At 70.9% G+C, this 56,381-nt stretch carries 54 protein-coding genes and 1 pseudogene; 26 read left to right on the forward strand and 29 right to left on the reverse strand.

The annotated features are described in order from the left end of the window. The 3 genes and pseudogenes from JHN63_RS04485 to JHN63_RS04495 form a co-directional block, all read right to left on the reverse strand. Window positions 1–1,435: hypothetical protein (locus JHN63_RS04485; protein ID WP_200677353.1), on the reverse strand; the 1,435-nt coding region annotated here is incomplete at its 3' end. A gap of 217 nt (window positions 1,436–1,652) precedes the next feature. Then, entirely contained in the window at window positions 1,653–2,462 is an 810-nt protein-coding gene (locus JHN63_RS04490; protein ID WP_200677354.1) for a sugar phosphate isomerase/epimerase, read from the reverse strand. A 30-nt stretch (window positions 2,463–2,492) separates the two neighbouring features. Continuing rightward, window positions 2,493–3,158 (reverse strand): annotated as a pseudogene (locus JHN63_RS04495) (carbohydrate ABC transporter permease); the annotation flags it as partial. 31 nt (window positions 3,159–3,189) lie between these two features. On the opposite strand from JHN63_RS04495, the gene JHN63_RS04500 reads away from it, so the two are divergent. Beyond that, window positions 3,190–3,873 (forward strand): amidohydrolase family protein, encoded by a 684-nt coding sequence (locus JHN63_RS04500; RefSeq protein ID WP_307781817.1) that lies wholly within the window; start codon window positions 3,190–3,192, stop codon window positions 3,871–3,873. A gap of 138 nt (window positions 3,874–4,011) precedes the next feature. Continuing rightward, window positions 4,012–5,139, forward strand: a complete 1,128-nt coding sequence (locus JHN63_RS04505) for an MBL fold metallo-hydrolase (protein ID WP_200677356.1) — start codon at window positions 4,012–4,014, stop codon at window positions 5,137–5,139. A 98-nt stretch (window positions 5,140–5,237) separates the two neighbouring features. On the opposite strand, the gene JHN63_RS04510 is transcribed toward JHN63_RS04505, so the two are convergent. Together JHN63_RS04510 and JHN63_RS52410 are read right to left on the reverse strand one after the other, a co-directional pair. Then, window positions 5,238–6,302 (reverse strand): D-2-hydroxyacid dehydrogenase, encoded by a 1,065-nt coding sequence (locus JHN63_RS04510; protein ID WP_200677357.1) that lies wholly within the window; start codon window positions 6,300–6,302, stop codon window positions 5,238–5,240. After that, the gene (locus JHN63_RS52410; protein ID WP_374222893.1) at window positions 6,302–6,727 is read right to left on the reverse strand and encodes an RraA family protein; all 426 of its coding nucleotides are present in this window, start codon (window positions 6,725–6,727) and stop codon (window positions 6,302–6,304) included. Before JHN63_RS52410 ends, JHN63_RS04510 begins: the two co-directional genes overlap by 1 nt. Before the next feature lie 338 nt (window positions 6,728–7,065). Between JHN63_RS52410 and JHN63_RS04520 the strand changes: the two genes are divergently transcribed. From JHN63_RS04520 to JHN63_RS04535, 4 genes are all read left to right on the forward strand, one after another. Then, window positions 7,066–7,515 (forward strand): aminotransferase class I/II-fold pyridoxal phosphate-dependent enzyme, encoded by a 450-nt coding sequence (locus tag JHN63_RS04520; protein WP_234476136.1) that lies wholly within the window; start codon window positions 7,066–7,068, stop codon window positions 7,513–7,515. Between the two features lie 32 nt (window positions 7,516–7,547). Next, window positions 7,548–8,135, forward strand: a complete 588-nt coding sequence (locus tag JHN63_RS04525; protein ID WP_200677358.1) for a TetR/AcrR family transcriptional regulator — start codon at window positions 7,548–7,550, stop codon at window positions 8,133–8,135. A gap of 440 nt (window positions 8,136–8,575) precedes the next feature. Further along, a complete protein-coding gene (locus tag JHN63_RS04530; protein ID WP_200677359.1) occupies window positions 8,576–8,959 on the forward strand; it encodes a BlaI/MecI/CopY family transcriptional regulator in 384 nt (127 codons plus the stop codon). Beyond that, on the forward strand, window positions 8,956–9,849 hold the full coding sequence (locus tag JHN63_RS04535; RefSeq protein ID WP_200677360.1) for a M56 family metallopeptidase: 894 nt from the start codon (window positions 8,956–8,958) through the stop codon (window positions 9,847–9,849). The genes JHN63_RS04530 and JHN63_RS04535 overlap by 4 nt, the downstream gene beginning before the upstream one ends. Before the next feature lie 64 nt (window positions 9,850–9,913). On the opposite strand, the gene JHN63_RS04540 is transcribed toward JHN63_RS04535, so the two are convergent. Beyond that, the gene (locus JHN63_RS04540) at window positions 9,914–10,690 is read right to left on the reverse strand and encodes a LysR family transcriptional regulator substrate-binding protein (RefSeq protein WP_200677361.1); all 777 of its coding nucleotides are present in this window, start codon (window positions 10,688–10,690) and stop codon (window positions 9,914–9,916) included. A gap of 58 nt (window positions 10,691–10,748) precedes the next feature. On the opposite strand from JHN63_RS04540, the gene JHN63_RS04545 reads away from it, so the two are divergent. Both JHN63_RS04545 and JHN63_RS04550 read left to right on the forward strand, forming a co-directional pair. Next, entirely contained in the window at window positions 10,749–11,132 is a 384-nt protein-coding gene (locus JHN63_RS04545; protein ID WP_200677362.1) for a DUF5997 family protein, read from the forward strand. A 40-nt stretch (window positions 11,133–11,172) separates the two neighbouring features. Next, window positions 11,173–11,937: a GntR family transcriptional regulator gene (locus JHN63_RS04550; protein ID WP_307781815.1), complete on the forward strand. Its 765-nt coding sequence runs from the start codon at window positions 11,173–11,175 to the stop codon at window positions 11,935–11,937. 20 nt (window positions 11,938–11,957) lie between these two features. Here JHN63_RS04550 and JHN63_RS04555 read toward each other — a convergent pair whose 3' ends face one another. Next, window positions 11,958–13,592 carry a phosphonate degradation HD-domain oxygenase gene (locus JHN63_RS04555; RefSeq protein WP_234476137.1) on the reverse strand — a complete coding sequence of 545 codons (1,635 nt, stop codon included), beginning with the start codon at window positions 13,590–13,592 and terminating at the stop codon, window positions 11,958–11,960. Between the two features lie 114 nt (window positions 13,593–13,706). After that, the gene (locus tag JHN63_RS04560) at window positions 13,707–14,297 is read right to left on the reverse strand and encodes a TetR/AcrR family transcriptional regulator (protein ID WP_200677364.1); all 591 of its coding nucleotides are present in this window, start codon (window positions 14,295–14,297) and stop codon (window positions 13,707–13,709) included. Between the two features lie 151 nt (window positions 14,298–14,448). On the opposite strand from JHN63_RS04560, the gene JHN63_RS04565 reads away from it, so the two are divergent. Beyond that, on the forward strand, window positions 14,449–15,324 hold the full coding sequence (locus tag JHN63_RS04565) for an LLM class flavin-dependent oxidoreductase (RefSeq protein ID WP_200677365.1): 876 nt from the start codon (window positions 14,449–14,451) through the stop codon (window positions 15,322–15,324). Window positions 15,325–15,337: 13 nt separating this feature from the next. Here JHN63_RS04565 and JHN63_RS04570 read toward each other — a convergent pair whose 3' ends face one another. After that, the gene (locus JHN63_RS04570) at window positions 15,338–15,733 is read right to left on the reverse strand and encodes an SgcJ/EcaC family oxidoreductase (protein ID WP_200677366.1); all 396 of its coding nucleotides are present in this window, start codon (window positions 15,731–15,733) and stop codon (window positions 15,338–15,340) included. A gap of 114 nt (window positions 15,734–15,847) precedes the next feature. Here JHN63_RS04570 and JHN63_RS04575 point away from each other — a divergent pair, with 114 nt between their 5' ends. Continuing rightward, entirely contained in the window at window positions 15,848–16,513 is a 666-nt protein-coding gene (locus tag JHN63_RS04575) for a nucleoside/nucleotide kinase family protein (RefSeq protein WP_200677367.1), read from the forward strand. A 4-nt stretch (window positions 16,514–16,517) separates the two neighbouring features. Here JHN63_RS04575 and JHN63_RS04580 read toward each other — a convergent pair whose 3' ends face one another. The 6 genes from JHN63_RS04580 to JHN63_RS04605 form a co-directional block, all read right to left on the reverse strand. Beyond that, window positions 16,518–18,353, reverse strand: a complete 1,836-nt coding sequence (locus JHN63_RS04580; RefSeq protein WP_200677368.1) for a hypothetical protein — start codon at window positions 18,351–18,353, stop codon at window positions 16,518–16,520. Window positions 18,354–18,404: 51 nt separating this feature from the next. Beyond that, a complete protein-coding gene (locus JHN63_RS04585; RefSeq protein ID WP_200677369.1) occupies window positions 18,405–20,123 on the reverse strand; it encodes a hypothetical protein in 1,719 nt (572 codons plus the stop codon). Between the two features lie 2 nt (window positions 20,124–20,125). Continuing rightward, a complete protein-coding gene (locus JHN63_RS04590) occupies window positions 20,126–21,028 on the reverse strand; it encodes a carbohydrate ABC transporter permease (RefSeq protein WP_200677370.1) in 903 nt (300 codons plus the stop codon). Beyond that, window positions 21,025–21,942 (reverse strand): carbohydrate ABC transporter permease, encoded by a 918-nt coding sequence (locus tag JHN63_RS04595; RefSeq protein WP_200677371.1) that lies wholly within the window; start codon window positions 21,940–21,942, stop codon window positions 21,025–21,027. Before JHN63_RS04595 ends, JHN63_RS04590 begins: the two co-directional genes overlap by 4 nt. 118 nt (window positions 21,943–22,060) lie before the next feature. Continuing rightward, a complete protein-coding gene (locus JHN63_RS04600; RefSeq protein ID WP_200677372.1) occupies window positions 22,061–23,389 on the reverse strand; it encodes a sugar ABC transporter substrate-binding protein in 1,329 nt (442 codons plus the stop codon). 275 nt (window positions 23,390–23,664) lie between these two features. Then, the gene (locus JHN63_RS04605; RefSeq protein WP_307781816.1) at window positions 23,665–24,798 is read right to left on the reverse strand and encodes an ROK family protein; all 1,134 of its coding nucleotides are present in this window, start codon (window positions 24,796–24,798) and stop codon (window positions 23,665–23,667) included. Between the two features lie 295 nt (window positions 24,799–25,093). On the opposite strand from JHN63_RS04605, the gene JHN63_RS04610 reads away from it, so the two are divergent. The 5 genes from JHN63_RS04610 to JHN63_RS04630 all read left to right on the forward strand — a co-directional run bounded on the left by JHN63_RS04610 (window position 25,094) and on the right by JHN63_RS04630 (window position 31,682). Then, window positions 25,094–25,993, forward strand: coding sequence for an N-acetylglucosamine kinase (locus JHN63_RS04610; protein WP_200677374.1), 900 nt, complete (start codon window positions 25,094–25,096; stop codon window positions 25,991–25,993). 218 nt (window positions 25,994–26,211) lie between these two features. Next, window positions 26,212–28,140: a phosphatase PAP2 family protein gene (locus tag JHN63_RS04615; RefSeq protein ID WP_200677375.1), complete on the forward strand. Its 1,929-nt coding sequence runs from the start codon at window positions 26,212–26,214 to the stop codon at window positions 28,138–28,140. Between the two features lie 92 nt (window positions 28,141–28,232). Continuing rightward, a complete protein-coding gene (locus JHN63_RS04620) occupies window positions 28,233–29,954 on the forward strand; it encodes a glycosyltransferase family 39 protein (protein ID WP_200677376.1) in 1,722 nt (573 codons plus the stop codon). 67 nt (window positions 29,955–30,021) lie between these two features. Further along, window positions 30,022–30,942: a MurR/RpiR family transcriptional regulator gene (locus JHN63_RS04625; RefSeq protein WP_200677377.1), complete on the forward strand. Its 921-nt coding sequence runs from the start codon at window positions 30,022–30,024 to the stop codon at window positions 30,940–30,942. 365 nt (window positions 30,943–31,307) lie between these two features. Continuing rightward, a complete protein-coding gene (locus JHN63_RS04630; RefSeq protein ID WP_200677378.1) occupies window positions 31,308–31,682 on the forward strand; it encodes a hypothetical protein in 375 nt (124 codons plus the stop codon). 269 nt (window positions 31,683–31,951) lie between these two features. Here JHN63_RS04630 and JHN63_RS04635 read toward each other — a convergent pair whose 3' ends face one another. The 3 genes from JHN63_RS04635 to JHN63_RS04645 form a co-directional block, all read right to left on the reverse strand. Beyond that, a complete protein-coding gene (locus tag JHN63_RS04635) occupies window positions 31,952–32,629 on the reverse strand; it encodes a peptidoglycan-binding protein (RefSeq protein WP_200677379.1) in 678 nt (225 codons plus the stop codon). Between the two features lie 87 nt (window positions 32,630–32,716). Beyond that, window positions 32,717–33,562, reverse strand: coding sequence for a hypothetical protein (locus JHN63_RS04640; protein WP_200677401.1), 846 nt, complete (start codon window positions 33,560–33,562; stop codon window positions 32,717–32,719). Window positions 33,563–33,630: 68 nt separating this feature from the next. Further along, the gene (locus JHN63_RS04645) at window positions 33,631–34,761 is read right to left on the reverse strand and encodes a substrate-binding domain-containing protein (protein WP_200677380.1); all 1,131 of its coding nucleotides are present in this window, start codon (window positions 34,759–34,761) and stop codon (window positions 33,631–33,633) included. Window positions 34,762–34,965: 204 nt separating this feature from the next. Here JHN63_RS04645 and JHN63_RS04650 point away from each other — a divergent pair, with 204 nt between their 5' ends. The 3 genes from JHN63_RS04650 to JHN63_RS04660 all read left to right on the forward strand — a co-directional run bounded on the left by JHN63_RS04650 (window position 34,966) and on the right by JHN63_RS04660 (window position 39,208). Further along, window positions 34,966–35,637, forward strand: coding sequence for a TetR family transcriptional regulator (locus tag JHN63_RS04650; RefSeq protein ID WP_200677402.1), 672 nt, complete (start codon window positions 34,966–34,968; stop codon window positions 35,635–35,637). 148 nt (window positions 35,638–35,785) lie between these two features. Then, window positions 35,786–36,199 carry a Zn-ribbon domain-containing OB-fold protein gene (locus JHN63_RS04655; RefSeq protein WP_033280331.1) on the forward strand — a complete coding sequence of 138 codons (414 nt, stop codon included), beginning with the start codon at window positions 35,786–35,788 and terminating at the stop codon, window positions 36,197–36,199. Between the two features lie 228 nt (window positions 36,200–36,427). After that, window positions 36,428–39,208, forward strand: coding sequence for a hypothetical protein (locus JHN63_RS04660; protein ID WP_200677381.1), 2,781 nt, complete (start codon window positions 36,428–36,430; stop codon window positions 39,206–39,208). 80 nt (window positions 39,209–39,288) lie between these two features. Here the strand turns inward: JHN63_RS04660 and JHN63_RS04665 are convergent, their stop codons facing one another. The 4 genes from JHN63_RS04665 to JHN63_RS04680 are packed head-to-tail and all read right to left on the reverse strand — an operon-like array spanning window position 39,289 to window position 41,103. Further along, entirely contained in the window at window positions 39,289–39,759 is a 471-nt protein-coding gene (locus tag JHN63_RS04665) for a DUF1003 domain-containing protein (RefSeq protein ID WP_200677382.1), read from the reverse strand. Between the two features lie 37 nt (window positions 39,760–39,796). Beyond that, the gene (locus JHN63_RS04670; protein ID WP_200677383.1) at window positions 39,797–40,183 is read right to left on the reverse strand and encodes a PPOX class F420-dependent oxidoreductase; all 387 of its coding nucleotides are present in this window, start codon (window positions 40,181–40,183) and stop codon (window positions 39,797–39,799) included. 10 nt (window positions 40,184–40,193) lie between these two features. Next, complete coding sequence (locus JHN63_RS04675) at window positions 40,194–40,952, reverse strand: type 1 glutamine amidotransferase domain-containing protein (RefSeq protein WP_200677384.1); 759 nt, start codon at window positions 40,950–40,952, stop codon at window positions 40,194–40,196. Window positions 40,953–40,959: 7 nt separating this feature from the next. Further along, window positions 40,960–41,103 carry a hypothetical protein gene (locus JHN63_RS04680; RefSeq protein WP_200677385.1) on the reverse strand — a complete coding sequence of 48 codons (144 nt, stop codon included), beginning with the start codon at window positions 41,101–41,103 and terminating at the stop codon, window positions 40,960–40,962. Window positions 41,104–41,162: 59 nt separating this feature from the next. Here JHN63_RS04680 and JHN63_RS04685 point away from each other — a divergent pair, with 59 nt between their 5' ends. Further along, the gene (locus JHN63_RS04685) at window positions 41,163–42,530 is read left to right on the forward strand and encodes a S1 family peptidase (protein WP_200677386.1); all 1,368 of its coding nucleotides are present in this window, start codon (window positions 41,163–41,165) and stop codon (window positions 42,528–42,530) included. 148 nt (window positions 42,531–42,678) lie between these two features. Here the strand turns inward: JHN63_RS04685 and JHN63_RS04690 are convergent, their stop codons facing one another. Then, a complete protein-coding gene (locus JHN63_RS04690; RefSeq protein WP_200677387.1) occupies window positions 42,679–42,864 on the reverse strand; it encodes a hypothetical protein in 186 nt (61 codons plus the stop codon). A gap of 99 nt (window positions 42,865–42,963) precedes the next feature. Then, the gene (locus JHN63_RS04695; protein ID WP_200677388.1) at window positions 42,964–44,124 is read right to left on the reverse strand and encodes an ROK family transcriptional regulator; all 1,161 of its coding nucleotides are present in this window, start codon (window positions 44,122–44,124) and stop codon (window positions 42,964–42,966) included. A gap of 171 nt (window positions 44,125–44,295) precedes the next feature. Between JHN63_RS04695 and JHN63_RS04700 the strand changes: the two genes are divergently transcribed. The 4 genes from JHN63_RS04700 to JHN63_RS04715 are packed head-to-tail and all read left to right on the forward strand — an operon-like array spanning window position 44,296 to window position 48,797. Further along, window positions 44,296–45,213: a carbohydrate ABC transporter permease gene (locus tag JHN63_RS04700; protein ID WP_200677389.1), complete on the forward strand. Its 918-nt coding sequence runs from the start codon at window positions 44,296–44,298 to the stop codon at window positions 45,211–45,213. Window positions 45,214–45,228: 15 nt separating this feature from the next. Then, the gene (locus JHN63_RS04705; protein WP_200677390.1) at window positions 45,229–46,185 is read left to right on the forward strand and encodes a carbohydrate ABC transporter permease; all 957 of its coding nucleotides are present in this window, start codon (window positions 45,229–45,231) and stop codon (window positions 46,183–46,185) included. A gap of 10 nt (window positions 46,186–46,195) precedes the next feature. Further along, complete coding sequence (locus tag JHN63_RS04710) at window positions 46,196–47,539, forward strand: ABC transporter substrate-binding protein (RefSeq protein WP_234476139.1); 1,344 nt, start codon at window positions 46,196–46,198, stop codon at window positions 47,537–47,539. A 58-nt stretch (window positions 47,540–47,597) separates the two neighbouring features. Then, a complete protein-coding gene (locus JHN63_RS04715; RefSeq protein WP_200677391.1) occupies window positions 47,598–48,797 on the forward strand; it encodes a Gfo/Idh/MocA family protein in 1,200 nt (399 codons plus the stop codon). Between the two features lie 56 nt (window positions 48,798–48,853). Here the strand turns inward: JHN63_RS04715 and JHN63_RS04720 are convergent, their stop codons facing one another. Next, window positions 48,854–49,549 carry a L,D-transpeptidase gene (locus tag JHN63_RS04720; RefSeq protein WP_200677392.1) on the reverse strand — a complete coding sequence of 232 codons (696 nt, stop codon included), beginning with the start codon at window positions 49,547–49,549 and terminating at the stop codon, window positions 48,854–48,856. A 213-nt stretch (window positions 49,550–49,762) separates the two neighbouring features. Here JHN63_RS04720 and JHN63_RS04725 point away from each other — a divergent pair, with 213 nt between their 5' ends. Beyond that, window positions 49,763–51,163 carry a pyridoxal-dependent decarboxylase gene (locus JHN63_RS04725; protein WP_200677393.1) on the forward strand — a complete coding sequence of 467 codons (1,401 nt, stop codon included), beginning with the start codon at window positions 49,763–49,765 and terminating at the stop codon, window positions 51,161–51,163. Here the strand turns inward: JHN63_RS04725 and JHN63_RS04730 are convergent. After that, window positions 51,137–51,940 carry an SDR family NAD(P)-dependent oxidoreductase gene (locus JHN63_RS04730; RefSeq protein ID WP_200677394.1) on the reverse strand — a complete coding sequence of 268 codons (804 nt, stop codon included), beginning with the start codon at window positions 51,938–51,940 and terminating at the stop codon, window positions 51,137–51,139. The two genes, JHN63_RS04725 and JHN63_RS04730, sit on opposite strands and share 27 nt — an antisense overlap. A 50-nt stretch (window positions 51,941–51,990) precedes the next feature. Here JHN63_RS04730 and JHN63_RS04735 point away from each other — a divergent pair, with 50 nt between their 5' ends. Beyond that, entirely contained in the window at window positions 51,991–52,518 is a 528-nt protein-coding gene (locus tag JHN63_RS04735) for a hypothetical protein (protein WP_200677395.1), read from the forward strand. An 11-nt stretch (window positions 52,519–52,529) separates the two neighbouring features. On the opposite strand, the gene JHN63_RS04740 is transcribed toward JHN63_RS04735, so the two are convergent. From JHN63_RS04740 to JHN63_RS04750, 3 genes are all read right to left on the reverse strand, one after another. Next, window positions 52,530–53,444: an SDR family oxidoreductase gene (locus JHN63_RS04740; RefSeq protein ID WP_200677396.1), complete on the reverse strand. Its 915-nt coding sequence runs from the start codon at window positions 53,442–53,444 to the stop codon at window positions 52,530–52,532. An 86-nt stretch (window positions 53,445–53,530) separates the two neighbouring features. Continuing rightward, complete coding sequence (locus JHN63_RS04745; protein ID WP_200677397.1) at window positions 53,531–54,160, reverse strand: MBL fold metallo-hydrolase; 630 nt, start codon at window positions 54,158–54,160, stop codon at window positions 53,531–53,533. Then, window positions 54,160–55,248, reverse strand: coding sequence for an S-(hydroxymethyl)mycothiol dehydrogenase (locus JHN63_RS04750; RefSeq protein WP_200677398.1), 1,089 nt, complete (start codon window positions 55,246–55,248; stop codon window positions 54,160–54,162). Before JHN63_RS04750 ends, JHN63_RS04745 begins: the two co-directional genes overlap by 1 nt. Window positions 55,249–55,387: 139 nt before the next feature. Here JHN63_RS04750 and JHN63_RS04755 point away from each other — a divergent pair. Beyond that, window positions 55,388–56,381, forward strand: a 994-nt coding sequence (locus JHN63_RS04755) for an ABC transporter ATP-binding protein (protein ID WP_200677399.1), incomplete at its 3' end; no start/stop codon positions are given.

A 56,381-nucleotide genomic window follows, 5' to 3' on the forward strand; every position in this document is an offset into this window, starting at 1 on the left:
GCGTGCCGGAGCGGTGGGCGGGCCAGTCGTGGGCGTAGGCGGGTGGGGGGCTGCCGGTCGGGGTGAGGTCGGCGACGGGCATGCGGTGGGCCGTGCGGTCGAGGGTCGTGCGGGTGGTGTTGGCGTTGTGGCCGCCGATCGCGGCGGAGGCGCAGCCCGTGTAGAAGGCGATCGGGATGGCGTCCTGGCCGGTGAGCAGGCAGGGCTTGCGGACGCCGAGGCGGTGGAGTTCGGCGGCGGTGCGGGACCAGTCGCGGTGCTGGGTGTTCGTACGGCTCACCGTCCGTTCCAGGACGGCGAGTTGGATCGCCAGATGCCCGGCGAGGCCGATCGCGAGCAGGGTCACCGCGGCCCGCCGCCAGGCTCCGGTCGGTCTGGTGACCAGGTGGATCAGTCCGTCGGAGACCGGGATCGCGACCAGCGCGTAGGCGGGCAGCAGGAAGCGCGGTGCCGCGTATCCGATCATGAACAGGTAGGGGAAGGCGGCCGTGGCGGCGCAGGCGAGCGGGACGAGGGTGGCCGCCGTGCGCCGCGCGCGGACCGCGACGACCAGTCCGACGACGGCGAGCGCGGGGAGCACGAGCCACCACACGTCGACCGCCGGGTTGGGCATCGCCCCCGTGCACGGGCGGCACAGGGCGCGTCCGCCCAGGCTGCGCAGCTGGTCGACGACCGCGATGTGCCAGCCCAGTCCGCCCTCGATGGCCGAGGCCTCGTGCAGCCGCTGGGTCAGGCCGCCGTAACTGACGTACGCCTCGATCACCCACTCCGCGGCGCCGGACGCGAGCCCGGCGAGGAGGACGGTGAGCAGCCGCCACCGGCGGACGGCCACGAGGAGGACGAGCAGCGGCAGGGTCGCCCAGACCGCGTCCGTCGGCCGCATCCACGCCATCAGGGACGCGCTCGCCGCCAGGCCCCACACCGCGGCCCGGTCCGAGCGGTCGGCCCGGGCGCGCAGACAGCAGCCCGCCGCGGCGAGCGCGCCCACGGCGACCCAGTAGTTGGGCATGGCCTGCGGGCCGTAGAAGAGGGTCACCCAGAGGGAGGCGAACAGGGCGCCCGCCAGGGCGAGGACGCGGGCCGGGAACAGGCCGCGCCAGGTGCGGAGGGCGAGGAAGAGGGCGGCGGCCGCCAGGACGGCGAGGTAGACGCGGAGCAGGGTGGTGGACGAGGACCAGGAGGTGACGGGGGCGACCAGGAGGGAGATGCCGCGGGCGCGGGGTGCGCTGAAGTAGGCGGCGGGGGCGTGCGCGCTGAGCTGGCTGACGTACACGGTCTCGTCCCAGCCGAGGCCCAACCCGGGTCGTACGAAGACCAGTTGGGCCAGGGCGAAGACGACCGCCACCGCGGCGAGCGGGTATTCCGAGCGGCGGGACGCGGTCGGCGTTCCGAGCCGTCGCGTCCCGGCGAGTGTGGCGTACGCGCTGCCGGACATTGCCCACCCCTCCCCCTACAGTTTGTAGGGTTTCCAGCACCCTACAGCCTGTAGTTCTGAAGGCGGGAGCCAGGGAAAACATGGACAAACTACCGCGCGGCGGGCGAGGCCGCGGCCTGTAATTCAGCCAAGCGACTGACGGCCCAGCACGCCGGGGCGCGTCGGCGGTCACTCCGTACTGCTCCGGAAGAGGCCACCGACGGCCCTGGACGTGCCGTCAGGATGCGTCGAGATTCACGCCCTGACGCTTCTTCAGCCAGGCCACACTCTCCGCGACCAGGTCGAAGATGTCCGCCCCCTCGGCGATCCCGTCCGCCTCGATGATGTGCACGCGGATCGCGTCCCGGCCAGCGTCGAGCGCGTCCGCAAGGGCCACCGAGCCCTGCCCGGCGGCGACTTGGGGTTCGCCGCGTACCGCCGGGCCGTCCTTGACGTGGACGAGTTCGACTCGTTCGGCGAGCCTGGTGACGACGTCGGCGGGGACCTGGCCCGCGGTCTGTGCCCAGTAGATGTCGACCTCGGCGACGATCGACGGGTCGAGGGCGTCCCACAGGACGTCGTAGCCGTAGCGGCCGTCGTCGAGCGGGGTCCACTCCCAGTAGTGGTTGTGGTGGCCGACCCGCAGACCGTGCCCGGCGGCCGCCTCGGCCAGGGCGTTGAACCGGTCGGCGAACCGGCGTACTCCGTCGGCCGAGACCAGCGCGTCGCGGGTGAATCCGGGGAGTGCCTCGGGAGTGGAGGCGATGGCGATGGGCACGCCCGCCTCGGCCATCTCCTCGAAGAACCAGCCGGGATCCTCCGCGTCGGGCAGGCGGGCGTGGGTGGAGGAGACGGTGAGACCGGCGGCGTCGATGTCGGCCTTCAGCGAGCGCGCCTCGGCCAGACGCGCGTCACGGGCCAGTTCGGTGCGGCCCAGGCGGAAGGGTTCCACCGAGGTCACCCCGAGGTCGGCGATCCTGGCGAGCGTGGCGGGTCGGTCGTCGAGGACGTTCATCAGCGTGTAGAGCTGCAGGCCGATGTCCGGCATGCCAAGTTCCGATCTGTCGGGGCCAGTTGGTCACTTCACGGCGCCGGCGGTGAAGCCGGTGATGAGGAAGCGCTGGAGCAGCAGGAATCCGGCGACGACCGGGAGGGACACGACCAGGGAGGCGGCCATGACCTGGTTCCAGTAGACGTTCGCCTCGGTGGAGTAGGCCTGGAGGCCTACGGCGAGGGTGCGGGTCTGTGTGTCGGTGAGGACCGAGGCGAAGAGCACCTCGCCCCAGGCGGTCATGAAGGCGTAGATGCACACGGCGACGATTCCCGGTGTCGCGGCGGGCACGATGATCTGGAGCAGGGTGCGCAGCGGCCCCGCGCCGTCCACCTTCGCCGCCTCGTCGAGGTCGCGTGGCACCGTGTCGAAGTAGCCGACCAGCATCCACACCGCGAACGGCAGCGAGAAGGTCAGGTACGTGACGATGAGCCCGGCGCGGGTGCCCACGAGGTCGGTGCCGAGGTTCTGGTCGGCGTAGACGAACAGCAGGTACAGCGGCAGCAGGAAGAGGATGCCGGGGAACATCTGGGTGGCGAGCACCGCCGACTTGAAGCTTCCGCTGCCGGGGAACTTCCAGCGGCTCAGCGCGTAGGAGGCGAAGACGGCCACCAGTACCGACAGCACGGTCGCGGACACGGCCACGATCAGGGAGTTGACGAAGTACTGGGCCAGCGGCACGGTGTGCCAGATCCTCGCCATCGCCGAGTCGGTGTCGGCCCCGGTGTACTTCGTCCACCAGTCGACACCCGAGGCGGTCGACCTGGTGGCCCGCGCCCGTGGCCGTGGAGTGCGGGCGTTCACGGAGACGGTGGCCCACCACCTGGTGCTGGACGACTCCGCGTACGCGGGCCCGCACCCCGAACGCTTCGTGTGCTGCCCGCCGTTGCGGGACGCCGGCACGGTAGCCGGGCTGCGCTCACGGCTGCTCATGGGCCAGGTGGCGACGATCGGCAGCGACCACTGCTGCTACGACACCGCCCAGAAGGAGTCGGTGAGTCACGACGTGCGGGCCATGCCCAACGGTCTCCCGGGAGTTGAGACCCGGATGCCGGTGATCTTCAGCGAGCTGGTGGTCAAGGGCGGCCTGCCGATGGGCCGCTTCGTCGAGTTGATGTGCGCCAACCCTGCCAGGCTCAACGGCCTCTACCCCCGCAAGGGAGTCATCGCCCCCGGCGCGGACGCGGACCTGGCGATCTGGAACCCCACGGCCACCCGGACCGTCCGCAGCACCGGCCTGCACATGGCCACGGACTACACACCGTACGAGGGCATGACCGTCACCGGCTGGCCGGAGACCGTCGTGGTGGGCGGCCGTCCCGTCGTCGACGCCGGGCGACTGACCGACACCCAACCCCGCGGCCGCCATCTGCGCTCGGGCCCGCTGAGCCGGTCCCTGGTGTGCTGATCCGCGGGCGGTCGTTCGCGGCACGCAATCTCATGGTGCGCGCCGCGAACACCCAGTTCCTACCGGAAGGTGGACAGCCGCTCCGGGCCTGGTCAGGGTGACACCGCGTACCAGGAACCATGAAGGAGCGATTGCCTCATGTGTGAGTCTTCCACCGAGTGCACAGGTGTGTCGGCGTCCCGTAGGACCCTGCTCGGCGCGGTGGCCGCGTCCGCGGCCGCCGTCGCCGTACCGACGCTGAGCGGGCAGGCGTTCGCGACCCCGGCGGCATCCTCCGACACGGGTCTGTCCCTCACCCTTCTCGGCACCAACTCCGGACCGCCGCCGCTCGCGGCCCGGTACGGAATCTCCCAGGCGCTGGTGGTCAACGGCCGTACGTACGTGGTCGACTGCGGCCGGGGCGCGGTGAGTCAGTACATGCGCGCCGGACTGTCGATGCCCTCGCTGACGAGCATCTTCCTCACCCACCTCCACGCCGACCACATCGTCGACTACTACGCCTTCCCCATGCTCGCGGCCGGCGCCTCGGGCGCACAGGGCTTCCAGAGTCCCGTCGACGTGTACGGCCCCGGCCCGGCAGGCATCGCCTCCGCCGTCGCCGGAGCCCCCGGCCCCATCCCTGGCACCGTCGAGATGACCAGGCTGGCGGGACAGGCGTACGCCGCGGCCCCCACCTTCTTCATGACGGAACACATCGGCATCGACCCGGCCACCCTGCTCCGGGTCCACGACGTGCTTCCGCCGACGGGCACCGGCGCCTCCGCCACGAACACCGCCCCCGCCATGGCGCCTTTCACGGTCATGGAGAACGACGACGTGAAGGTCACCGCCGTGCTCGTCCCGCACGGCGCGGTCTACCCCGCCTACGCCTACCGCTTCGACACCGACCACGGCAGCGTCGTCTTCTCCGGCGACACGACCCCGAGCCCGAACGTCATCAGGCTCGCCCGGCACGCGGACGTCCTGGTGCACGAAGCCCTGTACCCGGCAGGGCTTGCGGCCCTAGGCCTGCCGCAGGCTCTCATCGACCACATCCTCGCCACACACACCGACGTCTCCGAACTCGGGCGGATCGCGGCCGAGGCAGGCGTGAAGACGCTGGTCGCCACCCACCTCAGCCCCGGAAACCCGGCCGCCACCACGGACGCCACCTGGCGCCGCCTCCTCCGGAACAGCGCACGCCGTGCCGACTTCGGCGGTCGCATGGTCCTGGGCCAGGATCTGCTGCACGTACCGGTGGGCCGACGGAGCGTCGGCAGCCGCTGAGCGGGCCGGCACGTCGACCTTCAACAGCCGTGTTTCTACGACGACTTGGCCCGCCCGCACCGGCCGTCCGGGAAAGAGGACGGGACATCCGGGACAGGTCAGTAGAACTCGACGGTGTTCACCCGGTTGAGCAGCGCGTGTCCGTCCAGGAACCGCGTGGCGTTGGCGGCGAACAGCTCGGCGATGAGGCGGTCCTCCGCCGCGTCGAGGGCGGCCGTGTGAGGGCTCACGAGCACCTGGTCGTGGTCCCAGAGCGGGCTGGCGGCCGGCAGCGGCTCCGTCTCGAAGACGTCCAGCGCGGCGAAACCCACCCGTCCGCTGTCGAGGGCGTCGATCAGAGCGGCTTCGTCGACGACGTTTCCCCGCCCGACGTTGACGAGGGTCGCGCCCGGCCGCAGGGCGTCGAAGAACCGCTTGTCCAGCAGGTGTTCGGTCGCCTCCGTCCCGGGGAGCGTGTTGACGACCGCGTCCACGGCCGGTGCCACCTCGACGAGCCGGTCGGGGCTCACCACCTCGGACACGCCGGGGACGGTGATGTCCCGCCTGCTCGTGCCGACGACCCGTGCGCCCAGCGCGTGCAGTTTCGCGGCGACGACCCGGCCGATCCCGCCGAGACCGAGCACGAGCACGGTCTGCTCGCTCACCTGCCTCATCGTCCAGCGACCGCTCCATGCGCGGGCGCGCTGCTGACGGCCGAGGCGAGGCAGGTCCTTGGCTCCCGCGAGGACGCCGAAGACGGCGAACTCGGCGAGCGGCCGTCCGTGCACACCGGCCGAGGTGCTGAAGGCGACCCGGTCGAGTTCCGCGGCGCCGAGTCCCGCCGCCTTGACCTGGCTGCCGCCGCCGGCCGCCATGGTGTGCACCCATCGCAGCCGTGCGTTGGCCCGGACCGTACGGGCCAGCGCGGACGGGTCGACGTCCGGGATGCCGTAGAGCGCCTCGGCGGAGTCGAGAAGCGCTTGGTAGGAGCGCTGTTGCCGGGGCGTGCGCAGCCAGGTCGGATCGCCGGCGAAGTCGGCGGGCCAGCGCATCGGCGGGAGGAGTGCCTGGTCGACGACGAGGTCGATCCGGGGCTCCAACTCCCGTATGAGCGCGCCGTTCTCCTCGGACAGCGGCGCGGCGACCGCGACCCGGAGCCGGTGGGTGTCCCGTTCCGCTGCCATCAGGCGGCCTTCCTCCGGAGCGTCTCGACCTCGGCGTCGAGGTCCGCCTCGCGGGCGACGATCTCCTTGACGGCCGCGAGGGCCTCCTCGGCGCGGTGCGGGGGAATCACGATCACCCCGTCGGCGTCGGCGACGACGATGTCCCCGGGTTCGACGACGACCCCACCGATGGCGACGGACTCGCCGATCGTGCCCGGCCCGTTCTTGAACGGGCCGGCGGGAGTCAGCCCCCGCGCGAAGACCGGGAACCCGAGCCGCTCGATGATCGCGCCGTCGCGCACATAGCCGTCGACGATCGCGCCGACGGCACCGAACACGTCGAAGCGCTGGGCGAGGTTGTCGCCGATGACGGCGCGCCCCTCGAAGCCGAAGGCGTTGATGACGAGGACGTCCCCGGGGCGGATGTGCTCCAGCGCGGCGATCACGGCCTTGTTGTCGCCCGCGTACGACTACGGCATCTACGGCCTGCTCGTCACCTATCTCGCGCTCAACATCATGGGCGACGCCGGTGCCGACGGGCTCTTCCTCACCAACGTCGGCTTCCTGGTCAGCTTCCTCGCCCGCCCCTTCGGCAGCGTGATCTGCGGATACCTCAGCGACAAGCTCGGCCGCAAGAGGCTCCTGGCCACCCTCCTGGTGCTCATCTCCGGAGCGACCGCAGCGATCGGCCTCATCCCCTCCCACGCGGCGATCGGGGTGGGCGCGCCGGTTCTTCTCGTCCTGCTCCGGGGTCTACTGTCAGACCTCCTCCAAGAGGTACGCGATGACTGGCCGGCGGGTCGGCTACCTCCGAGGCCCGTCGCCCCTGATCCAGGCCGCCGCGCGCATCCACAACACCTTCAACGGCTCGGTGAACACGGCCGTCCAGGACGCCGCGCTCGTCGCGGTACGGACGTGCGACGCCGACATCGCGCGGATGCGAGCGGAGTACGAACGGCGCGGCGAACTCATGCGGGCGGAACTCGCCAAGGTCCCGGGCCTCGAACTCAGCACCCCGGAGGGCGCGTTCTACCAGTTCCCCCGTTACGACCTCGATCTCCCGTCGGCCGAGGTCGTGGCGGCACTGCGCTCCACCTACGGCGTGGCCGTCCGACCCGGCAGCGAGTTCGGTGCCCGGGGCGAGGGCCATCTGCGGCTGTCGTACGCTGCCGACGCGGAGTCCATCACCGAGGGCGTCCGTCGTCTGGCCCACGGCCTCTCGGCCCTCCGGTGAACACCGCCGCCACGCGAACGGGGAGTCGACCCATGCGCAGTGACACCCAGCGCAACCGCAGACAACTCATCAAGGCAGCCGCCGAGTTGTTCGAGAACTCGCCGACTCCGGTCAGCCTGACCGAGATCGCCAAGCGCGCCGAGGTGTCCACCGCGACCGCCTACCGGCACTTCTCCTCCGTCGAGGACGTCCTGCACGCCTTCCGCGCCCAAGTCGGCTCCGAACTGCGGGACTTCAGCACACAGCAGACCACCCGGGGCATGCAGCGCCTCGAAGCGGTCTCCCGCCACTGGGTGTCGCTCGTCCTCGAACACGGCGGCGCGATGGCGCAGATGCGCTCGCACCGCGGCTATCTGGAGCGGCTGCGCGAGAACACCGGCTACCTCACTCCCCAGGCCGAGGCACTCACCGAACCGCTCCGCCAGACCACCGAGGACCTCGGCCTCGGCGACCTCGGCGACGAGGCCCTGTACCTGTGGAACGCCCTGTTCGACCCCCGCGACATCCTCGACCTCATCAAGAGCGGCCGGACCGAGGACGAAGCGGCCTCCCGTCTCGTGGCCGCCCTGCGCGGCGCGCTCATCGGCTGGTCCACGGCACCCGACCGGAGGGACGACTGAAGCCCGGCCCTGGACTCCACTCCCGAACTGCCCCCAGCCACAGGGGGTCTCGGCAATCCGCCGACCGCCTGCTCATAGGCGTGCGCGACGCGCGGCACGGTGGCGTCGTCGAGCGCCTGCCGGTGATCATCAGGCCGGCAGGGAGACCGCCGACCAGTTCGGGACACTGCACGCACAGCGTCCGCTCCCCCTCGGCGGGCGAACTCCCGCTGGTGCGCCGCTCGTCAACGGCGCCCATCAAGCCCACCGCCCAGCTACCGGATCGCGTGCCCAACCCGTGCACGCCTCCCCAGGAACTCCCGGAAACTCCCAGGCAGAAGTAGGTAGCCCCCAGTAGCCCCAGCCACACGAACCGGCCCCGACCACGCAGAAGCGCCAGGTCAGAGCGTCAAGCGTCAGCGGTGGGCGCGTCACGCCCTACACGCTGTAAGGTGACCGCCATGGCTGGCAGAGACCCGCATGTCCGCGCGGAGCGGCGTAGCGCAGGTGAGCTGGAGACCGAGGTCCTCGCCGCGTTGTGGGCGACCGACCGTCCCCTGACACCGGCCGAGATCCAGGCCGAGATCGACGGCCCGCTCGCCTACAACACCGTGCACACGATCCTGAAGCGGCTCTACGACAAGGGGCTCGTCCTGCGGGACGCGGCCGGGCGGCGCGGGGCCTACCGGCCGGCGAAGAACGCGGCGGAGTTGACCGCCGAGGCGATGCACGAGGCGCTGGACCGGGGGCCGGACCCGATCGCCGCGTTGCAGCAGTTCGTGAGCGGTCTGCGTCCCGAGGAGGAGAGGGCCCTGCGCGACCTGCTGGCCGGGGGCGCGGGATGAGGTTCGACGTCTACACCCCGTTGCTGCTGTCCGCGCTGCTCGCCGCGATCAGCCCGGCGATCGGCAGACGGGTGGCCCCGGCACTGGCCGCCCGGGTGCTGACCGTCGCGGCCGTGGTGACCGCGGCGGCCACCTGCTGGTCCCTGTTCCTGCTGGCCGCGACGCTCGTCGGCGATGCCCCGCCGGTCGTCGCCGAGGCCCGGCAGGACGGACACCGGCTGCCCGAACCGGTGCCCGAGGTCATCGGGATCGCGGCCGCGGTCGCCCTCGCCGTGCTCGTCGTGTCCGTCCAGGGGGCCGTGAGCGCGGACCGCCGTACGCGGCGCGCACTGCGCCGGCTGTGCGAAGGGCACCCGGCGGACACCGAGTTGATCGTCGCCGACTCCCCCGAACCGCGTGCGTTCGCCATCCCCGGCCCGCCCGGCCGGATCCTGGTCACGGTCGGCATGCTGAGCGCCCTCGAACCGGCGGAGCGCCGGGTCCTGCTCGCCCATGAACGTGCCCATCTCGCCCACCGGCACGCGCAGTTGGTGACCGCGGCGACGCTCGCGGCCGCGGCCAACCCGCTGCTGCGGCCCGTACGATCCACGGTCGTGTTCCTGGTGGAACGGTGGGCGGACGAGCGGGCGGCGGACGCGGTCGGCGACCGTGCGACCACCGCCCGCGCCCTGGCCCGCGCCGCCCTGAGCGCCGAACGCGCGCGCCCCGCATGCGCGTTGAGCTTCACCGACCGTGCCGTCACCCGCCGGATCGCGGCGCTCCAGACAGCGCCGCCGCCGCGCCTGTGGCCCCTCGCGGCGGCCGTCCTCACGCTGGGCGCTCTGCCCGCGCTCGGCGCGGCCGACGCGACGGGCGATCTGTTCCGGATGCTGGCGGGAGTGCTCGTCTAGGCGGTCCGCCACCCGCCTCGGCAGCGAAGTCGGCCTGTACGGAGGGCAGTCGACGTGACGGTCGTCAGCGACCGCGGGGCTTGCCGCGCTTGGTTCCCTTGGCGCCGCCGGACGCACCACGCGGGTTCTTGCCGGTCCGGCCCGTCGACTTCCCGGCGGCGGGCTTGCGGCGCGCGGGGGTTTCGGCGCGCTTCGCCTTGGTCTTCGGCTGCGGCTGGGCGGGCGCCTGGGTGCGGCCCCGCGTGCTGTTGACCGTACGGCCGCGCACGATGCCGATGAAGTCCTCGACCAGGTCGGTGGTCGCGTCCTCGGGCCAGGAGAGGGCGACGTCCGATTGAGGGGCGTCGACGACGGTCCGGTAGGTGAGGTCCTTGCGGTGGTGCAGCCGGGCCAGGGACTGGGGGACGTAGAGGATGCCGATGCCCGACGCCACGTGCTCGACGGCGTCCTCGGTGGTGGCGGGACGCTCGAACGCGGGCTCCCCGGGCGGCTGTTCCCAGTCGAGGACGTCGTCGAGGGGGTGAAGGACCACCTCGTCGGCGAGTTCGTCGAGGGACACCTCTTCGGCCGCCGTCACGACGTGGTCCTTGGGGGCCACGACCACGGTCGCCTCGGTGTAGAGGGGGATCGCGCTGAGGACCGTACGGTCGACCGGCAGGCGCACGAGTCCGGCGTCGGCCTCGCCGCGCCGCAACACATCGGATGCCTCGGCTGCCGGGACCGGTACGAGGACGAGCGGGACGTCGGGCCGACGCTCGTTCCAGATCCGCACCCACTTGGCGGGCGTCACCCCGGGGACGTACGCGAGCCGGAACGTGGGGGATGCTTCCGAGCCTGTCACCCCGCAAGGTTACCCGCCGTGGTCGGAGGTCTCGTACACGGTCGATACTCTTGACGGTATGAGTTCGCACCAGACCACCCAGACGATGAAGCCCGCCACGGCGGCGAAGAAGCTGGGTGTGTACCTAGAGGCCACGCCCGCCGAGTTCCAGGAGGGTGACGTCTCCCGCGCCGAGCTGAACGAGTTGCAGGCGAACCCGCCCCAGTGGCTGCGCGAGCTGCGCGCCGACGGCCCGCACCCGCGCCCGGTCGTCGCGGCCAAGCTCGGCGTCTCCATCGCCGGTCTCGCGCGCGGCGGGGTCACCGAGCCTCTCACCACCGAGCAGATCGAGGCGCTGAAGAAGGACAGCCCCGAGTGGCTGGAGAAGGAGCGCGCCACCCAGGCCGAGGTCCGCAAGGAAGCCGAGCGGATCAAGAACAAGAAGAACGACGAGCGCGACTGACGGCTGCGGGGCGGAAGCGCTCAGGACGGAGACCCGGTCGGTGACGGACGGCCCCGGCAAGCCCCCGGCGATGTACCGCAAGGTCGCGGCCGACCTCGGTCGCGAGATCGGCGAGGGCCGCTACGGCTCCGGCGGACGGCTGCCCGCCGAGGGCGAGCTCGCCGAGCGCTACGGCGTCTCCCGGGGCACCGTCCGCCAGGCGATGGCCCTGCTGCGCACCGAGGGGCTGATCGCCTCGCGGCGCGGCACCCGCCGGGTCGTGATCGGTACGCCCCGGCCGCAGAGCTTCGGCGAACTGCTCAGCTTCACCCGCTGGGCGCGCTCGACGGGCGAGGAGCCCGGCGGCCGGATCGTCACCATGGAGACCCGCCCCGCCGACCCGACCGAGCGGGAGCACCTGCGGTTGCCGGTGGGGGCGGAGGTGTACGAGGTTCGGCGGCTGCGCACGCTCTCGGGGCGGCCGGTGATGGTCGAGCGCACCGTATACCCGTCCGCCGTGGGCGAGTTGATCGCCGAGCTGCCGGCCGACACCGTGTCGCACACGGTGGCCCTGGAGGAGTCGGGCGTGCTGATCGCGGACGCCCAGCACACCATCGACCTGTGCCGGGCCGACCCGGAGGACGCCCGGCTGCTCGGCTGCCGGCCCGGCGACCCGCTGCTGCGCGAGCGCAGGTGCAGCACCGATCCGGCGGGCGCACCGGTCGAGTGGTCCGAGGACCGGTACCTTCCGGAGACCGTGGCCTTCACCGTCCACAGCTCGGCGGCGTCCGGCTCGCTGGCCCGCCGCCCGGCCGACGACGCCTGACCTCAGGTGTCCGTCCGACCTCATGCGTTCCGCAGCAGGGCCGTGAGCAGCGGGCGGAAGTGCGCGAAGTCCGGGGTCGGCGCCTCGGGATCCTTGGCCTCGTCGTCCCAGCGGCGCACCGCGACCCCGTCCGCCGCATACGGATTCGCCTCGTACGCGGCGACCTCGGCCGGAGACATCGGACCGCCCTGTACCTCCAGCGTGTACACCGACGCCTCGGAGAGCCGGCCGAAGTAGCCCGGCTCGACCGCGCACAGATACCGCTTGGCCGCCACGTGCAGCCGGACCGGTTCGGTGACCTCGGGACCGAACCACTCGGCCAGCCGGTCCGCCCCCGTGTGGCTGTGCCGGTTGTCGGTGCCCTCCATCAACTCCGCACCGCTGACCGGCCCGTGGAAGTGTCCGAGGTCGTGCAGCAGCGCGGCGGCGATCAACGCGTCGGGCGCTCCCGCCTCCTCGGCCCGGGCTGCCGCCTGCAGCATGTGCTGCGCCATCGTGACCTCCTCCCCCAGGTAGGCGCTCGCCCCCTCCCCCGCGAAGAGTTCGGCCAGCTCGTCCACGAACTCCCTTGCGGCTACGGCCCGTTCGCGCCGCAGTATCGCCAACGTGCCGGCCAGCGCGTCGAGGTCGGCGTAGGCGCCCTGGAGGTGACGGGCGCCGCTCTCCTCGAAGGCCGTACGGGCGTGCAGCAGCCGGACGTTGTCGAAGATCAGGCAGTCGCCGGGCAACAGCCGGAACTCCAGCTGGAGTTCGGGGCGCAGGGTGATCTCGGCGAAGGCGCGGTAGGCCCGGTAGAAGGACTCCAGTTCGGCGGCGGGCAGCAACAGGGTGCCGATGGAACGGTTGTTGAAGCGCACCTCGCGGATCTGCCCGCGCCCGTCCACGTCGATCAGCGGTCGGTCGGCGGCCAGCACGGTGTATGCGTCGCTGAAGCGGAACGGCACGGGGGTACGGGTCAGTACGGCGAACGCCTCCGGGGCCTCGGCGCGCAGCAGCGCGGCGGCCCGGAACCCGTCCACCAGCCCGGAGTCGCCGCCGACCGCCGCGTTGGACAGACAGTGCAGGAGCTGGAGGGTGGGCACCGGGTCGCGGTAGGGGTTGTCGGTGTGCGGGGTGATCCGGGCGCCGGTGAAGGCGAGGTTGTTGGGGTCCGGTTCGACCCGTACGTCGAAGAGCCGTCCGTAGTTGGTCTCGCGGACGTAGCCGAAGGTCTCCGCCACCTCCAGCACCTGGCCCTCATGGCACGGCACATCACGCAGCAGGGCGAAGCCGAGCCCGAGGACGGACTCCAGCACCCGTGCCTTGACCACCGGGTCGGCCAGGTAGTCAGCCCAACTCGCCTCGGGGAGACGGCCGTTCAGGTCGGCAGCGATCCACAGGGTCTTGCCGTTCTCACCGCGTCGGTCCTCGGACGCACTCCCGGCTCCGGGTCGCCCGGCGGCCAGCCAGCGCTCGGAGTACACGGACCGGTGCCCGTCGGGCGCCCAGTCGATCTCGACGCCGTCGGCGGTCTGCCGTACGGCCTCCAGCGCGAGGTCGGTGGGCAGTTCGGTGATCTGGAACAGCTTCTGACCGTTGCGCGGGTCGCGGCAGCGGGGGCAGGGGCAGTTGTCCCGCAGCCAGGTCAGCGGCAGATCCGCTACGGACGGCGACATCGTCATCACTCTCTCATCAAGTTGTACAGCCAACTCTTCGGACAGAGCGAACGTCTCAGCGCCGGATGAGCACGAGGTGACGTACCGGCCACCGGCGCATGAACGGGATCGAGGTCAGCGCGGCAGCCGCAGGCCTGCGATCAGGACGTCGACCAGGCGGAGCGCGTCGTAGCGGTCGTCGCCCTCCACGCCGACGCACAAGTTGCCGACGCCGCGCATGACTTCATAGGCGGTGAGGTCGGACCGGACCTCGGCCGCCGCCACTGCCGCGTCGAACAGCTCGGTGCACACGGGCAGGAGGCGGTCCAGGAAGTAGGAATGCAGCGCCTCAAAGCCCGCGCTGTCGGACCGCAGCACCGCGGCGAGCCCGTGCTTGGTGACCAGGAAGTCGACGAAGAGGCTGATCCACTCCCGCAGCGCCGCGTACGGACCGGCACCGCTCGCCAGCAGCGCGGGGCCCGCTTCGGCGCAGGCCTCCACCTGATGCCGGTAGACGGCGATGACGAGATCGGCGCGGGTCGGGAAGTGGCGGTAGATCGTGCCCAGTCCGACACCGGCCTCGCGGGCGATGTCGCGCACCGGCGCGTCCACGCCGGACGCGACGAAGACCTTGGCCGCCGCGTCGAGCAGGGTCTCCTTGTTCCGCCGGGCGTCCGCCCGCTTGGACTGGGCCGCACCGCCCGCGTCCGCCTCGTTGCCGCTCATCGCGCAGTTCCTCCACCGCTGGACCTTGTTAAACGGAACAGAGTTCCGTATCGTTTCCGGAACCACGTTCCGCTTGCTCATGATGTCAGAGCACAAGCCGGACGACCAAGCCATGCCTGCCACCACGCGTTGCCGAACATCGGAAGGCGCCATGCCCAGCACACCCCGCACCCGCTTCGGAATCATGACCGCCCCCATGCAGGTCGGCTACCCCGACCTCCTCCGCGTCTGGCGCGAGGCGGACACCGTCCCGGAGATCGAGCACGCCTGGCTGTTCGACCACCTCATGCCGATCGGCGGCGACCCGGACGGCCCGGCCTTCGAGGGCTGGACACTGCTCTCGGCCCTCGCCGCGCAGACCCGCCGGCTGCGGCTCGGTGTGATGGTGACCAGCAACCGCTTCCGGCCGCCCGCGATGCTGGCCAAGATCGCCACGACCGTCGACGTCGTCTCCGGCGGACGGCTCGACTTCGGCATCGGTGTCGGCTCCCGCCCCAACCATCCCCTGGCCCGGCGCGAGTACGCGGCACACGGCCTCCCCTTCCACGACTCCGCGCACGCGGTGGCGAGCCTCGCCGAGGCCTGCACGGTGATCCGGCGGCTGTGGACCGAGGAGAAGCCGTTCGACTTCCACGGCACCCACCACCACCTCACCGGAGCGTTCGGCAACCCCAAGCCCGTCCAGCGCCCCCACCCGCCGATCCTCATCGGCGGACGCTCGGCCGCGACACTCCGCGTGGTCGCCGAGCACGCCGACCTGTGGAACATCCCCGGCGGCGACATCACGGACGTCATCGACCGCAGCGCGCTCCTCGACCGCTACTGCGCCGAGATCGGCCGCGACCCCGCCTCCGTCACGCGCTCGATCCACCTCTCCGTGTCCTACGACAAGCCCGAGGCGACCCGGGACGCGATCCGTGAGGCGGTCGACGCGGGCTTCCACCACATCGTGCTCGGGCTGTCCGCGCCCTACCCCGCCGAGGTCGCCCACTGGGTCGCCGACGAGCTGATCGACAGGACGGCCTGAGAGTCGGTCCACGTCAGTCGTGCGGGAACGAGTGATGTTCGTGCGCGACCATCCAACGGCCCCGTTCCTTGCGCAGTCCGAAGGTCAGCCGCAGCCGCAGGGTGGGGGATGCGGCGAACTCCTCGGGGGTGCCGCACCGGAGCAGGGCATGGGCGTAGGCGACGTCCGTGCCGGCCGTGATGTCGAGCGAGTCGATGTCGAAAAAGGCGCCCTGCGCCTGCCACTCGAAGAACGGCGGCCAGCTCGCGCGGTAGGCGGCGAGGCCGTGGATGCCCGCGTGCGGGGGCGGGACGTCGTACATGACGAGGTCCTCGGTGTGGTCCGCCATGACGCCGTCGAGGTCGCCGCGGTGGACGGCCTCGGCCCAGCCGGTGATGAGGGCGCGGATCTGTGTGACGTCGTCGTACATGGACGGCTCCTGTTCCTGTCCCCCACTCCATGGTCCCTCTGCTGACCCGACTCCCCGATCTTCGGCGCATCATCGCCCCGGCCGCACATCTGAGGCGGATGGCACACTCTCCGTGTGCCGCTGACTTTCGACGACCTCCTCACCCGTGCCACCGCTCTCACCGCCCCCGGCCGACGGGCCGTCCTCGGTGTCACCGGCAGCCCGGGCGCGGGCAAGACGACCCTCGCCGAGCACCTGGTGCGCGCGCTCAACGGCGCCGGGGAGCCCTGGGTCGCGCATGTCCCCATGGACGGCTTCCATCTCGCCGACGTCGAACTGGACCGGCTCGGCCGCCGCGATCGCAAGGGCGCGCCCGACACCTTCGACGCGGCCGGGTACGCGGCGCTGTTGCGGAGAGTGCGGGACGAGACCGACGAGATCGTGTACGCGCCCAGCTTCGAGCGGGTGTTGGAGCAGCCGATCGCCGGCGCGATCCCGGTGCCGCCCACGGCCCGGCTGGTGGTGACGGAGGGCAACTACCTGCTGCTGGAGGCGGGTTCATGGGCGCGGGTACGGCCGTGTCTGGACGAGGTGTGGTTCTGCGAGGCCGACGAGGACGAGCGCGTCCGCCGACTCGTCGCCCGGCACGAGGAGTTCGGCAAGGACCACGAGACCGCCGTGGCCTGGGTGTCGGGCACGGACCAGCGCAACGCCGATCTGGTCGCCACGACGCGTGGCCGGGCGGATCTGGTGATCCCCCCGGCCACGCTGCCTTCGCCGTACGGCGTGCCCCGCGCCTGAGGGCTCACGCGTGGAGCGTCAGCTCCGGTTCGCCGTGGGCGTCGCCCGCCGCGTCCCCGATGACCGCGGTGAACGCCTCGGTGCGGACGGTGAGTTCACCGTTCTCGCCGCTCGTGAACTCGGCGGTGAAGGGACCGGTGCCGGGTCCGTAGCGGACGGCGAACACATGCAGGTGCTCCGGCGCGCCCGGTGCCGGGTCGGCCTCCAGTGCCGTGGAGGTGACCAGGTGGCTCCAGCCCTCGTCGGGGTTGCCGTAGCCGCGCGGGTCGGCCGCGAGGGCGAACGCCGCCTCCTGCTGGGAGAGTTCGGAGCGGGCGTCGAAGTGGTCGGCGCCCTCGCCGGTCGGGTGGGTGAGGCGCAGGCTGCCCGCGGAGCTGACGTCACCCTCGGCCGTCCTGCGGACCCGGTCTCCGTCGTCCGCCGCGTAGGGCAGTCCGGCGAGCAAGTACGGTGCTCCGTCGAGGCGTTCGACGGCCACCGTGGTCCACAGGCTTGTGCCGTCGGTGACGTACAGGGACTGAATGTGCCGCAGGACGTGGTCGCGGCCGACGACCGGCTTGGTGACCAGCTTGGCCGTGAGCCCCTCGGCGCTGATGTCGCGGACTCGCACCTCGCCCATCGGGCGGCAGAACAGGAAGCCGTCGAGCACCGGGCCGAAGCCGCGCTGGCGGTTGACGGCGGCGGGCAGGTAGTACGTGCTGTCGGCCTCGACCACCGACGGGGTCATCTTGCTGTCGAAGGCCACCGAGACGGTACCGGCGCGGAGTTGATGGCGGGTCGGCTCCGTCGACGGGGTGCGGTGCCAGGGTGTGGTGTCCTGGATCTGCCAGACCAGCATCCACGCGAAGTGGCCGTCGACTCCCCCGTCCGGCTTGACCGCGTGCCGGGCCCAGCGGCTGTCGCCCCGGTAGCGGCCGATGTCCGAGCCGATACGGGCGCCGAAGTAGCGCAGACCGAGGACCGATTCGAAGGCGGAGTGCTGCTCGCTGTAGCGCGGACCACCGTTGTCGAAGCCGCCGTTGGTGAGGCGGGCGTCGATGTAGCGCGCCAGCGCCTCGCCGTCCTCGGCGAACATGTCCTCGCCGCTGACGATGTGGGCCCGCGCGAGGAAGGAGAGGGAGATCGGGCCGTAGTTGTTGTCGTACGCGCCGCCGTGCTCGGGCGGGAGGAGGGCGCCGCGGTCGCTCACACGGTGGGCGCGGATCTCGTCCGCGTACACGGCGAGTGCGCGTCCGCGCACCAACTCCCCTTCTGTCGAAGGGAGATGGCGGGCCAGCATCAAGCCGCCGACCACACAGCCGATCGCCTGGTTGCCGGCTTCCTGCGGGTTGAAGAAGGTCGCCTCGGTGAGCCAGCGCCAGTAGCCGTGCGCCAACTCGACCAGTGCGGTGCGCTGTTCGTCGTCGACGAGTCCGTCCGTCGCGTCCAGGATGTTGACCGCCTGGAGCAGCGCCCATGCCGTGCTCGGCCAGTCGCCGATGGGGTGGGCGCCCGTCTCCAGGACGTAACGGGCGTACGGGAGGCCGGAGTTGCGGACCCTCAGGTTCGGGTAGCCGGGGTTGTCCTCGGTGTAGACGCGCTCGCTGAGGTGGAAGGCGAGGCTGCGCCGGACCGGCTCCGGCAGGCGCGGGTCCTTGCCGCGCTGCCAGGCGAAGGCCAGCAGGGACGTGATGCCGAGCGAGGTGTCCCCGATGTCGTCGTAGCAGTCGGGGTGTTCGAGGTTGCCCTCCGGTGTGATGCGCCGCAGGGCCTGCTCGACGACGTCCGCGAGGACCGCGTCGTAGGCCTCCGGGGTGTCGGGGAGGTCGTGCAGCGGGCCGCGCTGGTGGAGGAGGTGCACGGGTGGTTCAGCCCTTCATGCCGGAGGTGGCCGTGGCGTGGGTCGGCGGGGTCAGAGGTCGGGTGCGGGGCGGCCGGCGCGCAGGGCGACGGTCAGTGTCCGGGGGCCGTTGCCGCCGAGGTAGACGCGGTTTCCGGTCGTCGCGTCGGTGCCGCCCACCACGGTGTGGTCCTGGCCCGGGTCGTACCGTAGTACGTCGCCGCGGTCCGGCCCGGCGAGGGGTTCGCCCGCCTCGACGGCGGCCTCGACGCGGATCTCGTCGTCGCCGACGCGGTAGGTCAAGGGCTCGGTCGTCAGGCACCAGCGTCCGTCGCCGATCGGGGTGGCGCCCGTTACAACTCCCCCTGGCCGGAAGGTCAGTTCGAGGGACCAGGGCACCTGTGGGCCGCTGATGTCGATGCGCAGGTCGGCCCCGTCGTCCCGCAGGTCGACCTCGACGCGGGTCGTGTGGGAGACCTCGTCGCGGGGGCGATCCGGGAAGGACAGGGCGGCGGAGAAGCGGCCCTCGTCCGTCATGCGGTAGGTGCCGTCGCTTCGTTGCCGGTCCGACGGGAGCGGCTGGTAGTAGGCGGCCGTCAGGGTCTCGGTGAGCCGGTACCGGTTGTCGGCGAGCTGTTCCATGTCGGCGGCGCGGAACGGGCCGAGGTCGAAGAAACCCCGGGAGAGGCGCACCGCGTCGAGGACCGCCTCGCCGGCGAACAGGCGCAGGAAGGTGGGGTTGCAGGCCAGGCCCGAGCGGATGCGCCGGTGCTCGGGGACGTCCGAGCCGCCGTACAGGACGCTGTGCGTTGTGGTGGAGACGCGTGAGGCGAGGCGGGCCGTGGTGAAGTACCGGTCGCGGGGCAGGAGTTGCGGCTCCGGTGTCGGCAGTTCGCGGCACAGGTCGGGGGTGAGGAGGGCCGCGGCGAGCAGGTCGGGGTCGTCGATGCCGTCGGCCGCCGCCCGGTGTGCCGCTCGGCTGAAGTCGCCCCGGCCGGTGCGGATCGCGAGCAGCCGGAAGTGCGGGAGGTAGGGCGCCAGCGGAAAGCGGCCCTTCTGGTCCTGGCGCCGGGAGTGGACGGTCTCCACCGTGCCGTCCGGTCTGATGAGGTCCAGGGTCGCGGTGAGGTTGTGTTCGACGGCGTCCCGCAGGTCGGGGCGGTCGAGGACCTCGGCCAGCAGCAGGAGCGAGGGGTTGGAGACATGGGACGCGTAGACGGCGCTGCGCTCCGAGTACAGGCCCTCCGCGTCGATGTCGACGCCCTCGGCGAGCCACTCCTCGACACGGTCGAGCAGCCGATCGTCGGGGAACGAGCGGTGCAGGCGGGCCAGCGCGGCGGACAGTTCCCAGCGGTGGTTCGGAGTGTGCACCCCGCCGGTCAGGAGACTGTCGGAGGCGGCGCGGGCGATCTCGGCAAGCGCGGCCGCGACGTCGTCCAGTTCCGGACCCGCGCCCACGGCCAGGACGTACGCGTCGCACACGTCGTTGACGGTGAACGCGGAGTCCGGCGGTGACTGCACGTTGTCGCCGCCCGCGAAGAGGCCGGTGCCGGTCTGCGCGGCCCGCAGGGCGCGGAGGTGGGTCAGCGCGGCGGCGACGGCCTTCTCGCTGCCGTGCAGGGCCGAGTCCGGGGAGCGGTGGGCCGCGATCAGGGTCTTCACCCGGCGGGCCAGCACGCGGTGGGTGACACCGACGGGTTCCTGGTCCGGGTCGGCCGCCGGCGGGGCGGCCGACCCGTCGGCGGCACGGGCCGCCGCGCGCACGAACTCGTCGTCGAGCGGGCTGGGCAAGGTCAGTCCTTCAGTCCGGCGTTGATGTCGGCGCTCATGACGTACCGCTGGAAGACCAGGAAGATGAGGATCAGCGGGATCATGGAGATGACCGAACCGCCCAGCAGCACCGACCAGTTGATGTTCTGCGCGCCGACGAGGCTCTGGATGCCGATCTGCACGGTGAACTTGTTGGGGTCGTTCAGCATCAGCAGCGGCCAGATGTAGTCGTTCCAGCGCCACTGGAAGGACAGGATCGCGAGGGTCAGCATGATGGGCCGGGAGATCGGCACCATGATCCGCAGGAAGATCGACAGTTCCCGCGCGCCGTCGATGCGGGCGGCCTCGACGAGTTCGTCGGGGACCGTCAGGAAGAACTGGCGGAACATGAAGCAGCCGGTCGCGGTGAGCACGGCCGGGAGGATGATGCCGCCGAACGAGTTGTAGAGGCCGAGGTCGCGGACCACCAGGAACTCGGGGGCGAGCATGACCTCGGACGGCAGCATCGTGGTGGCCAGGATGCAGATGAAGAAGAACTTGAGCCAGCGGTTGTTGTACTTCGCCAGCGCGTAGCCGGTGCAGCAGCTGACGCCCACCGTGAGGATCGTCGTGATCACGCACACGATGGCGGTGTTGATGAAGTACTGGGAGAAGTTGGCGCTGTCCCAGGCCGCCTTGTAGCCCGACACGGTGGGGTTGTGCGGAAGCACCGTCAGCGGCAGGGAGAAGAGGTCCCCCGCCGGCTTGAAGGAGCTGAGGACGAACCACAGCACCGGCAGCCCGTAGAGGGCGGCCAGGATCCACAGCAGTGTCGTCGCGGGGACCGCGCGCCGGAGCCCGCCGTCGCGCCCGTTGCGTCGCTGCCGCTTGGAAAGGGTCCGGCCGGAGTCGGCGTCGACCGGACGCGGCGTGTCTGTGGTTGTCATCGGTTCTCCACCCGCCGGTTGACGATCAGCTGGATGATCGCGACGGCCATCAGGATGAGCATGAGCACGAAGGACGCGGCGCTCGCGTAGCCGATCTGGCCCCGGTTGAAGCCGGTCTCGTAGATGTACTGGACGAGCAGGTTGTTCGAGGTTCCGGGTCCGCCGTTGTTGAGGGAGACGAACAGCGGATACTCCTTCATCGCGTTGATCGTGTTGAGCAGGATCACGATGAACGAGGTGGGCGCGATGCTCGGCAGCGTGATGCTGATGAACTGGCGCCAGGGACCGGCGCCGTCGAGCGAGGCCGCCTCGTAGTACGACACCGGCACGTTCTTGATCGCCGCGATGAACAGCAGCATCGAGAAGGCCGTTCCCCACCAGGCACCGGCCATCACCACGACGCCCAGCGACAGGTCCGCGTTCGACTGCCACGCGATCGCGTGCACGCCGAACTTCTCGATGACGTAGTTGATCAGTCCGAAGTTCTCACCGAACAGCCACCGCCACAGCACACCCACGACGATCGGCGAGATGAGCCACGGGATGAAGAAGACGACGCGGGCGAACGAGGCGCCCTTGGCCTGCCTGCTCACCACGAGGTTGGCGATGAGGAGCGACAGCACGAAGTTCAGCGGGACGACGAGGACGGTGTAGAGCAGCGTCCGGAACAGCGCGTCGTAGAAGGTGGAGTCGCCGAACAGGTTCTGGTAGTTGTCCAGTCCGATGAACTGGAACGCCCCCACACCGGTGTAGTTGGTGAAGGAGTAGACGAGCCCGATCACCGCCGGCCACACGAAGAACAGCGCGAACAGCACGACGTTGGCCGCGACGAGGACGAGCGGCGCGAGGGTGTAGGTGCTGCGTCGTCGTCGCCTGGGCGGGCTCACGGACACGTCCGCGGCGCTTTTTGTCATCTTCCTGACTTCCGTGCTGGTGGAATGGATTGCTGAGGGCTCCGACCGTGAGCCCGGCGTCTCGTGGACGGCCAGGGCCGGGCGGCGGTGTGCGATCCCGCCGCCCGGGCCCTTGGGCCTACGATCCGCTGCCGACCGCCGTGTTGTAGCCGTCCACGATGTTGTCCAGGGCCTTGTCGACCGACTGCTGGCCGTTGATCGCCTTGCCGAGCTCCGTCTTGGTCGGGTCGGTGGTGAGGCTCTTGCCCTTCAGCACCCAGGCCGTCTGCGCGCCGTTGAAGTAGCCCGAGATCGGGGCGTAGAGCGGGATCTCCTCGTTGTAGAGCTTGAACGCCGCCTGCGCCGCCGCCGACTTGAAGGGGTACTTCGGGCTCAGGCCACTCTCGACCGGGAGGAAGCCGGAGCTCTCGACCAGCTCGGTGTAGTTCTTGGGCTCGTACACCCAGGACATGAACTTCTTCCCGGCGGTGGCCGCGGCGCTGTTGTTGTTGAAGCCGACCATCATGCCGCCGCTGTTGACGTCACTGGCCTGCACCGGCTGGGCCGGGGTCGGGACGCTCGCCCACTCGAACTTCTTGATGCTGTCGGCGAAGGCGGGCACCTGCCAGACACCGGACCAGTAGGCGACGACGTCACCGCTCTGGAACATGGCCGACGGGTCGGCGCCGCTGGTCCACACCGACTTCGGCATGACCTTGTCGTCGTTGAGACCGACGAAGTACTTCACGGCCTTCTTGGTCGCCGCGTCCACCGAGAACTTGCCGGAGGAGTCGGCGTGGACGTACTTGCCGCCCATCTCGTACACCATGGCGCGCAGACGCGACGGCGACTGGTCGAAGGTCAGGGAGTACTTGGCGCCGGTCTTCTCGCGGACCTTGTTGGCCGCGGCGATGAACTCGGTCCAGGTCCAGGTCGTCGAGGGCGAGGCGGGGACGGCGACGCCGGCCTTCTCGAACAGCGACTTGTTGATGAAGAGGCCGGACGCGGTGACGTCCGAGGGGATGGCCAGCACCTTGCCGGACGAGTCCTTGGCGAGGAAGTTGGCGTTGATCTTGTTGGCCTTGTTGTTGGTGATGGAGCTGAGGTCGATCAGCTTGCTCGACCAGATCGGGTCCAGCGCCGGCACGTCCGCGACGTCGGGCAGCGAGTTCGCCTGCGCGGCGTTGTGCAGCTTCGTCGGGTACCCGTCGTAGGGGATGTTGACGAGCTTGACGCTGACGCCGGTCTCCTTCTTGTACTGGGCCACCAGCTTCTTCCAGCCCGCGTCCTGGCCCGGCACGGTGGAGATCCAGAACGTCAGGGACTTGGAGGTGCCACCCGAGCCGGATCCTCCCCCGCAGGCCGAGAGCAGGAGGGCCCCTGCGGAGGCCGCGGCGGCGAGAGGAACCAGGCGGCGGATGCCGTGGCGGCCGAGTCGGCGGGAGCGCCGCATACTCACACTGGTCATCTTCGATCCCTTTTCTTCGTAGCGGAAGAAGCACGGCGCCAGCCGAGGCGGCACGGGTGCATTGTGCAGAGAGTTTCGCTTTCCGGGGGCGTGGCCTCGCCCGGCCTCGCCATTCTGAACGGGTGACATCCCCGGCCTTCTGGGCCGCTGCCGCACAAGCTCACCCTGATGCGGTTGCTGTACGTCTCGTACAGGCGGGAGGCTCACCCCAAGTCGATGTCCCGACCGACTTAGAAAGCGCTTGTCCGGACATTGGCAGACCGAGTCCGAGGCCGTCAATCCTTCGCCCCCGCACCATCGGTCACGGTTTGGACTCCTCTGGCGACCGCGAGCCGGGCGGCGCCCACCACGGTGCCGAGATCGCCGACCGTGCTGCTCACCACCTCGGTGGGCCAGCTCAGCCTGCCCAGCTCGGCCCGGACACCGGGCAGGAGCTGCGGGTCCGTGCCCGTGCTGCCGCCCAGGACGATCAGTCCAGGGTCCAGTACGGCGGCCACGGCGGCGGCGAGTCTGCCCACGTCCGCGGCGTGTCGGCCGACCAGTGCGCTCGCCGTGTCGTGTCCCTGCCGGGCGAGGGCGAAGAGCCGGTCCGCGCTGCCGGGGCACGGTTCGCCGGTGTCCGGCCAGACCGCCGCCGCCCTGCGCAGCAGCGAGCGCGCGCCGACGTACTCCTCCAGGGCCTCTCTGCGGGGCTCCACGGCGTCGTCCCAGGGGTAGGGCAGCCGGGCCAGCTCACCGGCCGCGCCGTTCGCTCCGCGCAGCACCTGGCCGCCGACGACGATGCCGAGACCGATGCCGACGCCGATCCGCAGATAGCCGAAGGAGAGCCGGCCCCGGGCGGCGCCCTCGTGCAGTTCGGCGAGCGCGGCGCAGTTGACGTTGTTCTCCAGGTGGACCGGCACCCCCGGCGGCAGGGCGACCGTCATGGCGTCGAACACCGGGCCCGCCTTGGCGGTCGCGGGACGCATGCCGGCGCCCGCCCGGTCCCGCGCGGCGACATCACCGACGGCGACGACGACCGTGCGCAGCGGGGTGTCGGCGGGCAGCGCGCCGAGTGCCTCGCGCACCGCGGCGGCGGCGTCCTCCCGGGGGCCGGTGACCTCGGCCAGCAGGGTGCCGTCGAGGGCGCAGCCGCGCACCCGGGTGAGCGCCGGGCCCAGATCGACGGCGAGTACGGCACCGGCGGCGGGGCCGAGACGGTATACGGCCGCGTTGCGGCCCGTGCCCCCGGAGGCGGTGCCGGAGTGGGCGGCGAGCTGGACGCTCTCCAGTTCCACGACGGCGGAGGACACCGTCGGCTTGGACAGGCCCGCGAGGGTCGCGAGCTGCGGCCGGGTCGCGCTGCCGGCTCTGGCCAGCACCTCGAACACCGCGCTCGCGCTCTCGGTCAGCCGAGACGCCTGCGCCACGACGTGTTCCACACTTCCCCCAGTTCACAGGCCGCGTTCCCGGAGGGTGTCCATGGGATGCGGCGATGGGATGTCCTGACGTCACGCGGGCCCGGGCAACGGTCCCTGTGACCGAGTTAGCGATGACTCTTGACGCACTGTACTTCGTTAGTTAACTTCCTAACGAACGTCACGGTACTCGCCTGCCGTGGTCCGTCAGAAGCCCGTCCCGGGGCTTCCCGAGTGCTCCAACCGCCGTTCCCCCGGACACGGTTCGCCCACCGTCGCAGCACAGCGCAACGACGAAAGAGGTTCCGTGCAGGACTCCACGCCCCTCGTGGTCGGCATCGACGTGGGTGGCACCAAGACACATCTCCGCGCCTGCGCGGGCACCGATGTCGTCGCCGACCACATCCGTGCGAGCAGCGGCTGGCGGCCGCACGACCCCGCGACCGCCGCCGACTGGCTGACCGCGCTGGTCCATGACGCCCTGCCCGCACACGCGCGACCGTCCGCGGTCGCCGTGGGCGGGCACGCCTGTGAGACACCCCGCCAGTGCGCCGAGATCCGGGCCGCACTGGAGGACCGTCTCGGCGTGCCGACGCTCGTCGTGGGCGACGCCGAACTGCTCGTCCCCGCCGCCGGGTTGGACAAGGGGGTCGGTCTGGTGGCCGGCACCGGTTCCGTCGCGGTGGGCCTGCTCGGCGACGGCACCCGCCTCCAAGTGGGCGGCTGGGGCGCCGTGCTCGGCGACGAGGGCGGCGCCGCCGGCCTCGTCCGCGAGGCGGCCCGCACCGCCTGGGCCGCGCACGACCGGGGCGAGGCCCCGGACCAGCTCGCCCTGGGACTCGTCGAGGCGTTCGCCGTGGCCGAAGTGCCCGCGCTCGGCGCCGCATTGGAAAGCGCTTCCGACGTCTCCGCCGAATGGGGCCGCCACGCCCGTGTCGTCTTCACCGCGGCCGACGCGGGCTCGCTCCTCGCACGCGAGGTGATAGCCGAGGCCGGCCGCTCCCTCGCCGCGCTCGTCGTACGGCTCGCCGAACGCGGCGTCCCCGTCGACGACGTGGTGGTCTCGGGCGGCACCGTCCTCGCCCAGCCCCGCCTGTACGAAGCCCTCACCGACGCGCTCGCCGAGCGGGTGCCCGGGGCGCGTCCGCAGCCCATCCGGGTACCGCCCGTCGAGGGCGCGGTGGCGCTGGCCCGATCGATCCTGTGAACCGCACGGCCCCCGTTCACCCGGGGGTCATGTGCCGGACGCCGAACCCCCTCCGACGGGACACGACCCGGCGCAAATCTTCGCACGTACGCACCAGTTGACGTATGCGCTTTCTCGCGTCGTACGGTGCACCTCGCACCACAGCCGATCGCACAACCCTCACTGGTCCCAGGACCTGGCCGACCGCAACGGCCGTAGAACTCAAGAGAGGCACACCCATGCCGTCACCCGCCGGGCACCGCACTGACGCCGGTCGACTCGCCGTGAACAGACGTGGTTTCCTCAAGACCTCGCTCGGCGCCTCCGCCGGTGTGGTCGCCGCGCCGACGCTGGTCAGCTGGCTGGCCGCCGCGGACGCCAAGGCCACCACGGCCCCGCTCCCGTTCGTCGACGACTACAAGACGAACGTCATCGCGAACCTCACCCCCGAGACCAACGCCGTGGTCCGGGTCCTCGGCGGCATGGCCCAGATATGGAAGACGGGCGCCACCTGGAACACCGGCACCCCGCTGCGCCCCGAGATCCTGCGCGCCAACGTGCGCTACTGCGTCGACCTCACCGCCCACCGCACCGAGGCGCAGGCCAAGGAGGCGTTCCTCTACGACCGCCAGCACCAGAGCTACGCGATGATCGCGGGCCTGGGTCCACTGGCCGACCTGTACAAGTCCGGTGCCCTGGCGGTCACTTCGATCACCAGCGCCCCGGACTCCACCCCGGCCACCACGATCAGCGACGCCGTCCCGGCCGACGCGCCCGCCGGTTCCGCGCTCGGCGCCGGCTCGCACGACTCCGCGCTGGGCAAGGTCGCCGAACTGGTCGACACCGTGCGCGGCAACTACGCGTCGGGCAACCCGGGCAAGTACGCCTACCAGTACCCGCGTCCGTGGCGCATGAACGAGAAGAGCGAGGTCGTCGACACGGGCAAGGTCGACGCGCTCGGCTACCCGGTCTACGACTCCAAGGTGGTCGTCGCCCCTCAACTCCTGCGCCAGCGCTCCACGTCACCGGTCGACGACGCCGGTTTCCCCAGCGGTCACACCAACGCCTTCCACCTGGCGGGGCTCGCCTACGCGTACGCCGTACCCGAGCGCTTCCAGGAACTGGTCACCCGTACCTTCCAGTTGAGCCACACCCGGATCATGGCGGGCATGCACTCCCCCGTCGACGTCATGGGCGGCCGCATCATGGCCACCGCCCTGGCCGCCGCCACGCTCGCCGACCCGGCCAACGCCACGCTCAAGGCCGCGGCGCGCGCCCAGGCGCTCGCCTACTTCGAGGCGAAGACCGGCACGACGGCGGACACCCTGTACGCCTACGCCCACTCGGCGACGACGGCGACCGACCCGTACGCGGACCGGAGCGCCAACGCCCGTCTGGTGGAGCCCAAGTTCACCTACGTCCTGACCCGCAGCGGCCGTGACAAGGCACTGACCGTGCCCAAGGGCGCGGAGGTCCTGCTGGAGACCCGGCTGCCGTACCTCGACGCGGCCCAGCGGCGCGAGGTGCTGCGCACGACCGCGCTGCCCTCCGGCTACCTCCTGCTGGACGGCTTCGAGCAGTGGGGTCGCCTCAACCTCTTCGCGGCGGCGGACGGTTACGGCTCCTTCGACTCCGATGTCGTCGTCGCCCTCGACGCGGCGGCCGGGGGCTTCGGCGCGGCCGACGCCTGGCGCAACGACATCGACGGCTGCGGCGGCCTGACCAAGCAGGGCACCGGGACGCTCACGCTGACCGGGCACAACGCGTACACCGGCGGGACCGTGCTCAAGTCCGGTGCGCTGGTGGCCGGTTCGGCGCACGCACTCGGTCACGGTGACGTGAGCGTGCTCGGCGGTTCGCTGCGGGTCTCCGAGTCCGTGCAGATCCACGGCACGTACGCCCAGCAGTCGGCCGGCCTGGAGGTCACGCTGCGCTCGGGCCACCAGCCCGCCGTCGAGGTCACCCGGCGCGCGACGCTCGGCAAGGGCAGCACGCTGTCCCTTCGCTTCGACGCCGAGCACCCGCCGGCCGCCGGCTCCACGGTGCGCGTCCTGAGCGCGTCCTCGCTGCGCGGCCAGTTCGACAGCATCACGCTGAACTCGGACAAGCTGCGGGCCGTACCCGTGTATACGGCGGAAGGTCTGTCGGTACGACTCCTGAAGCGGTGACGCCCCTGGTGGCGGGAGCGATGCGACAGTAGGGCCATGACCCGGCTCCGGCTCGCTCCCGCCACCGCGCGGCCGGCCTCACCGCAGGGCGGATGATGGCGCGCGAACAGCACTCGGTCCTCGAACCCGGCACGCTCGGCGACGGCGGGCCTCCTCCGCCGCGCGCCACGGAGAGCCGGCCGGCCCGCCTCCACGCCGGGCTGCGGCGCCACCGGCGGTGGCTGCTGCCGGTCCTGGTGGTGGTGCTCCTCGCGCAGATGGCCGCCGTGATGGTCACGACCGCCGTCGAGCAGACCCCGACCATCGACGAGCCGGTGTACGTGGCCACGGCCACCATGTATCTGCGCGAGCACACCCTTGACCACAACCCCGAGCACCCGCCCCTCGGGAAGCTGGTGATCGCCGCCGGGATCGCCCTGGCCGACCCGCACTTCGATGCGAACTACCGTGGCGATCAGGGGGAGTTGGGCCGCCATCTGCTGTACGAGTCGGGCAACGACCCCTGGCGGCTGATGTTCTGGGCCCGCCTGCCGGTGATCGTGCTGACCCTGCTGTTCGGGCTGGTCGTGTTCGCGTTCGCCCGTGAACTCATGGGCGCGGCACGGGGGTTGGTGGCGCTCGCCCTGTACACGTTCTCGCCCGATGTCGTCGCGCACGGCTCGCTGGCCACCCTCGACGTGCCACAGGCCGGCTTTCTGCTGACGTCGGTGTGGCTGCTGTGGCGGGCCCGACGGCGCCCGTTCCTGTACGTCCCGCTCGCGGGGGCGGCGCTCGGTGCCGCCGTCGCGACGAAGATGAGCGCCCTGCCCGCCGTACCGGTGCTGATGCTGCTGGCCGCCCTGTCGGTGTGGTCCGCGTGCCGCCCGGCCGACCGTGCCGCCCGGCGGCGGGTGGTGCTCCTCGGAGCCGCGGGCGCGGCCGTGGTGGCGCTGGTGACGGTCGCCGTCGTCTGGGCGTCGTATCTCGCCGTCGATCCGCGGCTGCGCTTCACGTCCACGGAACCGGTGCCGACCGTCCACGGACTGCGCGGGCAGATCGTCGGCCTCCTGCCGTTCCCGCGGGCGTTCCTCGACGGGATGCGCATCCAGTTCGGTCTGGAGGACTACCCGTGGCAGGGCTTCCTGTTCGGGCACCTCTACACCGGGTCGCACTGGTACTACCTGCCTGTGGCGCTGCTCGTGAAGACACCGCTCGGCATGATCGCGCTGTGGGCGGCGGGTGCCGTCGCGGTCGTGGCGGTTCGGCGGTTGCGACCGTCGGCGCCGTATCTGCTGCTCCCCACCGCCGTGCTGCTGGGCGCGGCGATGGACGGCTCGCGGGACTTCGGGACGCGGTACGCGATCTTCGTGCCGATGTTCCTGGCGGTCGCCGCGGCCTGTGTGCCGGCGCTGCGGTGGCGGTGGGCCGCGCTGTCCACGGGGGTGCTGGTGGCGTTCGTCGCGGTCAGTTCGCTGCGGACGTTCCCCTACTATCTGCCGTACTCCAACGAGGCGTTCGGCGGACCGTCGAAGACCTATCTGCGGCTGCACGACTCGAACGTGGACTGGGGGCAGGACCTCGGCCGCCTCGCCGACCGGCTGCGCGAGCGGTACGCGGGCGAGCGGATCTGGCTCGTCTACAAGGGCAGCGGTGTGCCGTCGTACTACGGCATCGAGTCGTCCGATCCGCGCACGGCAGGACTGCGTGACGTGCACGGGCTGTTGGTCGTTTCGGACACCTCGATCGACAAGGCGACGGGAAAACTGGCCGAGTTGATCGACAGCAGTCGTCCGATCGATCAAGTCGGTCATTCGATCACGATCTACCGGCGCTGATCGCCCTCTGGTGACAACGCTCTGTGAGCTATGTTGAGTGGCTGTGGGAGACAAAGGAGGCGCACCGGTGCCATCGCCGCAGCAGGCACGCGCCCAGGCATCCGTGATCACCTCGGGAAAAACCGACCCGGAAGTCGGCGCGGCACCGACGTCCCAACTCAGGGAACTCTTCGACGGGCCACGGCTGTCGCCGGGCCAGCGCCGCATCGCCCAGTACCTGATCGAGCACATCACCGAGGCGGCGTTCCTCTCCATCACGGATCTCGCGGAGCGCGTCGGCGTCAGCCAGCCCTCGGTGACGCGGTTCGCCGCGGCGGTCGGCTTCAGCGGGTACCCCGCGCTGCGCGAGCGGTTGCAGGCGATCGCCCTGCGGACCCTCGCGGGCGGCCCGGCGGCCGAGGAGAACCGCAGCAACGAACTGCAGGCCGCGGTCGACGCCGAGATCGAGAACCTGGAGAACCTGCGCCGGGACTTCGCCGACCCCGACCGGCTGATCGACGTGGGCCGCGAACTGTCGGCGTCCACCCCGCTGACCGTCCTCGGCCTGCGCATCTCGGTCTCGCTCGCCGAGTACTTCGCGTACGCCGCGCGCCGCATCCACCCGGACGTACGGCTGGTGACCCGCGGCGGGAGCGTCGCCTACGACGCGATCCTCCAGTCCCGCGAGGCGGGCGGCACCTGGCTGCTCGCGTTCGACATGCCGCGGCACGCGCACGAGACGCTCACCACGCTCCGGGTGGCGCGCAGCGCCGGCCTCAAGGTGGCCCTCGTGACCGATCTGGCGCTCGGCGCGCTGGCCGACGAGGCCGACGTCACCTTCGCCACCGGCACCGGCTCCCGCCTGGTCTTCGACTCGTACGCGGCACCCGGAGTGATGGCCTCCGCGCTGCTCCAGGCCATGACGGACGCCGATCCGGAGCGCACCCAGGCCCGCCTGGAGGACTACGAACAGATCGCCGAGCAGCACCAGTTCTTCATGCGGGACTGACCCGACTCTCCCCCCTTGAATCACTTCAAAAGGGCATCGATCCGCCTATTTCGCGCATGAATGTTTTCATACGCCTTGCAAAGCGGACGGCATATATAAATACTGCTCACGGATCGCACCCGCCCCGAGAAAGCCCGGTCCGCCCATGCGCACCTCCGCTCCACCCGCCGCGCCGGCGACACCTGCCTCCCGGGGCCCTCGCACGAGCACGCCCAGCCGCCGTCTCCTACCCGCGTCGGCGCCGGGCGTGTTCGGTAGGGCATCGCCTGCGCGAGCGCCCAGGGCGGCCCCGGTCATCCCCTGGGCCGGGGCCGCCACCCACCGTCGAACCACCCCCGCGACGCCGCACATCCGGAAGCGATGACATGCAACTCACCACCACGCGCATCACCCAGGACTGGCCCTGTCAGGTCAAGACCCCGGGCAGCTACGACTGGGAGCGCTCGGCCGCCAAGTGGCTGCGCGAGCTGGTGCCGGCCCGCTACGCCAGCTACCCCGCGTTCATCCGCCACCCCGTGCTGCTCGCCCGCCATGCGCAGATCCAGGTCCAGCACGAGATCCGCGTGGCCCGCACCGCCCTCCAGACCGCGCGGGCCGACCTGCCCGGCATCGGCCTGCCCGAGTCGGTCATCGAGCACACCATCAAGCTGTACGCCGCCGAGGTGCTCCAGCTCCAGCACATCGCGCGCAGCGTGCGTGCGGTGACCGAGGCGCTGGTCGGGCACAGCACGGGACGCTGACCCCGGCGCGGGTCGGGCTGTCGGTCGTCAGGTCGTCAGTCGTCGTCGCGGTGGAGCCAGTACCAGAACACCCCGACGACGAGGGCCAGCAGAAGGACTCCGGGCAGGATCAGACCCGGGACGCGGGAGCCGTTCATCGGCGTGGCCTTCGGTTCGCAGCGGGCACGACACCGCCGACCTGCGGCGCCGCGCTGTCCATGATGAGCCGCTACGGCCGCATAGCCGCCGACTTTCCGCAGGCCTTGCCCGGTGTTCGAAGCCTCGTTCGACTACTGGCCGGCGTCGAGCGTCGTGCGCGACTCCAGGTCCTTGCGGGTGTCGTCGCCGTACACGCCGTTCTCGTCGCCCCGGATGCCGTACCAGAGCTGGAAGCGGGCGACCGCGGCCGTGAGGGTCGCGTCGAACTGACCGCTGGTGGAGCCGTTCTCATAGACGTTGGGGATGCGCAGGAGCCGTTCCTCCAGCTTCTTCACCTCGGGGCCGCTGTCGCCCTCGCGGAGGGTACCGGCGCCGTCCGGGTCGGCCGCCTCGGTGACCGTGGCGGACACCACCGGGGTCGGTGTGGCGACCGGCTCGGCCGTGCTGGCCTCGCCCCTGCCGGGCAGCAGGAGAGCCGCCGCGAAGCCGACCAGCGCGGCGGCGCTCACCCCGACCACGATCGCGGCCCGGCGCAGACCGGGCCCGAAGGGGCCGGAGCCCGACCCGGTGACGAACGGGTCCGTCGTCGACAGCGGGTGCAACTCGCCGGGTACGGGCGGCAGTTCCTGTGTCTCGGCCTCGGAACCGAAGAACGGCCGGGGCACCGGCACGGACTCGAAGACGGAGGAGTCCCGGCGGGTCTCCCGCAGCAGCTCCGCGAGGTTGTCGGAGCGGCGCCGACGCAGGACGCGGGAGGGTTCAAGGACCGGGCCGCCGGACGACGATCCCGGTTCGGGCGGTGTAGACACACTGCTCTCCTTCCGTTCCGCGCGCACGGACCCATCCCCCTGGAGAGATACGCGCGCACGGCCACCGGAGTTCAGCGCGGCACGCGCTCACTCACCCCGGGACGGCGAGGCCCGGACGAACCGGTGCAAGGACGCCTTCAGCGCGGCGACGAAGGCGTCCCGCCGCGTGTCGTCGAGCGCGTCCAGGGAGAGGTAGGGGTTCAGGTCCTCCAGTTCGACCAGGAGCAGTCGGCCGTCCGGGGTACGGCAGGCGTCGACGCGCTGGATGCCGTGCTCGACGGAGTTCCAGTCGATGAACCGCTGCGCGAACTCCAGGTCCCCAGGGGCGAGTTCGTACGGTTCCAGTTGCCAGCGCCGCTCAGTGTCCGGGGCGTGGAGGGCGTACTGGAAGTCGTGGTCGACGAAGTAGAAGGACACCTCGTACGAGAAGTCCACGCACGGCTGGACCAGGACGCTCCCGTCGGCCAGGGCGGGCAGCCGGTCGGCCGGCACGATCTCCAGCCCTATGGAGTCGGCGCCGAGCTTGGGCTTGACGACATAGCGGTCCGTGCGGGGCAGGCAGTCCAGGTCCTCGACCCGGTCGACGGTCGGGATGACCGGGAAGCCGGCGGCGCTCAGGTCGAGGAGGTACTGCTTGCCCGCCATGTCCGCCCGGCCCGAGAGCTGGTTGTAGACCCGGGTCCCGGTGCGGAGCGCGCGCTCGCGGAACGCGTCGTACTCCTTCTGGTAGCCGAGGACCGGACCGCTGTTGCGCACCACGACCGCGTCGAAGCCGTCCATCAGCGCGGCGGCGTCCAGCGGATGACACAGCGCCATGTCGAAGTCCTCGCGCAGCCGGGACGTCAGGTCGATGTCCTCGTCGCAGTAGCGGCGCCCGCGTGCCGGGTACGACAGGTCGGTGACATAGAGGACGCGGGGACGGGCGGGGGGTATCGCGGGCATACGAGTTCTCCTCGGTCGAGAGGGTTTCGCGCGGAATGATCAAAACGGTCGGCCCGTGGTCAGCGGGCGCGCGCTGCGCCTCCGCAGGACGAGCGGATCCTCAACTCGGGGAGGAGCTCGATGTGTTGACGTGGGGCGGGCCGGCGTCCGCTGCCGCGCTCGGCGATCCGTCGCAGCAGGAGGTGCGCGGCCGACTCCCCCACCGCCCGCTTCGGCGGGGCCACGGCGGTGAGCGGGACGTCGGCGAGCGGGGCGACCTCGTCGTCGTAGGCGATGAGCGCCAGGTCGTCCGGGACCCGGACGCCGCGCGCCTGGAGCCGGGGCACGAGCACGATCGCGTCCTCGTCGCTGTGCACGAGGGCGGCGGTGACTCCGCGCTCGCGGACCGCGTCGACCAGGTGGTCCACGCTCGACTCGTAGTCGCCGTGTTCGCGGACGGACGGGGCGCCCCGTGCGTCGTCGAGACCGAGGGAGCGTACGGCCGACTCGTAGCCCGCGATGATCTGCGCGGCGTGCGGGCCCTCTTGGAGTACGGCGGTGATCCGGTGGTGGCCGAGGGAGGCGAAGTGGCCGACGGCGACCGCGGCTCCGTGGGCGCGGTCGGTGCGCACCCGGTCCAGGGCGGCCGCGGGGTTGCCGGGCGGGGCGGAGCGTTCGACCAGGACGGTGGGCACGCCCCGGTCGAGGAGCCACTGTTCCTGGCCGCCGACGGGTGCGCCACCCGGCCAACTGGGCGCGACGAGCAGCCCCTCGGCGCCGGCCGCGAGGAGGTGCCCGGCCTGGACGGCGTCCTCCGCGCCGACGTGTCCGGACACCCCGAGCACAAGTCGGCCGCCCTGCGCTCCCACGGTCTCGCGGGCACCGCGCACGATGTCGGCGAAGATCGAGCCGGTGGTCGGCACGATCATTCCGATCACGACGCCCTCGGCGGACCCGGTGCTCGCCGTGGACACCGTGGACGCGGCGGGCTCCTGTCGTGCCCGTATTCCGGCGGGGCTCCCGCCGCCCGGCCACACCACCGCTCCGTGCAGCCGGTGCACCCGGCCCTGGCCGGCCAGGGCCTCCACGTCCCGCCTCAACGTGACGGCGGAGACGCCGAGTTCGGCCGCGAGGTCGGCGACCCGCAGGCTGCCGCGCTCCCGGACGAGTTCGAGCACCCGCTCATGGCGCTGATCGACATGCGGTCGCACGGGTCCCCCTGAACACGAAACTGGTCGCGGTCACTCTATGCCTCGGATCGTATCGACCGTTTCGATCGCTCCGGTCTCATCGATCAATACGATCCGGTCGAGCGGACGACCTCCGTGAGGGCACTCAGTTCCCCGCCCCCGGCGCACTGAGTGCCATCCGTGCCACCTGGTGCTACGTTCCCGTCCATGAGCTCCAAGCCGCCCATGCGGGACGCCCTGGTGGCGGCCGCCTTCCAGTTGTTCCTGGAGCGGGGCTACGAACAGACCACCATCGACGACATCGTGGCGCTGGCCGGGGTCGGACGGCGGTCGTTCTTCCGCTACTTCCCGTCCAAGGAGGACGTGGTCTTCCCCGACCACGAACGCTGCCTGGCCGACATGACGGCCTTCCTCTCGTCCGGCGGCGACGAGCACGAGCCCGTGCGGCGGGTCTGCGACGCGGCCCGGCTGGTGCTGCGCATGTACAACGAGAACCCGACCTTCTCCGTGCAGCGCTACCGCCTCACCAAGAAGGTGCCGGGACTGCGCGCGTACGAACTGTCGGTCGTGTGGCGCTACGAGCGCGCCCTGGCCGACTACCTGCGCGGGCGCTTCGCCGGCCGGCGCGACGGGACCCTGCACGCGGACGTGATCGCGGCCGCCGTGGTCGCGGCACACAACAACGCCCTGCGTTCCTGGCTGCGTTCGGACGGGCAGCGCGACGCGGGTGCCGAGGTGGACCACGCGCTGGGCTATGTGCAGTCCGCCTTCGGACACGCGCCGGCGCCGGCCGTCGTCGAGCAGGGGCCCGAGGACGTCGTGGTGGTCGTCTCCCGGCGCGGGGTGCCGCTGTGGCGCGTGGTGCAGGAGATCGAGACGGCGCTCGGCAGCGGCTGAACAGGCAAAGTGAAGGGTACGCAGTATCTTTACGCTTGGCACTGAGTGCCATACGCTGTGGTCGTGCACGGTGGCACGACGAACCGCGCACCCGCGTGCCCGGCTCGGCCGCGCGCGGGATTCCGGCCGAGCGCAGGGAGTTGACAGCGTGTACCACCACTCAGGATTCGCGACCCGTCCGGCAGTCGGCTCCCCGGCGGGCCTCCTCGATCCGCCCACCGCCGACGGCGACACCATCCTCTTCCAGCGCTGCACCTGGTGCGGGACCGCCATGTACCACCGGCTGTTGTGCCCGGTCTGCCAGGGCGGCGACCTGCGCACGGAGCGCAGCGAGGGCACCGGCACGGTCCGTCACTCCACGGTGGTGCACCGCAACACTCCCGCCGCCCGCAATGTGTCGCTGATCGAGATGGCCGAGGGCTTCGTGGTGCGCGGCCGGGTCATCGGCCCGCCCATCGGCATCCACAGCGGCGACCGCGTCCGGCTCTCCACGGCCAAGGACCCGGTGCGGGGCGAACCGGTCTTCCAACTCCTCGACGAGCCGTACCGCGCCTGGCACTGAAAGCCCGACCCGCCCTGACCGCACAGCAGTTGGGCACCGATCGGCGGGCGGTTCCTGAACAGCCGTAGCGCGCGCCCGGGTTGAGCCCGGGTACGGACCCGCCCGACGAAGATCGGCCGAATCCTCCTCCACAGGCAACCCACAGTCTCCGCTTCCCGTCCTCCGGGGCGCGAGGGGCTCCCGGGACCACCGGGGCACCCGTGTCTGGGGTTCGAGGAGGAGAACACATTGTTCCGTGCCCGGCGAATATGGGTCACGGCCGCGACGGTGCTCGCGGTGGCGGGAGGGATGTCCGGGGCGGCGCAGGCGGCGCCCCCCTCGGACGCCGGACCGTTCACGGCGACGGCGGCGGCAGACGACGGCACGCTTCCGCCGGGGTGGCGGATCACGGGGAAGGGTTCCGCGCAGCAGTTGGTGTGGCGCTCGGGCACCCGGGTGCCCATGGGGGACGCACGCGTGGAGTTCCACGCCGGGGGCAAGCTCCTCGGCGTGCCGAGCCCGGCGAAGGACGGACGGACCTTCCGGCTCGGCCTCGACTCCGTCGCGCCCAGGAAACTGACGGACCTTCAAGTTCTGGCGGCCGGTCGCCGGTTGGATGCCGCCGGTGACAACAGCGGTTCCGGCAACGGACGTTCGGAGGCCGCCGCCCGACCCGCGGCCCCGCTCCCGGCCGGTGCGATCGATCCGGGCAAGCCGGGTGCGTACCGTACGACGACCGGCGAGTACACGCTCGACTCGGTCCGGCTGCCCGGGTATGCGCAGCCGATCGAGATGAAGGCCGTCGTGGTCGCGCCGAAGGGCGCCACCGGCAAGCGGCCGCTCGCGCTGTTCCTGCACGGCCGGCACTACACCTGCTACACGCCGGGCACCGAGGACATCACCGGCGACTGGCCCTGCCCCACCGGCACCAAGTCCGTCCCGAGCTACCGGGGTTATCTGCGCGACCAGCGACTCCTCGCCTCCCAGGGCTATGTGACGGTGTCGATCTCCGCGAACGGCATCAACGCCCAGGACGCGGACGCCGAGGACGCGGGCGCACAGGCCCGCTCCTCGCTGGTCCGGCTCCACCTGGCCCGCTGGGCCGACTGGTCCGCCCACCCGGGGACGGCTCCGGCGGTCGTCCGCAACGCACCGCCGGCCGATCTCTCCCGCGTCCTGCTGATCGGCCACTCGCGCGGTGGCGAGGGCGTCAACCGCGCGGCGATGGACAGCCTCTACCCGCCGCCGGCCGCCCAGGACGGCTACCACGGCCCGGTGCGCTGGAAGATCCGCGGCACGGTCCTCATCGGCCCGACGATCTTCGGCCAGAACCCGGTGGCCGACGTGCCCTCGGTGACGATCCTGCCCGGCTGCGACGGTGACGTCTCCGACCTCCAGGGCGAGGTCTACGTCGACGGCACGCGCGGAGTCAGCAAGGGCGCCGCCCTGCACAGCGCGGTCTACGTCGAGGGCGCCGACCACAACTTCTTCAACACCGAGTGGACGCCGGGCCAGGCCCAGGCGCCCGCCGAGGACGACTTCTACAACGACCCCGACCAGCGGGACGCGGTGTGCTCGCCGGGCGCCGCGACCCGGCTGACCGCCGACCAGCAGCACCAGGCCGGCTCCACCTACATCGCCACGGCGGCACGGCTGTTCGTCGGCGGGGACGACCGGGCGCGCGAGCTGCTCGACGGCTCGGGCCGCCGGGCACCCTCGGCGGACCCGGCGCGCGTCCTCACCCACGCGGTGGGCGCGAACCGTGGCGCCGGCTTCCTGCCGGACGGCCGAGTCGCCGTGTCCGGCGGCCGGTTGTGCTCCGCCGTGGACCCCGACCCGGCCGTCGCCTGTCTGGGCCCCGACACCAAGGGCGGCTCCCCGCACTTCGCGACCTGGGAGACCGCCAAGGAGGTCGGCCGCCGCGCACTCGCGCTGCGCTGGTCCGCGGCCGGTTCGGCGGTGACGGTACGTCCCGACAGGCCGGTCTCCCTCGGCGGCGCCAAGAGCCTCGCCCTGCGCGTGATCGTGCCGCCGAACAGCACCGGCACCCAGCTCGACGTGTCCCTGACCGACACCGCCGGCCACCGAGCGACCCTCGGCCGCGTCCGCGTCGACGGCCTGCCCGGCACCGAGCGCACCTCCTCCTACTGGGCCCGCGAGGTCCGCGTCCCGCTGACCGCCGCCGCCGGGCTCGACCTGAAGCACGTCAAGTCGCTTGCCCTGACGCCGCGTTCCCGCTCGGGCCAGGCCTGGCTGATGGACGCCTGGGGCTGGCGCCCCGGCACCCCGGCGGCCACCGCGGCCCCGCTCCCCCGCGTCGACATCGGCCGCCTCACCGTCAAGGAGGGCGACTCGGGCGTCAAGACGTACCGCATCCCCGTCCAGGTCTCGGGCCGGGGCAACGGCCAGGTGCGCCTGTACGTCTCCGACCCGGCCACCGGCACGGCCACGTCACGGCTGGTGACGGTACGGCCCGGCGGCCACGACATCGACGTACCGGTGAAGGTCGAGGGCAACACCCGCTTCGACTACGGCAGTCAGCACGACATCTTCGTGAAGGCGGTGCACGGCGCGGTGATCGGCGCCCATCGCGGTGGGGTGACCGCCGAGAACGACGACCCGATGCCCACGTTCACCGTGCTCCCGGTCGCCGACCGGGTCACCGAGGGGCAGCCCCTCAAGTGGAAGGTGACGCTCTCCACACCCGCCGACGTGGAGCTGAACCCCTCGTTCATCGTCCAACCCGTCGCCACGGGCCCGGAGTTGTCCACCCTGGACGTCGACCCGCAGTGGCTCGGCGAGAACTCCGGTGAGGAACCCGCGCCGGAGCGCCCGCTGTCCCAGGTGACGAACCTGTTCCTCTGGACCACTGTCCCGGCGGGGCAGTCCAGCACGGAGATCAGCCTCCCGACGGTCAAGGACCAGGTGACCGAACAGCCCGAGTCCGTGCGGTTCGTGGCCGTGGACGACAACGGCAACCCGCGCAGCGGCGGCCCGGAGTTGACCGGCACGGTGCTCGACGCGTCGTAGCGGCACGTCGTACCGCCGTATGAAGTGAAGGGGCCGCAGCGCGTGAGCTGCGGCCCCTTCCTGTTGCGTCCTGCGGATGCTCAACTCGGTTTCTGGGGACCGTTGTTCATCTTGGCGCGGTTCTCGGTGAGGAGTTCCTGGACGCGTTGTTCGATCTCGCGGGGGTCGAGGCCCAGCGCGGCGCCGATGTGCGCGGACCACACCTCGGAGCGGAGGTTGGTCTCGAAGTCGAGGTCGGCGCGGACGTTCTCGCGGGCCGCCTGGCGGTTCTGGCTGACCATGACGAAGGTCGACAGGAAGATGGCCTCCAGGCTGACGATCATCGTCAGGAGCCCGTAGGGGTACGGGTCGAAGATGCCCGCCTTCCCGAGGAGTCCTTCGTTGAGGGCGATCCAGACGGCGAACCACAGTGCGTGCAGGTAGACGAAGAGCATGGTGCCGGCGAACGCGGTGATCGCGTCGGCGACCCGGTCCTGGGTGCTGCGCATCCGGGCGAAGACGATCCGCTCCTGCCGCAGCCGCAGCTCGGCCGGGGTCAGCGCGGGGTCCACGGGCGCTCCCAGGGTTGTGTGGGCAAGGGGTTCGTCCTCAGGGTGTGAGCGTCACGCGGATGCCGATGGTGCCGTCGGCGCCCCGGCGCAGTCGGCTGCCGAGGAGGGTGAGGCGCCCGCTGAGTCCGTACTTGCGCTTGATGAGGGCGCGGTAGTGGGCGGTGGTCTCGGGGTCGCAGATCTCGGCGGTGCCGGGGACCTGGTTGCCGGTCGGGTTGCCGCGCAGGTCGCAGGGGCCGACGAGGACATCGGCGCGGGCCCGGATGCGCTTGACCTTCCAGGAGTCGGCGACCGTCCAGACACCGAGTGTCTCGCCGTCGCGGACCACCCACACCGGGGTGGCGACCGGGGAGCCGTTCTTGCGGTAGCTGGTGATCAGCAGGTACTGGCTTGCACCGAGCCGGTCCAGCAGGGTCTCGTCCATGGTCGGCAGTCTAAGCACCCGCGGGTGCCCGCAGCAGGTCGAGAAACCCGCGGGCGAAAAGGTAGGCGTCTCCGGGCCAGCGCGCCGACAGATAGGTGCCGTCCCTTACGACGAACGCGTGCGTGTCGTCGCTCGCGGTGCCGCGCCGGGTGAGTTCCCTGGGGCCGCGCTCGAACTGGGTGCCCGCGTCGTCGAGGACGGCCCGCACCTCGTCCTCCACATAGGCCGGGTAGGTGCGGTAGTAGCGGCCGAGGCGCCAGGCGGTGGTCAAGTAGGCGGTGCGTTCCATGTACTTGGGCAGACAGGTCGTACGGCGTCCGGCGAGCACACTGCGGCCGGTGTCCGGGTCCCGGGTGCGGGCCAGTACGAGGACGCCGTGGCAGATCGCGCCGACCGGGCGGCCCAGCTTCCAGAACTCCGCGACCTTGCCGCTCAGTTCGGGGGATCCGAGGTACTGGCGCATGCCGGGTGCGTGTCCGCCGGGCAGCAGCAGTCCGTCGAAGCGGGTCACGTCCAGGTCGGCCCAGGCGACGGTGGCGCCGAACTCCGGTGCCCGGGTGAGCTGTTCATAGAACCGCTTGGGTTCGTCCTCGGCGCCGAGCTGTCCGAAGAGGACGCCGGTCAGCAGCCGGGGGTCCGCGGCGGGCCGGGTCCCTGCGTGCTCGGTGGCGAGGACGACCTCGTGCCCGGCGTCGGTGAGCAGCCGCCAGGGCACGGCGACCTCGGTGACGTCGAAGTCGCGGTCGGGGACCGGCATCAGCACACGCATGGGGTCATCATCGCAGCCGGGGCGCGGGGCGGCGGCCGGGCAGCTCCGGGGCCAACTCGGCCCGGCGGCGCACCCGTTGGCCCGAGGAGCTGAAGCCGATCCTCTGGTCGGTGAACAGGACGGCGGTGGGCCACGTATGGAGGAAGGGCACTCAACGACCGGAGGGCCCCGCGGTGTCGTCACCGCACGTTCGGGGTTCGGGAGCCATGCATGAGGCACGCACGACGACGGGTCATCCGGCGAGTGACACGGTTGGCGTCCGTCGGCGGACTCCTGCTGGGAGGTGCCATGGTCACCCAGGCGGCCATGGCCAGTGACTCTTCCGGCACGTCCGCCGCCACGCTCAGCGCGCCACAGACACCCGCGGACAAGGGTTCCGCTCTGGCGGCGAAGCTCGGTACGGCCCGCACGGCGGGCAGTTGGGTCGATTCCGGCGGCCGTACGGTCGTCGCGGTGACCGATGCCACCACCGCCGCCGAGGTGACGAAGGCGGGCGCCGAGGCGAAGGTCGTGAAGTACAGCATGAACCAGCTGAACTCGGCCGCGACCACACTGAGTTCCGCGCCCAAGGTGCCGGGCACCGCGTGGGCGATGGACTACCGCAACAACAGGGTGCTGGTGGAGGCCGACAGCAGCGTCTCCGCCACCGCCTGGACCGCGATGACGAAGGTCGCCAAGAGCATCGGCGCCTCCGTCGAAATGCAGCGCACCCAGGGCAAGTTCACGACCCGTATCAACGGCGCGCAGCCGATCCTGTCGACCGGCGGGCGCTGTTCGGCCGGCTTCAATGTGACCGACGGCCAGACCGACTTCATCCTCACGGCCGGGCACTGCGGTCCCGTCGGGTCCATCTGGTTCGCCAACAACCAGGGCGACCAGCAGTTGGGCAAGACGGTCTCCGACAACTTCCCCGGCAGTGACTTCTCGTTGGTGCAGTACGCCAACGGTTCGGCGGGCGAGGGCGCGGACGTGGTCGCGATCGGCAACGGCAGCGGGGTGACCATCACGGGCCTGGCCGACGCGGCCGTGGGCGAGAAGGTGTTCCGCAGCGGCAGCACCAGCGGGCTGCACGACGGTGAGGTGACCGCGCTCAACGCGACGGTGAACTACCCCGAGGGCACGGTCACCGGTCTCATCCAGACCACGGTGTGTGCCGAACCGGGCGACAGCGGCGGTCCGTTGTTCGCCAACGGGATCGCGCTGGGCGTGACCTCGGGCGGCAGCGGTGACTGCACGGCGGGCGGCACGACCTTCTTCCAGCCGCTGACCAAGGCGCTGGCCGCGCTGAACGTGAAGCTGCTGGTGGCGCCGAAGACGGCCGCCTCGCCCGCTCCGTCCGCCTCGGCCGCCGGTGGCGCGGCAGCCGCCGGTGCGGCCACTCCCGGTAGCTCGGCGCCCGCGACGAACACCACCTCGGGGTCGACGACGCTGGCGGCCCGGCTCACGGACCCGAAGAACGTGGGTCCCGGTCTGCTGGTCATCGCGGGAAGTCTGATCGCGCTGGTGGCGACGCGCTGGATCCGCGCCGAGCAGGACCGCAAGGCGTTCCAGCGGCACTACTCGGCGATGTGGGGCTGATCACTCAAGGGAGTTCGACCGGACAGACCGGTCGGCTGGGTCGATGGAGTCGGTCGGGGCGAAAGGGGCTCGACCGGCTGGACCGAGGGTCACGAGGAAGGCCGGGACGGATACCGATCACGACACCTGCGGCGGCCGACGGCGACGCTCAGGCCGCCTCGGCCGACTGCGGAGCTGCGGCGGCCCACTCCATGACGAGCCGCCTGTACTCCTCGCGCTGTTGGGCGCTCAGTGTCCCGCCCGATCGGTGCCACAGGGCTCTGATCTCCTCGTTGACCTCGGCTGCCGATCGCTCGGTGGCTGATTCAACGCTGGTGGACATGGTGTGAAGCATACGTCGCCCAAGGTGAAGGCGATGTGAGTAATCACGAGTGAACCGGACATATCGGACCGTGTTGCTGATCACGTCATCTGTCAAGCCCTGTAACGCAATTCACACCTCGGCCACACCCAGCACCAGCACCTGGATCGCCAACACCGCGGCGCCGCGCGCCCAGTCGTGAAAGTCGGAGACCTTCGTCTCCACGTCGAGCGGGGCGGCCAGTGGATGCCGGTGGGCGCGGAGCGTGTCGTCGACCATCTTGCCGGCCACGTCGATCAGACCGACGCCCTCACCGGCGAGCAGGATCTTCTGCGGCAGCACGAAGTTGGCGATCTGGGCGACCAACGTGCCCAGCGCGCGGGCGGCTTCGTCGATGACACGGGACGGCATGGGCTCACCGGCGGCGGCGCGGGCGAGGATCTCCTCGTAGGTCAGGTCGAGTCCGGTGGCGGCCCGGATCTGGTAGCGGATGCTGGGGATGGTCAACAGCGAGACGGCGCTGCCGCGTTGGCCCGCGGGGGTGATCGGGCCGTTGGGGTTGAGGATCCAGTGGCGGCCGAACCCGCGGTCCTCCTCGGCGTACGGCACCCGCCTGCCGCCGAGGACGAGGCCGTAGCCGATGCCCGCGCCGATGGTGAGGACGACGAAGCGGTCGAGGCCGCGCCCGGCGCCGAACCAGGTCTCGGCCTCGACGAGCGCGGCCACGTCGTTCTCGACGACCACCGGCAACCCGGTGCGTTCCTCGACGAGTCGGGCCAGCGGGACGTCGCTCCACCGCAGGAAGGCCGACTCCCCCACCACGGCACGGTCCTGGACGAGACCGCCGACACCGATGCCTATGCCGGTGAGCGTGGGGAAGGAGGCGGTGAGTTCGCCGGTCATCTCGGCCAGCAGATCGGCCACTTGGTCCGGATCGTGGGTGGTCAGCGGCCGGTCGAGGCGGGCGACGATCTCGCTCCGGAGGGTGGTGACGACGCCGTAGACCATGTCCTCGGTGAGCTTGAGGCCGAGGAAGGTGCGGGACTCGGCGACCACGTCGAGCGGTTGTGAGGGGCGGCCCTGGCGGACCTCGGCCGGGCCGCCGCCGTCGGGGACCTCGACCAGCAGGCCGGTCTCGATGAGCGGCTTGGTGAGGCGGGTGAGGCTGCCCGCCGAGAGGTCGAGGCGCTGGGCGAGTTCGGTGCGCGAGAGCGGGCCGTGGACGAGCACCTCGATCGCCACCGAGCGTTCACCAGGGCTCAGCGGCTGCCAGCTGGCGGCACGTGTGGTCATGGGGGTCACACTCCCACAAGGTTTCTTTCTTTCGCCACGGAAGTAACAAGACCACCCTAAGGCCGTCGACCGAAAAAGAAGAGACCCTTGCACAGCTCTTGACGCCTGGATTCTTTCGCGACAAAAGTAAGTGCCGCGAGGACGAGCCGTCTCAGACAAGGGAGTCTCCAGATGACCATCGCCTCAAGCAGTCCCCCGACCCGTCGGCCGCGGGCCCGTGAAGACGGGGGCGACGGACGGCTCGCGGCGGTCTTCATCGCCCCGGCCCTGCTGGGCTTCCTGGTCTTCCTGCTCTGGCCGACCCTGCGGGGCATCTATCTGAGCTTCACCCGCTTCAACCTGCTGACGCCGGCGAAGTGGGTGGGCCTCGACAACTACGACCGGATGGTCCACGACCCGATCTTCTGGTCGTCGTTGCGGGTCACCGTCGAGTACGTGTTCATCAACATCGGCGTCCAGACGGTGACCGCTCTCGCCATCGCGGTCCTGCTCCAACGGCTCACCCAGTCCGCCCTGTTGCGCGGGATCGTGCTGACGCCGTACCTGATGTCGAACGTCGTCGCCGGCATCGTCTGGCTGTGGATCCTCGACACCCAGCTCGGCATCGGCAACGAGATCATCGGCGGGCTCGGCTTCGACCACATCCCCTTCCTCGCCGACAAGACCTGGGCGATACCGACGATCGCGCTGATCAACGTGTGGCGGCACGTCGGCTACACGGCGCTGCTGCTGTTCGCGGGTCTCCAGGCCATCCCGGGCGACATGTACGAGGCCGCGAAGGTGGACGGCGCGAGCGAGTGGCGGATGTTCTGGCGGATCACGATGCCGCTGCTGCGGCCGGTCCTCGCGGTCGTGCTGATCATGACCGTGATCGGTTCGTTCCAGGTGTTCGACACGGTCGCGGTGACCACCGCGGGCGGCCCGGCGAACGCGACGAACGTCCTCCAGTACTACATCTACGGCTCCGCCTTCGGGCGCTTCCAGTTCGGGTACGCCTCCGCGATGTCCGTGGCCCTGCTGATCGTGCTGAGCGCGATCACGTTCCTCCAGTACCGGCTCACCCGCGCCGGCCAGACCGACCTCGGCTGACCGGAAGGAGTCGACATGGCCACCCTGACCACCACGCCCAATGTCCCCAACACCCCCACGACGACAACGAAGCAGTCGACCGTACGGCCGCCACGGCCCCCGATCTCCGTCGGCAAGGTCGCCGCCTGGATCGCGATGGCCGCGATCATGCTTTTCACTCTGCTGCCCTTCTACTGGATCCTGCGCACCGCGCTGTCCACCAACACCGGGCTCGCCGCCCACCCCTCGGACCCGCTGCCGGTCGACTTCACCACCGGCGGTTTCGAACGGGCCCTCGGCCTCCAGTCGACCAAGGAGGCGATAGCACAGGGCGGTTCGGGCGGCGGACTGAAGTTCTGGCGCTATCTGCTCAACTCGGTGCTCGTCTCGACCCTGGTCACCGTCGGCCAGGTGTTCTTCTCCGCGATGGCCGCCTATGCCTTCGCCCGGCTGCGCTGGCGCGGCCGGGACCGGGTGTTCGGGCTGTTCCTGGCCGGGTTGATGGTGCCGGCCATCTTCACCCTGCTGCCGAACTTCGTGCTCATCAAGCAACTCGGGCTGGTGGACACCCTGTTGGGGATCTCGCTGCCGACGATGTTCATGACGCCGTTCGCGGTGTTCTTCCTCAAGCAGTTCTTCATGAACATCCCGCGCGAGGTCGAGGAGGCCGCCCTGCTCGACGGCGCCGGCAAGGTCCAGGTCTTCTTCCGGGTCCTGCTGCCGATGGCGGCCACGCCGGTCCTGACGCTGGGCGTGCTGACGTACATCACGTCCTGGAACGACTACTTCTGGCCGCTGATGGTGTCCTACAGCGACAGTTCGCGGGTGCTGTCGGTGGCGCTGGCGATCTTCCGCTCGCAGACCCCGCAGACCGGCTACGACTGGTCGGGCCTGATGGCGGCGACCCTCATCGCCGCGCTCCCGATGCTCGTCCTCTTCGGAGTGTTCGCGCGCCGCATCGTCAGCTCCATCAGCTTCACCGGAATCAAGTAAGGGGCAGGGCATGCGATTTCGTACGGTCATGGCACTGACCGGGGCGCTCGCGCTGTCCCTGACGGCGGGCTGCGCCCAGGGCGACTCCGTGGGGTCGTCCTCGAACACGGTGACGTACTGGCTGTGGGACTCCAACCAACTCCCCGCCTACCAGGCCTGCGCGAAGGGTTTCGAGCAGGAGAACCCCGGACTCAAGGTGAAGATCACCCAGTTGGGCTGGGGCGACTACTGGACCAAGCTCACCGCGAGCTTCATCGCGGGCACCCAGCCGGACGTGTTCACCGACCACATCCAGAAGTTCGGCCAGTTCGCCGATCTGAAGGTGCTCCAACCGCTCGACGATCTCGACATCGACGCGTCGGCCTATCAGCCCGGTCTGGCCGCCAACTGGCAGGGCCAGGACGGACATCAGTACGGCACGCCCAAGGACTGGGACACGGTCGCCCTCTTCTACAACCAGAAGATGGCCGAGTCGGCGGGTCTCGACGCGGATCAGCTCAACAGCCTGGCGTGGAACCCGACGGACGGCGGCACCTTCGAGAAGGCCATCGCCCGTCTGACCGTCGACAAGAACGGCAGGCGCGGCGACGAACCCGGCTTCGACAAGCACCACGTCAAGGTGTACGGCATGGCCACCGGAGGCGCCGGTGACTCCGACGGTCAGACGACGTGGAGTCCCTTCACCGCCTCGGCCGGCTGGAACTACACGGACAAGGCACGCTGGGGCACGAAGTTCCAGTACGACAGCACGACCTACCAGTCGACGGTCAAGTGGTACTTCGGCCTGGCGAAGAAGGGCTATCTCGCGCCGTTCACGGACTACAGCGACGGCGCCAACCCGCCCAACGCGCAGATCGCGGCGGGCAAGGCGGCGACCGCGTTCGACGGCGCCTGGATGATCTCCACGTACGCCGCGGCCAAGGGGATCAAGATCGGCACCGCCTACACCCCTACCGGTCCGACCGGGAAACGGGCGACCATGATGAACGGACTGGCCGACTCGATCACCAAGAACGCCCACAACAAGGCGGGCGCGCGAAAGTGGGTGACCTACCTGTCATCGAACGACTGCCAGAAGACAGTGGGCAGTTACGGCATCGTCTTCCCCGCGACCCCGGACGGCACGAAGGCCGCCGTCGCCGCCTACAAGAAGAAGGGCATCGACGTCACGGCCTTCACCCGGCCGGTCGCCGACAAGAAGGACTTCGCCACCTTCTCCTTCCCGATCACCAACTACTCGGCGGACGTGTACGCGTTGATGCGCCCCGCCATGCAGGACGTCTACGCCAATGACGCACCGGTCGGCGGCCTGGGCAGGACCAACAAGCAGATCAACTTCATCCTCGGTCAGTGACGCGTCGGTCGACGACTGACGCGTCAGTGAAATCCTCGTCAGAGAAGGACACGCACCTATGACGTTCTCCCTCGGCATCGTCGGAGCAGGCCAGTTCTCCGGTCAGTTCGCCCGACTGTTCCAGGCCCACCCGGGCGTGAGCGAGGTCTACGTGACCGACCTCCTGCCGGAGCGGGCGGAGCAACTGGCCGCCTCCGAAGGGCTGGCGGGCACGTTCCCGTCGTACGAGGCGATGCTGGAGTCGAAGGCCGTCGACGCCGTCGCGATCTTCACCCAGCGCTGGACGCACGGCCCCCTGGTCCTCCAGGGGCTCGGCGCCGGCAAGCACGTGTACTCCGCGGTGCCCATGGCGATCAGCACGGAGGAGATCGCGGCGATCATCGACGCGGTCAGGGCGACCGGACTGACGTACATGATGGGCGAGACCAGTCAGTACAACCCGGCGACCGTGCACGCCCGCAACCAGATCGCGGAGGGCGCCTTCGGTCGGATCTTCTACGCCGAGGGCGACTACGTCCACGACATGGATCTGGGGTTCTACGAGGCGTACCAGTACAGCGGCGGCGACGGCTGGAAGGCGACCGCCAGCTATCCCCCGCTGCTGTACCCGACGCACTCGGTGGGCGGGGTGCTCGGCGCGTGGCAGACGCACGCGGTGAGCGTGTCCGCGATCGGGGTGGTCGACGAGCGCGGGGACGGTGTCTTCGACAAGGAGGTCAGCCAGTTCGGCAACGACTTCTCGAACGCGACCGCGCTGTTCGAGGTCGCGGGCGGCGGTTCGTTCCGTACGAACGAGTTCCGGCGGGTGGGCTATCCCTCGCAGATCCGGGAGTCGCGTTTCCGGTTCTTCGGGACCGACGCGAGCATGGAGCAGCTCGCGACGGTGGCCTTCTGGCAGGACAAGAAGGGGGTGCAGGACATCAGCGAGCTGCTGGAGCCCAAGCCCACCATGTCTCCTGACGATCCGTCACTTCAGCACATCGCACCGGATCTCCGGGCCGCCTTCACCTCGGGCTCGGCGCCGGTGCACGACCGCTCGCGGCTGCCGCGGGAGTTCGACAACCTGCACAACGGCCATGAGGGAAGCCACCACTTCCTGGCGGACGACTTCGTGACCGCGGTCAACTCCCGCACCCTGCCGTCCGTGAACGCGTGGGTCGCGGCCCGCTACACCCTGCCGGGCATCATCGCGCACGACTCGGCGCGGCAGGGCGGGGCGAGGCTGGAGATCCCGGACTTCGGGGACGCGCCCGCGTAACGGGGTCGGTACGCAAGCCGGGTGACTGTTCGTCAGTTGCCCGGCCCACGGCTCCGTCAGGTGCCCGGCTTGCGGCCGTAGACGAAGACGTCGTCGCCGTTCTTCAGCAGCGACCAGTACTTCTTGGCGGTGGTCGGGGTCATGTTGACGCAGCCGTGCGAGCCCGGCGGGTTCCACATGCTGAGGTTGACCGAGTGGAAGGCCTGGCCGCCGTCGAAGAACTGGCTGTAGGGCATCGGCACGTTGTAGATGTTCGAGACGTGGTCGATGTCCCGCCAGTAGATCTTCTTCAGTCCGGTGCGGGTCTCGTAGCCGTCGCGGCCGGTGCGCACCGGGACCGGGCCGTAGACGAGCCGGCTGCCGTCCTGGACCCAGCTGATCTGGAGCGTGAGGTTCACGCAGGCGATCCGGCCCTTGTTGGTCGGGCACTTGCCGGCCGCGTTGGGCTTGTTGCCGACGGCCTTCTGCTTGTTCATGAGGTCCATCACGCCCCAGGTGACGGACCCCGCGTAGCCGATGTTCGGCGTGATGCCGTGCTTGGTCTGGAAGGCCCGGATGGCCTTGCAGTCGGCGGCGGACTGCTTGCCGTCGACCGGCCGGCCGAGGAACTTCTCCACCTGCTTCTGGTACGGCCCGGCCTGCGTCGTACAGCTCGCCGCCGCGGCCGGCGTGCTGCCCAGCGCGAGCGTGAGCGGTGCCACCAGCCCGGTTATCCCGAGCACTATGGCACCTCGTCTGCGTATGTCCCCCATGTCGGACCCTCCCCGTAAGCCATTGCTGCGATCTCTGCCACCTAGACCGGAGTATGGCGGTCGAGGTTGTAGTCCTGGTCACGCTGCGACGAAACGGTGACATTCCTCGCGCCACGGTCGGCGTGCGCGCCGGTGGCCGTTCGCCGCTCAGCAGTCCAGTTCCCCGGAAGTGGACCGATACCCCGCCCGCGACCCCGGCCTACGCTGCCGCCCATGCACCGCACTCTCGCCGACGATCTCTCCCGGCTCCCCGCACTCCTCCAGTCCGCCCGCGACCTCGCCGCCACCGAGCTGGCCGGGGTGGCGGAGCGGCCGGTCGTCCGGCTCGACGAGGCTCCCGGCCGGGAGCCGCTGCCGGTGGAGGGGACCGGCGGCGAGGCGGCGCTCGCCCGGTTCGCCGAGCGGTGGGCGCCCGGGCTGTCGGGATCGGCGGGCCCGCGCTATCTCGGCTTCGTGACCGGTGGTGCGACGCCCGCCTCGGTCGCCGGGGACTGGCTGACCAGTGCGTACGACCAGAACGTGTCCGGGGCGGCCGGTTCCTGGGCGGCTGCCCTGGAGCGGGAGACGGTCGGCTGGCTGCGCGAGCTCTTCGGGCTCGGCGAGGCGCACTCCGGGGCCTTCGTCACCGGCGCGACCGTGTCCAACACGGTGGGCCTCGCCGTCGCCCGCGAGTGGCTCGGCGAGCGCCTGGGCGTGGACGTGTCCCGGGCCGGGGCCGCCGCGCTCGGCCCGGTCGACGTGCTCTCCGGCAGCCCGCACTCCAGCGTCACCAAGGCGCTGTCCGTCCTCGGCATCGGCCGCGACCGGCTGCGCCACGTGCCGGTGCTCGCCGGGAACCGCGAGGCGGTCGACGTGGCCCAACTAGAGGCCGCGCTGGCCGAGTTGGACGGTCGCCCGGCGATCGTCGTCGCGAACGCCGGCACGGTGAACACCGTCGACTTCGACGACCTGGGGGCGATCGCGGCCCTCAAGGAGCGCTACGACTTCTGGCTGCACGTGGACGCCGCGTTCGGCGGCTTCGCCGCGCTCTCCCCCGCGTACGCGCACCTCGTCGACGGCCTCGACGCGGCCGACTCGGTCTGCGTGGACCTCCACAAGTGGCTCAACGTGCCCTACGACGCGGCCGTCCAGTTCACCCGCCGCCGCGATCTCCAGGTCAGGGTGTTCCACAACGCGTCCCCGTACCTCGGCCCGCCCACCGGCGACCCGGACTTCCTCCACCTCACCCCCGAGAACTCCCGCCGGCTGCGCGCCCTCCCCGCCTGGTTCTCCCTCCTGGCCTACGGCAGCGCCGGGCACCGCGAGATCGTCGAGCGCAACGTCGCCCTCGCCCACCGTCTCGGCGAGGGCGTGGCCGCGCTCCCGGGCCTGCGGCTGTCGGCACCGGTCCGGCTGAACGTCGTCTGCTTCACCCTCGCCGAGAACCCCACGCAGGAGCGGGTGGCCACGGTGGCGGAGGCCGTGGCCGCCACCGGCGAGGCGTTCCTGACCCCGACGGTGTACGACGGGACGCCCGCGCTGCGCGCCGCGTTCAGCAACTGGCGTACGTCCGAGGCCGATACGGACCGGGTGCTGGCGACGCTGGCCTCACTGCCCCTCGGCCGCCCGCTCTGAAAGGGCCCTGCGGAAGCCGGTGTTGACCGCGGTGACCCCGCCGTCGACGGCGAGGGTGGTCCCGGTGATCCAGGAGGCGTCGCGCGAGGCGAGGAACGCGACGGCCGCGGCGATGTCCTCCGGCTCACCGACCCGGCCGAGCGGATACAGCCCGCTCAGCAGATCCAGTTCGGCGTCCCGGCCCTCCCACGCGGAGGTCCGCACCGTGCCCGGCATCACCAGGTTGACGCGCACGCCCCGCCGGCCCGCGTGCCCGGCGAGGGTGCGGGTCAGCGAGGTGAGTCCGGCCTTGGCGGCGCTGTAGGCATGGTTGCCGAAGTCCTGAGCCCCGTTCACGGAACCGATGTTGACGATCGCCCCGCGTCCCGAGGCGACCAGGTGCGGGAGCGCGGCGCGGCAGCAGCGGTACGTCCCCGTCAGCGTGATGTCGAGATCGCGCGCCCACTCGTCGTCGGGCTCGTCCTCGAAGAGCGGGAGGTCGGGCGTACAGTGCGCGGCGCTGTTGACCAGGACGTCGAGCGACCCGAAGGACTCGACGGCCCGGGCGACGGCCCGCTCCACCGCCTCCCGGTCCCCCACGTCACAGCCGAACGCCTCGGTGGCCAGCCCCAGTTCACGCAGTGCCGCCGCCGTCTTCTCCGCCTCGGGCAGATCGACGTCGGTCATCAGCACCCGCGCCCCCTCCTCGGCGAGCCGCCGCGAGACGGCCGCGCCGATGCCGCGGGCCGCACCGGTGACGAGAACTCCGTACCCCTCGAAGCGCGTTGTGTCAGTCATGAACGCGAACCTACTGCCGGAACGATCAACTCGGCAGATACCGTGCGGACATGAACGTGTTCATACAGCAACTTCCCGCGCTCATCGGCGTCGTGATCGGCGCGCTCGGTTCGTACGTGGCGATCGTGCGGGGCGAGCGGGTGAGGTTCCACCGTGAGCGGGAGGCTCGTTGGGAGGAGCGGCGGCTCACCGTGTACGCGGAGTACGCCCGGACGTTGAAGAAGTCCGTGACCCTGACCTACCGGGTCGCCTCCCATTTCGGCAACGACCCGCATCCACACCCGCTGTCCCCGGCGGAGGCCGCGCCGCTGATGGCCGAGGCGACCGCGGAAGGTGATCCGACCGGGGAGTCGCTGCTCCTACTGGGCAGCGCACATGTGGTGGACAAGGCGCGGGTCTGGGTCAACGCGTTGATGGAGATGCAGCGGTTCCTGCGCGAGGAGACACGCGATCCGGAGGCGTGGCATGCCCTGATGGAGCGTCAGCGCGAGGCCCGCGCGGGCTACTACTCGGCCGTACGCGACGATCTGGCGCTACCCCCGGGCAACTCCGCACATTGGTCGGCGCCACAGGTGTGAGCCCCCGGGCCTCACCGATACCCGCTCACGTCCGCCGGTTTCCCCACGTCCTGCACCTCCACCAGGTACCGCCACGCGTCCGGGCGGCTGCCGTCGAGATCCGTGAAGCCGTACACCGGGGCGAGCCCACCGCTGGACAGCGACTGCCCGTTCCAGCGGGCCACTCGGGGGTCGGCGGCGAGCGCGGCGACAGCGCGGCCGACATAGCGCGGGGTCTCCGAGATGGCGAAGTGGGGGACGCGTTCCAGTGCGTCGCGCCAGTTCTCCTCGCGGACGCCGAACTGGTCGAGCATGATCTCCGAGCGCAGCCAGCCGGGGGTGAGTGCCACGGCGGTGGCGCCGCGCGGGCCGAGTTCGTGGCCGAGGGCGAAGGCCATGCGCAGGACGGACGACTTGGCGAGGTCGTAGAAGAAGGACACGCGGTAGGTGTCGCGGTTGTACTCGGTGGTCCCGTCGGTCACTTCGACGACCAGGCCACCGGGCCTGCGCAGCAGCAGGGGCAGCGCGTGGTGGCTGGTGATCGCGTGCGTCTCGACCGCCAGCCGGAGAAGGCGGAGCCCCTTGTCGAGATCGTGTTCCCAGACGGGGGTGTCCCAGGCGAAGAGGTGCTCGCCGCCCCAGATGTCGTTGACGAGGACGTCGAGGCGGCCCTGTTCCTCGTCGATGCGGTCGACGAGGGCCCGTACGGCCGTCGGCTCCAGATGGTCGGTGGGGACGGCGATGCCCCGGCCGCCGGCCGCGGTGACGAGGTCGGCGGTGTCCTCGATCGTCTCGGGCCGGTCGTACTCGGAGCGCCGGGCGCGGGTGGAGCGGCCGCTGACGTAGACGGTGGCGCCGGCCGCGCCCAGCTCCACGGCGATCCCGCGGCCCGCTCCGCGCGTCGCCCCCGCGACCAGCGCGACCTTGCCTTCCAGTGGACCCGGCATGTCCGACCTCCCGTGCTCGCTCGACGTGTGTCATGTCGATCGTGCGGGAGAAGCCGGACACCCTCTGTCGGGATTTCCTCCGAGCCTCAGTGGCCCCGCGCGATCCACTCCTCCAGGTGTGCGGCCTCCGCACCGACGGTCGTCGAGTCGCCGTGCCCGGTGAGCACCTTCGTCTCGGGCGGGAGCGTCAGCAGGCGGTCGCGGATGGAGTCGATGATGGTCGGGAAGTGGGAGTACGACCGCCCCGTGGCCCCCGGTCCGCCGTGGAAGAGGGTGTCGCCGGTGAAGACCGTGCCGAGTCCGGGGTCGTACAGGCACACCGCGCCGGGTGCGTGTCCGGGCGTGTGCAGGACCGTCAGGTCGGCGCCCGCGGTCTCGATCACCTGGCCGTCGGCGAGATGCCCGTCGGGGTCGCGGTCGGGGTGGGTCTGCTTCCACAGGGGCAGGTCGTCGGGGTGCAGCCAGATCGTGGCGCCGGTGCGGTCGGCGAGTCCGGGCGCGGCGTCGATGTGGTCGTTGTGCGCGTGGGTGCAGATGATGGCGGTCAGGCGGCGGTCGCCGATCGCCTTCACGATGGCGTCGGCGTCATGGGCGGCGTCGATGACGACGACCTCGTGGTCGTCGCCGACGATCCACACGTTGTTGTCGACGTCCCAGGTGCCACCGTCGAGCGTGAACTGCCCCGAGGTGACGAGGTGTTCGATGCGCGCCGCCATCAGAAGACCACCACCGAACGCAGCACGTCGCCGCCGTGCATCCGCTCGAACGCCTTCTCCACCTCGTCGAGTTGGACCGTCTCGGTCACGAACGCGGCGAGATCCAGGCGGCCTTGCTGGTGCAGGTCGATGAGCATCGGGAAGTCACGGGAGGGCAGACAGTCGCCGTACCAGGACGACTTGAGCGAGCCACCGCGTCCGAAGACGTCCAGGAGCGGGAGTTCGAGCTTCATCTCCGGGGTCGGGACACCGACGAGGACGACCGTGCCCGCCAAGTCGCGTGCGTAGAAGGCCTGTTTGTACGTCTCCGGGCGGCCGACCGCCTCGATGACGACATCGGCGCCGAAACCACCGGTCAGCTCGCGGATCGCCTCGACAGGGTCGCTCGCCTTCGAGTTGACGGTGTGGGTCGCCCCCATGGAGCGGGCCTTCTCCAGCTTCCGGTCGTCGATGTCCACCGCGATGATCCGCGCCGCGCCCGCGAGCCGGGACCCGGCGATCGCCGCGTCACCGACACCACCGCAGCCGATGACCGCGACCGTGTCACCGCGCCCGACGTTGCCGGTGTTGATCGCGGCGCCGATGCCGGCCATCACGCCACAGCCCAACAGCCCGGCGACCGCCGGGGAGACGGCCGGGTCGACCTTGGTGCACTGTCCGGCGGCCACCAGCGTCTTGTCGGCGAACGCGCCGATGCCCAGGGCCGGGGAGAGTTCCTGGCCGGTCGAGGCGAGGGTCATCTTCTGCTTCGCGTTGTGGGTGTTGAAGCAGTACCAGGGGCGGCCGCGCAGACAGGCCCGGCAGTTCCCGCACACGGCACGCCAGTTGAGGATCACGAAGTCACCGGGGGCGACATCGGTGACACCCTCGCCGACCGACTCCACGACACCCGCGGCCTCGTGGCCGAGCAGGAAGGGGAAGTCGTCGCTGATACCGCCCTGTTTGTAGTGCAGGTCGGTATGACAGACCCCGCAGGCCTGTACCTTCACCACGGCCTCACCGGGTCCGGGATCGGGTACGACGATCGTCTCGACCCGGACCGGCTCGTTCTTGCCCGGTGCGATCACGCCGCGTACTTCCTGCGCCATGGTCCTGAACCCTTTCGTCGATCGTTGTCCCTGCCTACGACCCTACGCGTGACTGATCGGTAGGGGCACGACGGCGGCTCGACACCGTCGGCGGCGGCCGACGTAGCCTGAATGCTCCGACCGCATCCCGAGGAGCGCCGTGGGCATCGCAGGGACTCAGAGCGGCCCGCCGGCCTGGCGGCTGCTCCTCGACTACGTACGACCGCACCGCTGGGCACTGCTGGCGGGCGCGCTGCTCTCCCTGGTCACCGGCGGCACCGGGCTGCTGTTGCCGCTCGTCGCGCGAGGCCTCATCGACGACCTCTCGCACGACCGGACGATCACTGGCGCACTGCTAGCGATGTCGGCACTCGTCGTCGCCAACGCGGCGGTGGGCGCGCTGGGTTCGTACGTCCTGCGGCGGACCGCCGAGTCGGTGGTGCTGGGCGCGCGGCGGGCTCTGTCGTCGTATCTGCTGCGGCTGCGGATCAGCGCGGTGGACCGCAGTGAGCCCGGCGACCTGATGGCCCGCATCACCTCGGACACCACGTTGCTGCGCGAGGTCACCACCGATTCGCTGGTCGGCCTCGGCACCGAAGGCCTCATCCTCGTCGCGACCGTGGTGATGATGGGTCTGGTCGACCCGGTGCTGCTGGCCGTCACCCTCGGCGTGATCGTGGGCGCGGGCATCGTGCTCAGCGTGATCGTGCCCCGCATCAACCGGGCCAGCAGGCAGGCGCAGGACGCGATCGGGGTGATGGGTGCCTCGCTGGAGCGGATCCTGGGCGCGCTGCGCACGGTGAAGGCGTCCGGCGCCGAGGACCGCGAGGAGCGCACCCTGCACGCGGCGGCCGAGGAGTCCTGGCGGCAGAGCATCCGCGCCGCCAAGTGGGCGGCCGCGGCGGGCAATACGGCCGGTCTGTCGATGCAGATCGCGTTCATCACCGTCCTCGCGGTGGGCGGGGCGCGGGTGGCGACGGGCGCGATCGATGTCGGCACGCTGGTCGCCTTCCTCCTGTACGTCTTCTACCTCATGCAGCCGATCCAGCAGGTCGTCGGCGCGATCACCCAGTACCAGACGGGCGTCGCGGCCCTCTCCCGCATCCAGGAGGCGCTCCGGCTCCCGGCCGAACCCCCTTCCCTGCCCGCCCAGT

It is taken from the genome of Streptomyces sp. MBT65, assembly GCF_016612545.1.
Lineage (GTDB): Bacteria > Actinomycetota > Actinomycetes > Streptomycetales > Streptomycetaceae > Streptomyces.

Bases quoted from the DNA above. Each gene is read 5' to 3' on its own strand.
- JHN63_RS04490 (WP_200677354.1), bottom strand. From the start codon at position 2,462: ATGCCGGACATCGGCCTGCAGCTCTACACGCTGATGAACGTCCTCGAC.
- JHN63_RS04505 (WP_200677356.1), top strand. From the start codon at position 4,012: ATGTGTGAGTCTTCCACCGAGTGCACAGGTGTGTCGGCGTCCCGTAGG.
- JHN63_RS04510 (WP_200677357.1), bottom strand. From the start codon at position 6,302: ATGGCAGCGGAACGGGACACCCACCGGCTCCGGGTCGCGGTCGCCGCG.
- JHN63_RS04520 (WP_234476136.1), top strand. From the start codon at position 7,066: ATGACTGGCCGGCGGGTCGGCTACCTCCGAGGCCCGTCGCCCCTGATC.
- JHN63_RS04525 (WP_200677358.1), top strand. From the start codon at position 7,548: ATGCGCAGTGACACCCAGCGCAACCGCAGACAACTCATCAAGGCAGCC.
- JHN63_RS04530 (WP_200677359.1), top strand. From the start codon at position 8,576: ATGGCTGGCAGAGACCCGCATGTCCGCGCGGAGCGGCGTAGCGCAGGT.
- JHN63_RS04535 (WP_200677360.1), top strand. From the start codon at position 8,956: ATGAGGTTCGACGTCTACACCCCGTTGCTGCTGTCCGCGCTGCTCGCC.
- JHN63_RS04545 (WP_200677362.1), top strand. From the start codon at position 10,749: ATGAGTTCGCACCAGACCACCCAGACGATGAAGCCCGCCACGGCGGCG.
- JHN63_RS04555 (WP_234476137.1), bottom strand. From the start codon at position 13,592: ATGTCGCCGTCCGTAGCGGATCTGCCGCTGACCTGGCTGCGGGACAAC.
- JHN63_RS04560 (WP_200677364.1), bottom strand. From the start codon at position 14,297: ATGAGCGGCAACGAGGCGGACGCGGGCGGTGCGGCCCAGTCCAAGCGG.
- JHN63_RS04565 (WP_200677365.1), top strand. From the start codon at position 14,449: ATGCCCAGCACACCCCGCACCCGCTTCGGAATCATGACCGCCCCCATG.
- JHN63_RS04570 (WP_200677366.1), bottom strand. From the start codon at position 15,733: ATGTACGACGACGTCACACAGATCCGCGCCCTCATCACCGGCTGGGCC.
- JHN63_RS04590 (WP_200677370.1), bottom strand. From the start codon at position 21,028: ATGACAACCACAGACACGCCGCGTCCGGTCGACGCCGACTCCGGCCGG.
- JHN63_RS04595 (WP_200677371.1), bottom strand. From the start codon at position 21,942: ATGACAAAAAGCGCCGCGGACGTGTCCGTGAGCCCGCCCAGGCGACGA.
- JHN63_RS04600 (WP_200677372.1), bottom strand. From the start codon at position 23,389: ATGACCAGTGTGAGTATGCGGCGCTCCCGCCGACTCGGCCGCCACGGC.
- JHN63_RS04615 (WP_200677375.1), top strand. From the start codon at position 26,212: ATGCCGTCACCCGCCGGGCACCGCACTGACGCCGGTCGACTCGCCGTG.
- JHN63_RS04620 (WP_200677376.1), top strand. From the start codon at position 28,233: ATGATGGCGCGCGAACAGCACTCGGTCCTCGAACCCGGCACGCTCGGC.
- JHN63_RS04630 (WP_200677378.1), top strand. From the start codon at position 31,308: ATGCAACTCACCACCACGCGCATCACCCAGGACTGGCCCTGTCAGGTC.
- JHN63_RS04650 (WP_200677402.1), top strand. From the start codon at position 34,966: ATGCGGGACGCCCTGGTGGCGGCCGCCTTCCAGTTGTTCCTGGAGCGG.
- JHN63_RS04670 (WP_200677383.1), bottom strand. From the start codon at position 40,183: ATGGACGAGACCCTGCTGGACCGGCTCGGTGCAAGCCAGTACCTGCTG.
- JHN63_RS04675 (WP_200677384.1), bottom strand. From the start codon at position 40,952: ATGCGTGTGCTGATGCCGGTCCCCGACCGCGACTTCGACGTCACCGAG.
- JHN63_RS04685 (WP_200677386.1), top strand. From the start codon at position 41,163: ATGAGGCACGCACGACGACGGGTCATCCGGCGAGTGACACGGTTGGCG.
- JHN63_RS04690 (WP_200677387.1), bottom strand. From the start codon at position 42,864: ATGCTTCACACCATGTCCACCAGCGTTGAATCAGCCACCGAGCGATCG.
- JHN63_RS04695 (WP_200677388.1), bottom strand. From the start codon at position 44,124: ATGACCACACGTGCCGCCAGCTGGCAGCCGCTGAGCCCTGGTGAACGC.
- JHN63_RS04700 (WP_200677389.1), top strand. From the start codon at position 44,296: ATGACCATCGCCTCAAGCAGTCCCCCGACCCGTCGGCCGCGGGCCCGT.
- JHN63_RS04705 (WP_200677390.1), top strand. From the start codon at position 45,229: ATGGCCACCCTGACCACCACGCCCAATGTCCCCAACACCCCCACGACG.
- JHN63_RS04710 (WP_234476139.1), top strand. From the start codon at position 46,196: ATGCGATTTCGTACGGTCATGGCACTGACCGGGGCGCTCGCGCTGTCC.
- JHN63_RS04715 (WP_200677391.1), top strand. From the start codon at position 47,598: ATGACGTTCTCCCTCGGCATCGTCGGAGCAGGCCAGTTCTCCGGTCAG.
- JHN63_RS04720 (WP_200677392.1), bottom strand. From the start codon at position 49,549: ATGGGGGACATACGCAGACGAGGTGCCATAGTGCTCGGGATAACCGGG.
- JHN63_RS04725 (WP_200677393.1), top strand. From the start codon at position 49,763: ATGCACCGCACTCTCGCCGACGATCTCTCCCGGCTCCCCGCACTCCTC.
- JHN63_RS04730 (WP_200677394.1), bottom strand. From the start codon at position 51,940: ATGACTGACACAACGCGCTTCGAGGGGTACGGAGTTCTCGTCACCGGT.
- JHN63_RS04735 (WP_200677395.1), top strand. From the start codon at position 51,991: ATGAACGTGTTCATACAGCAACTTCCCGCGCTCATCGGCGTCGTGATC.
- JHN63_RS04740 (WP_200677396.1), bottom strand. From the start codon at position 53,444: ATGCCGGGTCCACTGGAAGGCAAGGTCGCGCTGGTCGCGGGGGCGACG.
- JHN63_RS04745 (WP_200677397.1), bottom strand. From the start codon at position 54,160: ATGGCGGCGCGCATCGAACACCTCGTCACCTCGGGGCAGTTCACGCTC.
- JHN63_RS04750 (WP_200677398.1), bottom strand. From the start codon at position 55,248: ATGGCGCAGGAAGTACGCGGCGTGATCGCACCGGGCAAGAACGAGCCG.